Below are 57671 nucleotides of genomic sequence, written 5' to 3' on the forward strand. Positions count from 1 at the left end.
AATTTCGGTAATCGTAATAGCAATGGCGTTAACACTTCTGTCGAAATCATCGTGCTTAGTACAATAGCTGCCACAATCACCATTGCGGTTGCGGCAGCCAGTCCACCGACATAAACCAATATTCCTAACCATGCTTGTTGATAAAAAAGCGGTAATGTCAGCACATAGGTATCGGCACCAACACTGCCACCCGGGAAGCTAAGCTGTCCGGCTAATGCAATCGGCAACACAAAAATATTAATCAATAACAGGTATAATGGCACCATCCAACGTGCTGATTTAAGCTCTTTGTCATGATTGTTTTCAATCATCATCATATGAAATTGTTGCGGTAACGCATAGATAGTAATCGCACCCAAAATAACCTGAGAAACCACAAGGTAAGTCGAGTCTGATTGGCTGGTTTGTTTAATATGTTGGCCTTGAGTCAGTAAATCACCAAAGCCATCGAATATAAAGAAAGTGGCAAAAATACCCACGGCGGTCAGGGCAAATAACTTCACGATAGAGCTAAATGCAATAGCCAGTACTAAGCCTTGATTGTGTTTACTGGCAGACAGCTGGCGGGTGCCGAATAAAATACTAAAGATAATTAATACAATCGTTACCACAAATGCAGTGCTAATACCGGACTGAAACGTACCGGTTAGTAAATCAAAGCTGGTACTAATCGCTCTTAGCTGCAATGCGATATAAGGAATGGTGCCAAGTAGTGACACGATGGCAACGCTGGCAGCAATTTTAGGCGAACGGTCAAAACGGCACGCAATAAAGTCGGCAATAGAGGTCAAGTTTTGGCTTTTAATTATTTGCAGCGTGCGCATTAGCATAGGCCAAGCAAGCACCAAACAAATGATCGAACCAATATAAATGGGGGCCAGCCATGCGCCAGTTGTTGCTGCTTGTCCAACGGTGCCATAAAACGCCCATGATGTGCAGCATACCCCTAACGACAGGCTATAGACCCACGGCTTTTGGGTTAATTTTTTTATGGAACGATTTTGCCCCCACTGTGCAACCACAAACAGCATTGCAAGATAAGCAATCGAAATTGAACTAATTAACCAAGTATCAATAGATAACCAAGCCTGCAAGTTATTCCCCAATTATTTTTATTGTTTATCCTTGCGAAACTACACTAGACGCCCTGTTTGATAAAGATTTTTAACGATGCGGTGCACTAAGGTAGTACTTATTTATCCATACCCATCAGATAACATGATTTAACTCCATTAGTGTCATTTAAGGTTCCGATAACGCCTATGAAAATAACCCATAGATATTTGGTCGAAGGTTTAGTCTTTACGAGTTATGTGCTTTTTGCCATGGCATGGGTTGGCGGCACTGCCAGCATGAACAACATTATGGCATCGATGCACATTGAGAGTTTAGCGTCGGCAAGTTTTATCAGTGGTGCAGTCACGCTCGCTAAAATAGTCGGTACGTTTAGTGCTGCATATGTGGCGGTAAAGTTTGGAATAAAGTACGCCTTTTTGTTAGCCGCGTTATTAATTGTTGTCGGGATAGTAACGCCTTTAGCGACGAGTTATGAGTTACTGCTGGTGAGCCGATTTTTAATGGGCTTGGGCGGAGCCTTTATGATTGTGTACTTTAACCCTATTGTGATGCTGTGGTTTGCACCTGAAGACCGTCCGGTAGTTAATGGTTTGAATGCGGTAGCATTTAACGTAGGCACAGCGATTATTTTATGGGGCATGACTAGTATTAACACCCTCACCGGTAGCTGGCAAAATAGCTTAGTGTTGTTTTCAGGCGCGAGCTTGATACTGGCAATTGTGTGGTTACTGGTTAAGTTTGATGCTCCACAATCTGCAAATAATGCCTCTGGGGTAGAGCCTGCCATTTACGGTTATCTTGAGGGCTTAAAAGATACATTTAATTGGGCTTATGCTTTTACTTATTCTGGGCTGCTTTCGTTTTATATTTGTCTATTCACTTTCTATCCTCAAGCGGGCATAAGCCAAAGCAAATGGGTGATTGGTTTTGGTATTGTCGGCACAATTGCGGGAATGTTGTATAGCCGCAAAAATCCGTTACGTCTTCCTATTCTTCGCTTAAGTGGTTTGATTATTTTTATTACCGTTTTAGGCTTATCTTTTAGCACAGAGCCTTGGCTGCAAATAACATGCGCTATCATATTGGGCTTTTTTATCTTTTTCCCTGTGACTGCATTAGTGTCTATTCCTCACGAACTCCCTGACATGACGGGGCAAAAAATCACTGTGGTGTTTAGCCTGTTTTGGTCAATCAGCTATCTGGTTTCGACTATTGTGTTGTGGGTGTTTGGTAAATTGGTTGATTTAAACAATGGCAGTTATGTCAGTTCATTTGTGATGATCACGATACTCAGCGGCACAGTGTTTGTTGGCAGCTATTTTCTACCTGAAACAGGAAAACCAAAGGAGTTAACCTAATGCGAGGAACCGTTTCCCCCAAACTCACTGATTTTCTGGCGTTAGCCAACAGCAATATCGCCTTGGCTAAACAGAATAATGTCCAATTTACACCGACAATTTTGCGCCAAAATCTAGATAAACTCGGCGCACTAATGAGTGATTCGCCAGCGATGAGCTACATTGCAGATAAAATGCTAACGTTACCCGACCGTACTATTCCCGTCAGGATTTATAGCCCTGCGCCAGATGAACCTTTGCCAGTGTTATTGCATTTTCATGGTGGTGGGCACATGTGTGGCAGTGTGGTGCTTTACGATCCTATTTGTCGTCACCTTGCTTGCGTAGCGCAGTGTGTAGTGATATCTGTCGAATACCGGCTCGCGCCTGAATATCCATATCCTGCAGGGATTGATGACTGCGAACAGGTATTAATACGTTACGCTGAGTTACTGGGTGATGTTAACCATCAACACAATGTCACTATTATTGGTGACAGTGCTGGTGGCGCCATTTGCACCAGTTTAAGCATGAAAAGTTTGACCGATAAGCGGATTAACATCGACCAACAAATTCTTATTTACCCGAGTGTCGATTACACCTTAAACAGCCCATCATTAGACAGTAATGGCACTGGATTCTTACTCGAAACCACTCGTATAAAGTGGTATTTCGAGCAGTACTTTCAATCTACCGATGTAGATGTCATTAAACAGGCTTCACCTTTGTTTGGGGCTATGTCTGTTAAATTGCCTAAAACCCTTATTTTTACTGCAGGCTGCGATCCGCTTCGGGATGAAGGCATAGCCTATGCGAAGGCCTTAACTGCTACTGGTGTTGATGTTGAACATCATTCGTTCGACGGCATGATCCACGCCTATATGTTGCTGCACGATGTAGTGAAAGATGAATGCATGGCAACCTATCAACACATTGCTAAATTCATGGCCTAGTTTGTCATCATTAATTGAAGCCTTGCCTGTTAGGCATTAAAAAGCCCTTATCGATGTGAATAAGGGCTAACATTGAATATAACGCTACCATTTTATAGAACAATAACTCCAAGCTTATTGCGCTGTCCACGCACCATCCATTGGCAAAGCTGCACCGGTAATGCCTCTTGCGGCACCGCCACAAAGAAATAAAACAAACTCACCGATTTGTCTCGGTGCCAGCATTTCTGGTAACGGCTGCTTGGCTGTCACGAGTTGATATTTAGCGTCTTCATAACTCAAATTTTTATCGCTTGCTATGCTGTCAATTTGTTTGCCGATAAGCGGCGTATCCACCCATCCAGGGCAAATTGCGTTGACGGTAATTCCTTGTTCAGCGCATTCAATCGCGACCACCTTGGTTAAGCCAATAATTCCATGTTTTGCTGCACAATAGGCTACCTTATTGGCCGAGGCGACTAAGCCATGTACTGAGGCAATATTGATAATTCGTCCCCACTTTTTTTCAGCCATTGCAGGCACGACTTGTTGAATCGTATGGAAAGCGGAAGACAAGTTAATCGCAATGATGTCATTCCACTTTTCGACCGGAAAGTTCGCTACATCCTGGGTGTGCTGAATCCCAGCATTGTTAACCAAAATATCAATACTGCCTAATGCACTCATCGCACTGTCCATAAACGCATGTATGCAGTTAGCGTCTCTCAAGTCTGCATTGCTGAAAAAGGTCTTTATTTGGTATTGGGTTGCAAACTCAGCTGCTAAAGTCTGCCCTTCATCTTGCGCCATTAAGCCATGCAATACGATATGACAACCTTGTTCGGCAAGTACATGCGCTGTCGCCAGGCCAATGCCGCTAGTTGAGCCGGTAATAAGTGCCACTTTCCCTTTGAGTCCAGTTTGTAACGTCGACATAGTATCGGTTCCCTTAATTCAATAGCGGCAATGACAAGGTATGCCATCAACCTATGTGTCATGTTTCATTGCGAGATCATGTCTAGTGCATATTCTCACTAACATCTGATTTAGTACTTTCAGAATAAAGCAATTACAGCACTATTTAATTGGCACCTTAGTACCATAAGAACAGGGAAATAGTTGTCGATACATTGAAGGGGAGTCGATGGTTTATTAAACAACATCGACAGGGTCATCAACAGGGTCTACATTTTTTGATTATTGAGTTCTTGGTCAAAAAATTCTTAGTGGATAGGCGGGAACATCACCAACTAATCTCTTTGCCTTGCCAATCTAAGTAACTGGCTTGGCCGTTGGGCTCAATATCGGCCATGATGTTAAACAGCTGGCTGGCAACAAATTCTGGGGTAAAAAGCTTGCCTGCAGGCACATTAGCCTGAAAAGGTTTTGATAATGGTGTGTCAGTAGTGCCAGGATGAAACGCGATGAGTTTGACTCGTTTAAGGCGTCTGGCATATTCAACCGCAGTGGTTTTGATTAGCATGTTTAACGCGGCTTTTGAAGCGCGATAGCCATACCAGCCGCCTAAACGGTTATCTGAAATACTGCCAACTCGGGCACTCAATAAACTGATCACACACTTTGGGCTGTCTATCTTATGAGGTTGCTGTAGCAGTAACTCGGTTAAGGCGCTTAACCACAACATCGGCACAATACTGTTAGCGTAAAACAGTTGCTGTAAGGCATCACTGTTAATGTCTTCAATGCGTTTTTCAGGCATTAAATGAGTTTTGTCTGTGGTTTCATTATCTGTGCGTTCATTAGTCGTTTTAGAGTGCAAAATACCATTACAGATGATGATTTTTTTAATGGTGCCAACCATCGATGACATGTCTGCAATACAACGAGAAATTGAGGCTTGTTGATAATCGCAGCTAACATGATGGTGAGTGACATTATTGGCCAGGGCAGGCAGTGTCATTACAGGCAGTGTCAGTGAAGATTGACGGCTCACGGAGATAATGGTTAACGCTAAATCTGGCTCTTTTTTCGCGATGGCTTGGCTAATAAAAGCTTGTGCTATAAGCGATGAAGCGCCAATCACAATAATGGTTTCTGTTGTCGTTGAATCGCTCATGCTGTTTACCCTTACTTTACTTTATTTTACAGTTACCGTTATCACAGCGTTTTTGACCTGTAAGCAAATAAGATATACGGTAGCGATTACGGGCGAAGGCCAAATACGCAAGGTCAGCAACAGGTTTAATCAGCGGTAACCGTAATAATTTTATCCAACCATGCTTACCAGTTAAGCCCCATGCTTTGGCTGTTACATCTAAACCATATAGCCAGCTGCCATCAGCTTGTAACCCATGAAGCACGGTATTGGCTTTTAATACATCTAAATCAGGGAAACGCAGATTAATATCATCGGCGTTAATGTCTTCAAGGCCGATGCGGTTTAAACGGTCATATCGCTTTAATTGCTTCATTTCATTGAGGCACAGCGGGCAAGTGCCATCGTAAAAAATAGTCAGTTCCATCATTTACCTCATTTATGTTATTGCTTGCTTGAACACCTATACTGACTATTGTACGCCTCAAACATCAAGCCAGATTACATTTGTTTCCATGATCGAGATTACACACAAATTACCGAGGTTTATGATCTTTCTATTTCACTTCGGCGTATATATCCAAAACAATTCACAAGGGCTCAATAATGCCATTAAGCCAAGCCATTATTAAGGTCACCAATTTACGCTTACGTACGTTTATTGGATTTAACCAAGACGAACGCGAAAAGCAGCAAGACGTGGTGATCAATATCGAGATCCATTATCCAGCCGATCGATCGTTTCAAACCGACGACGTTGCTGATGCGCTAAACTACAAAGTGATCACCAAAAAAGTGATCCAGCATGTAGAAGAAGGCCGTTTTTTATTACTGGAAAAATTGGTTGCCGACGTATTAGATATTTGTCGGGAGCACCCAACTGTTACCCTGGCCAGAGTCACTATTGATAAGCCCCATGCACTGCGCTTCGCCGATTCAGTATCGTTATCTTTAGAGTATCAAGCCTAACCACTATTTAAGGATGTTATTATGACGACCATTAATGACATAACGCGCGCAGAGTTGTCTGCAGAAGCATTAAAAGTACAACAAGCATTGGTTGCTCATGGCCTTGAAACGCCATTAGTGCCAAATGATATGACCAGCGAGCAAAAATATCAGCGTATTAAAGGCTTAATGACCGAAGTTGTGTCAACCTTAGGGCTGGATTTAACCGACGACAGCTTAGCTGAAACACCGCACCGCATTGCCAAGATGTACGTTAATGAGATTTTCTCGGGCCTCGATTATGCTAATTTCCCAAAAATCACTCAAATCGATAATAAGATGGGTGTAGAAGAAATGGTAAAAATTAGCAATATCAGTGTGGTGAGTACTTGCGAACATCACTTTATTACCATCGATGGTTTCGCAAAAGTGGCTTACATTCCTAAAGATAACATTATCGGCTTATCGAAAATTAACCGTATCGTGCGATTTTTTGCCCAGCGCCCACAAGTACAAGAGCGCTTAACTCAGCAGATACTAGTGGCGCTGCAAACGTTATTGGCGACCGATGATGTCGCTGTGAGCATTAACGCCACCCATTACTGCGTAAAATCTCGCGGCATTATGGATACCTCATCAAGCACGCAAACCACAGCACTTGGTGGTTGCTTTAAGGCCAATCCCGCTAGCCGAGCAGAGTTTCTAGCATAGCTTTTAGCGTAATGTTTAGACATATAACCAGCTAGCATAACGTTTAGACATAACCAGCTAGCATAATGTTTAGACATAACCAGCCTGAACTCGGAATCGCTTGCGCCACAGCATGCCTTTTAAAAATGACTTCACATAATGAAGTCATTTTTTTATCACCCATTACACTATCGATAGTCATTATTACGCGCTAGGATGGTTTATTCTTAGATAACCATCTAATTTAATTATGATAAAGGCTCAATGTATCAGAGCTAAAATTAAGAGAGCATTATGGAACGTACAATACTGATCACTGGCGTAGGTAAACGCATAGGTTATGCACTGGCCAAATATTATTTGGCACAAGGTCATCATGTCATTGGCACTTATCGTACTCATTATGACAGCATTGAACAGCTCGGTAAGTTGGGTGCGAGTTTACATTCATGCGACTTAACCGATGCGGCATCTATTGATGGATTAATTACTCACATCAATGAGCATCATGATCGCCTCGATACCATTATTCATAATGCGTCAGACTGGTTACCCGACAACAACGGCTTAAGCCCGGCAGACACTATGACGCGAATGATGCAAATTCACGTATCAGCGCCGTATCAAATCAATCTTGCCTTAGCGCCATTACTGATTAGCGCAGCTAAAACCAATGACGACAGCATAGGTGCCAGCAACATTATTCACATGACAGATTACGTCGCCGAAAAGGGCAGTAAAAAGCACATCGCCTATGCCGCCAGTAAAGCAGCACTGCATAACATGACACTGTCATTTGCTAGCTTGTTAGCACCGCATGTTAAAGTAAACGCCATTGCTCCCGCGATGATTTTATTTAACCAAGATGACGATGATGCCTATAAAGTCAAAGCATTGGCTAAAGCCATATTGCCTAAAGAAGCCGGAAATGCAGAAATCATTTCCTTAGTCGATTATTTGCAGGCCAGCCATTATGTTACCGGCCGCAGCTATGCTGTTGATGGCGGCAGGCATTTAAAATAATCCATAAAACGCCAAGTGCTAATGTGCGGGGCAATGTTGACGTTAATTTGTTATAGACTTCTAGATGGCTAATTGGTAGTGTGGATATTAATCAGTATCCACACTCGCTATTATCGAAAGGAAGTCACTATGTCTGCAGAAAACATGAAGCTGGAATCATTGGCGCTACATTATGGCTACGAGTCTGAAGCTACCACCAAAGCCGCCGCGGTGCCGATATACCAAACCACCTCATATACCTTCGATGATACCCAGCACGGTGCCGACCTGTTCGATTTAAAAGTGGCTGGCAATATATACACCCGCATAATGAATCCTACTACTAGTGTGTTAGAGCAACGCTTAGCCGCCATTGAAGGCGGCATCGGTGCGCTTGCAGTGGCATCAGGCATGGCCGCCATTACTTATGCTATCCAAGCGTTAACACAAGTGGGCGACAACATTGTCAGCACTAGCCAGTTGTACGGCGGCACGTATAACTTATTTGCCCATACACTGCCACGCCAGGGCGTTGAAGTCCGTATGGCGGCGTTTGATGACTTTGATGGCCTCGACGCGTTAATTGACGACAACACCAAAGCCTTGTTTTGCGAATCAATTGGTAACCCGGCCGGTAATATTGTCGACTTACAGCGTTTGGCTGATATTGCTCACAAACATGGGGTACCATTAATTGTCGATAACACCGTAGCGACGCCAGTATTGTGCCGCGCATTTGATCATGGTGCCGACATTGTTATCCATTCGCTCACTAAATACATTGGCGGCCACGGCACAACCATTGGCGGGGTGATTATTGACTCGGGTAAATTTGACTGGGTTGCCAACAAAAAACGTTTTGCGATACTTAACGAACCTGATCCGTCTTATCACGGCGTGGTGTATACCGACGCCTTTGGACCCGCCGCTTATATTGGCCGTTGCCGAGTAGTACCACTGCGTAATACTGGTGCTGCGTTATCACCGCACAGTTCATTCTTATTACTACAAGGCTTAGAAACCTTAAGTTTACGCATGGAACGTCACTGCAGTAATGCGCTTACGCTAGCCGAATATCTCCAGCAACACCCTAGTATTAGCTGGGTTAATTACGCAGCACTACCAGACAGCCCACACCATGCAACTTGTCAAAAAATCACTGGTGGTAAAGCCTCTGGTATTATTAGTTTTGGCATTAAAGCTGCTAACGCAGAAGCGGGTAAAGTAGCTGGTGGTAAGTTTATTGATGCGCTGCAAATGGTGCTACGTTTGGTCAATATTGGTGACGCTAAATCGTTAGCTTGTCATCCCGCCAGTACCACCCATCGCCAGTTAGACAGTGCCGAATTAGCCAAAGCCGGTGTATCAGAAGATTTAGTGCGTATTTCTGTGGGAATTGAGCACATCGACGACATCATTGCCGATGTCAGCCAAGCATTAGAGAAAGCAATTGTGTAAGTCCATTTTTAGTCTAATCAGTTAACTAAAAAGCCCCATCAATAGCGTTTATTGATGGGGCTTTTTCCATTCTGTTATGTTTGATTTTTACCTTCTACAAAGTCTAGTTGGTATGTAAGAGGAATCAGCAGTATCAAGGTGTCTCCGTCCAAAGTGTCCGAAATAGCGTGATGAAAATGCCGTAGTGACATCATGGCCTTTATCACACATCCCTGTGTTTCAAGGCATGTAGACTCCTGTCTTGCAGATATGTAACAGGCTCGGGGGTACATGGTCGTTTTTTGACATCCATGTCATCACGACATTCGTCAGTCCATTCACATCAGATGTACCATCTGAGTCGTTAGGTGATTTTCATTATGCTATGAGGACGAACACTTTGCCGGAGCTGCCGGGGTGATCCAAGAGGGGGAAGCCGTTTTCCCCTTCTTGGTCTGGTGTGGGCGAAGCGCCACGACCTTAATAGTATTAAGCTATTTTAAATAGTCAATCTTCTCGTTGGGGTAATAATCACGGGTAAAGGAATATCCCAAAAATCAGTAGGCACTTGGCTGACTTGCTGACAGTCGTGGGCAAAGCCTACGGCTAACGGCTTGTTATCGACCACTTGTGCCAAGGTGCGGTCATAATATCCGCCGCCCATGCCCATGCGATTTCCGTGTTCATCAAAGGCAACTAGCGGAGTGATGATCATATCGAGCTTATCAACGGTAATGACATGCTGCACATTAAGCTGTGGCTCGCTAATACCATATTGGTTGTTAACCATCACCGAGTCGCGATCGTAACGCACAAATAACAAATTGCCCTTACTAAACGGATGAATACGCGGCAAATAGAGATTAATGTCGACATCCCATAACGCTTCAATCAGTTTTTGAGTAGCAAGTTCACCATCGTGAGTGACATACAAGGCAACATGCTGAGCCGACTGTGCCTGAATTTCAGCTAACATATGACGGCTGGCAATTAAGGCTAATTGATTTTGTTCTTCAGCGCTGAGGCTATTACGTTCTTGTCTTACATGGCGACGAATATTATCGCGACTCATGTCGACACTTTCAAATACGGGGTCTTCGAGTTCGGTTGGCGTGGCAAAATAGCTGATGCGTGCCGAAGAGGTTGACGTAACAGGACGATTGTCCTTGTTAGCCATAAAACGCGTGATACTCATATATTAGGAGTACTCCATCACTTACAAATTAAAAACACCAAAACACAGTATGAAAGTAGATTATCGCTTTCTGAGTCGATATGAAAGCACAGGTTAATCTTCTGCTAATGTTGCTACAAAATTTAGCCTCTGCTCTGCATATCGAACCTAAATACGTAACACTATTTATCCATATTCATTGATTTTAGTAGCACTGGGCTATCGTAATCCGCCACCATTGTTTTTGCTTTTAACCAAAAACGTCTACGGGTTAAAAAGTAAGTAAAGCTAATTGATAACAAGCCCCACTCAAAGACATTGTGCTTCATAAAATCCAAGGCCGATGTTAATAGCTTCGTCACCTCACGGGCATAATGAGTATGATCTACCACAAAACCATACGTTGGATTTATCACGTAAAGCCCATATTGAATGGCGCAGTAAATACCCAGCCCAGCCAATAAACCAAACAGTTTGCCGTACCATCTTTTAGGTTTTTTCACCCCAAAAATAAGTAAGTAAACACCGACTAATAGCGAGCCACTCACTAAGGTGCTAGCGATGGTGGGTGAGTGTCTAAGTAGCTCTAACGTATTGTAATAAGATGAAAGGCCGATGTGTGGTAATAATAGTGTGATGCTAATCGCCAATAACCAGATTTTGGTTTTACCGATATTTTTCCAATACCACTTCTTTACGCTCTTATAGCTTAACCACAGCAGTCCAAAGACAAACGCATAATTCACATAAGCGGGGAGTCCAAATAAACCAAATTTCATCATCAATAATGCCATTATCCATTCTGGCACTTGTGTCACACTCATGCGGTGACCCGTTTCAGCGGCAAATAAAGGAAATAACAGCGCGATCAACATCCCTAACGTGAAGAACAAATAAGTGTACTTCACTAAGCTTAAAAACATGTTTGGGGCAATGCCCTTAACGCTCTGCTTTTTTAACGTAGTGACTAAGTGTTGATAGTTAGAGATAACAGCATCGTTAATCTCATTTGATACCCAATTTTCTGTTAATAACGCAATTTGAGTATTGGTGGTGTTCGCTTCAATAATGTCTTTTATGGCAGGTGTTGCTAATACATCTTTGTCGGTTTCTTGGTCATTGCCTGTCAATTTCTGCGCCACAAACCATACTGCAGGATCGTAAACACCACCGGCATTATGGGTAGTGTCATTCTTACCTGCAAAACACATTGTTGTATCGACTTTATCTACCGTCGCGGTAAATTGTAACGTCGGCAGTTTAGCGGTAAAAGCATAAATAAAAGTACAACCATCAAGGGTACCCTCAACGTCAACTTCAGTTATCTCGGTCAAATGATAAACTAAGTCTAAACCATTATTTTTAACGAATTCAGAGGTCCACTCGTGATAGTCGTTACTATTATAAGCCCATTTAGTGCTACGTTTGGCATCACCATCAATGGTGTAACTGTAATAGAGATAACCACCACCATTACAAGTATTACAGGTTACAGAACCTGAGCCGCTGCAGGTATTACAGGTTTTTTTACCACTTCCCCAGCAGGATGTGCATGATTCTGTCGTGTAAACCGTGCGATTATTATGGCTGTCGTAACGCGACACACTAATGCGGCCGCTGCCACTACAACCGGTACAAGAATTCTTGCCAGAGCCATGGCAATTAGAACAGCTTTGTGACCCCGAACCACTGCAGTTGTAACACACTTTGCTGCCTACATAGGTTTCTGGTGCAGATTTTAAGTCTCTATTTCGTATCAAAAAATTGCTAGAAATATCAGGCCCAAGAATGTTTAAAAAGCGATCGTTAAATAACGAGTTTTGTCCGCTAGCATACTCTTTTGCTTTGTCGTGGGCGTAATCCCTCGCATTCGATGCACTACCAGATTTAATGCCATTCGGACAATAGGCGCCATGTTCGTGTTGACTCACCCCAACTTCAATCGTCCACCCAAAAGTAAACTTAAGTTGAGGCAGTTTTGTTTGTTCGTTGCTTAATATTACTGGTACGTCTACACCAGTTAGATCTTTACCGTTGCTGCGGATAAATCGTTGGAATTGTTCTAATTTACTCACGTAATACTTCCTATAAACAATGCGTGATTCATTTTGCTGTTTCTGTCACCAGTGAACAGCATCAGCTCATTAAAAATTAATGTCGAAACTCGTTTGGTCAACTTGCAAATATATCCATTGTCTAATGGGCTCTTGTCCTGAAGCAGAGACTTTAATGTCGTAATTGCCAGCAGGTAGCATCATGCCGGCTTGATATTTGGGCTTAATATTCATCACAGACACGTTGGCATTTGCGATATTACTCTTAATCGTTAAGGGTAATAGGGCGGTATTGGTAGGTGATGATTTAGCCGGTTGAGTGGCCTTATGTGCTGGCATTACCGCTAAATCAAAGCGATTAATGGGGTCGCTAATGGCATTAAAGCCTTGGGTAATTAGTAAGCGCTGGTCTATTGAAGAGCCGACAGGTTGTACAATCGGCAAGGTCACAAGTAACCATTTAAGCGTATATGACACCGTGGCAGAATCGTTCTTTTCCATTTGATCAAAAAAGTAATGCAGTGATGAGCCTGGCATAGTGTATTGGTTGCCGCCCATCGATAACGGAACCACAAATATTGACGCTAATAACACCGTTGATATCACCGGTTTTATCAAGCGATTAGGCTTAACTCTTGGCGCAGAGGACGCACGTTTAGCTTGTACTAGTTCGACCGCTTTCATCGGTAGCTTTAATACGGTAAGTAACACTAATGCTAAGCTAATCGCCATAGAAATTGGCGGAATAATAGTTGAACGTAATGCCGATTTACCTGTTGATTCAAACGCACCACCATCGGCAAACTCAACTAGTTGAGCGTCGAGCACATTGAGGTATTCAGTGGTTTTACGTTTTATATTGGGCTCAATAATATGTTGCTTAAACTCGCGATTATTCCAATCGGCTAGCGTAGGATTAACGTACAACTCTTTCATTTCTTGTTTTATACGCTGTTGAATATCGCTTTGCTGCTGAAAGGTTTGCCAGCTCAAATTAGGTGGCATATCGCTACCCTTAGCTTTCATTTTTGAGCGCCACTCAGCATCGGCTTGTTGACGTACTTTTTTAGCCACCGCAATATCAAAGCTGTTGCGATCGGTGATTGACCAAGAAGGGGATAAGGTTAAGCCTTTTTGCTTTAGCTTCTTATTAACTTTTATACTGGTAAGTTCATGCACTCTAAATTGATGGATTGAGTTAATCCCTAATGGGTAGCCCCCCGACTCCTTAACAAAATCAGGTGCCATTTTTATCATCAATACTTTTTTATAATGATTTACATCGTTGGTGTACACCATTCGATGATCTTTAAAGCCAGCATCGCCACCAGTGATAGCATCTGCAGCCTGCATCGCCGTGAATAAGCCTAAGCTCATAATGCCTGAAATAATAGAATTGCCGACGTTTTCTGAGGTTGAGATCTCTTCGCGAATTAACCAATCATCTGGAGGAATATAAGGAATACCGTACTTGGCTATTTCTTTGTCATAGCCTTTTTGTAATCGCTCAAAACATCTATCCTTACTACTACCACTTTTCTTTTCTGCGCATTTATTACGACGTTCAAAATAGTCATATAGTTTTGGAGCCATTTTTTGAGCTCGCGATTCCACCCTAGCTTCATAAGCTTTGGTGCCTTTTTGGTATTGTTCCCACCCTTGCTTAACTTGATTTTGGGTGTCTAACCAGTATGAATCCGACCGAGTTTGTACACTGGCTAAGGCTTGGTTATATTGATTTGAACCCGAGGCATACTCAGTGTATTTATTGCGCAGTGTTTGGCGGAAATTATCATAATGGCCATAGTGTTCGTCAAACCGAGACATGGCTCGATCGCGAACAAACTTTTCCATTATCAAACGCTTTTTGTCCTTTAAATCGTCGACTAATTTGTCGTCAGCGTAAACTAATCCACCAAATACCGATAAAAAGGTTTTTTCGATAGCACTGTGTTCTTTATTGGGATCATACTCAATACCTTCGAATGTGATTGAGTTTTCAATTAACGCACTACGGAGTAACTGCGATAAATAAGCTTGCTGGCGTTCTTCAGGCGTTGAAGCGTCAATAATAAAATGATCGACTAACCATTTTTGTCCAAAAAATACCGTTGGCCACACAAGTACCGCAATGAGTGCAAAGTAACCTAAAGCGCGCGTAACGTTAGCGACTCTTTTACCCTTTAATAATAAATCAGCTAACAGTAACGTAACGCCTATTCCACTGATTGTTCGGCCAAATAGCTCTACTGTTCGTAAGTCTTCTATGCTGGAGTTTCGTCCTCCAGCAACATCGGTCAACGCTGCATTAAATACCGCTTCAGGGAACAAATACACTACTGAGCAAATGAACATCAACAACATCCACCAGAAGGGTTGGCCCGTTTTATTTATTTGGGCTTCAACTGCTTGCTGCTTTTCTACTTTTTTAGCGGTTGATTGCTGACTTTTTTGTACTTTTTCCAGCTCTTTTACCGCGGATTGCATTTTTTTTTGTGTAGGAGCGCTGTTAAGCAGATTTGTTGCAAATGGACTTTTGTTATTTTCAGTCATATTAATCTTTATCAACCATCGTCTTTTTATCTTTATGTCGTTATTTAATCGCTATTTAGCTTGGCGTGCAGGCAACCTTAAAATGATTGTATCACCTGTATTGTTATCAATTTTTTCATCAGTGATAGTAGGAAAACCATGTTCTAACAACGGAGTAGGAATAGTGTTTGGCATTACTTTAACGGGAGTCGCGTTGATGGCAGCAAGGCCAGAGTCTAATGATAGATAGTAACCTTCGTTTTGATAGCCACGCATTTCGGCAAAACGATCAAAGTCAGCATCTTGCGGTAAAGACGCAATATAGCGACCAAGATGGCTCAATGGCTGATAACGTTTAACTGGCAAAGCAGCATTGAATAGACGTTGGCAAATTTTGTAAGGTGTCGCATCGACAATAGCGCCATCAGGAAGTTGATCTGTGGTTAATGTGATGAGCTGTGATTGATGATACTCGCTACCATTGAGCGAATAGGTATACACTTTCATTCCGAGTTGATGTGCATGATATTTAACGTTGGCATGTTGCATAAAGCTACGGATATCTAGGTGGAGCCCAGAGTTTTTACCCAGTTTTCTCTGTAATTCAGAAAGTGAGGATTTTGCCGTATAATCTTTATAACGTGAACGATAACGCTTAGTTCCGTATCGACCCACTAGCTCAAGCTTATTTTTATTATCTAAATAATAAGTATCGTTTTTTACGCCTTTACGCAAATCAGCCGTTAATTTTTCAATGCTAGTCGGGTGTCCACCTTGAATAAAGCCTAAATAAACTGAAGGGTTAATACCTCGCAGTTTATAGAGTGTGTCTTGGTCTGCGGCTGAATAATAAAAACCACCTAAACCAATATATTTTCTGAGCATATTATCGAGTTCAACGAGTTTTTGGCCGTTGGTGTCAGACTTAATTTCTACATTCAGTTGTTGATTGTGATTGCGATATACAGCAAAGGTTTTAAAGGCTTCAACAGCAGCAATAGGGCGTTGATCCAGTAAATGGTTACTTTGCTTGTCTCGCAGTTTGAGATTAGCAAACTCTTGAAAGTTCATACGGTTTAGTTTGAAGCGTTCACCGGTGTAATACACCGTCGCGCGACCGGTCTGACTATCGTGATGATTAACCCAAGTACCATCTTTGAGTAGCATTACGTCAATTTCAACACTGTTAAAATTATCATTTAACGCCGCTGCAATGGCATTGGCACTGCTTTCTGGCTGCCGAAAATCGCCCCGATGAGCTGATATGTCTAATCGACATTCGGCAGTAGACAGCATTTTGATATTGCCATTATTGGCGAGATATAAATTACGGTCGCCCAGGCTCAGCTGAGTATCAATAATATTCAAGCCTTGGGTAGCAGCATCAGTTGGTAAATGAGATAACTCAGTGGGAACAATATTAACAGGCTTAGGTGAAGGCGTTGGGGTGGATTTACAGCCTGCTAAAGTCAGCAGTAGTACAGCCATAATGATGCTGTAAAAATAGGGGGCGACGACACGACTTGTCATAATCCATATTTACAAGTTATTAATATTTAATGTTTTATACATTAATGAACCCGGTAAAACAACCTTATGGATTAAAGTAAACTTAATTCAAACATCAAAATGTGAACGAGGATGTCTTATCAAAACCTGATTAGTTTCAGATTCAGTCCAGCACCATTCAGATTTTTCAATTTAAGGCACATTAACGCAGCAAATGGTTGTTATCTTTTATATCAATGAGACTGATATATGAGCAGGCATAAATGTTTATGGCTAAATCAAGGTAACAAATAATAGAATATTGCAGAGGTATGATGAACACTTCTTAAAGAGTGTTCATCATAAAATTAGAATGCTCCCCAAAATACCGCTGCCGGCGCAGCCCTTGAACCGTAGGTTCAAGGCGGGTAAATGTTCATCTCCTAAGGCTTCTCGGTATAATCCGAGCATGCACAATGTTAACGAAAGCATTCACCCTGGGTTTGTAATTATCGGCACAGGGACTTAACCAACGAGCAAATATCCCAGGGAGCAAAACAGGGTAGAATTAAGCAATGCTTAGTTCTGAAATCTTAGTTTAGCCTTCCTAGCGGCTTCGTTCAACCAACGATGTTTCCAACGTTGACTGTAACAAAGAAATACGCTCATCCATTTGCGCCATATATTGTTTGTTTTTTTGTTTTTCTTCATACAATTCATTGCCAATGTTCAGCGCCGCCATAATGGCTAACTCTTCACGGCTTAAATTATTAGTACGCGACTTTAAGGTTGTCAGTTGGTTTTCAACTTCTCTGGCAACAGTCCGCAATGCATCTTCGCGTCCTTTTGGACATGCGATAGAGTAGGTGCGCCCTAATAGGGTAATGTCAACAGCACTGTTACTCATAATGTTGCCTCAGATCCTTAGTCAGTTCGCGAACTATATAGGGCTGAATTTAAAAGAGCAAGGCAACAGCATCCCTTTTTAACTATTTGCTGTTTGTGTGAACAAATCCGCTTCAGTCTAGGCATTATTTGGGCACAATACACACTAGCATTTGGAGCATCATAGTAACTCTGCTAGCATTGAAGCAGATATAGCGCTTTTAGGAATTTACCATGGCAATCCCACCTTCATTATGTATCGAAAAACTAAAACAGGCCTTAGATTACGCTGAAGTCGGCCAGCATCCAGTAGAAGTGCACGGGGCGCTTGTTGGGATTATTTGTGGTGGTGTAAAGCAAGAAAATTTAGCCTGGCTCAAGCCGTTAGTTGAGTTAATGAACGACGGTCAACCGCTAGAACCAAACTTACAACAGCTGATCAGCGATTTGTATCAAGACACCGTGACCCGCTTAGTCGATTTCGAATTTGGCTTTACTCTTTTATTACCAGAAGAAGAAGCGCCGCTGAGCGATCGCGTTGAAGCGTTAGCCTTATGGACCCAAAGTTTTTTAACGGGCATTGCCATTATTCAACCAGAGCTAAACAAAGCGTCAACCGATGTGCGTGAGGTAATTAAAGACCTTGCCGATATCGCTCAAGTAGAATTTGATGTCGGTGATGACGAAGAATCAGAAGTTGCCTACGAAGAACTGCAAGAGTTTGTCAGAATGTCAGCTATTTTATGTTATTCAGAGTTTGGCTTAGACATGCCTTTGAATGACACCGATGAGCATTCTACTTTTCACTAACATTTTGGTATAGGCAGCAACGCAGCGTATGACCACAGCACACACTTCTACCGAGCCACTCGTCGTTGATATTGCCATAGTGGGTGGCGCCATGGCAGGTGCCACGTTAGCCCTAGGGTTAGCTAAGTTATCTGCCACACTATCTGCTACGTTATCATCTGCCACTTTAGCGCGCCCGCTGCGTATTGCATTAATCGAAGCCCATGTTGCCAACAACAATCACCCCGGTTTTGATGCCCGCTCTATCGCCATTGCGCACGGTTCTATTTTCGAACTGACTCGTTTAGGCATTTGGCCTAAGTTGCAGCATCTTGGCACCGCGATCGAAAATATTCATGTGTCTGATCGTGGCCACTTTGGCATGACCGAACTCAACGCTAAACCATTAGGCTTAGATGCATTAGGGCAGGTGGTTGAATTAGCTCGAGTGGGTAACGTGTTATTCGACGAACTGGCTAAGTCATCTGTCAGCGTTTTTTGTCCTGCCAAAGTCACTGATTTACAAGCCCAAACAGACGGTCACTTATTAACATTAGATAATGGCACTCAGCTGCATTGTCAGTTGCTGGTGGCCGCAGATGGCGCTAACTCGGTTGTGCGTCAACATTTACAGCAGCCTACTGAGCAAGTTAATTTTGATCAAACGGCGGTCGTTGCCAATGTCATTACCGACCAACCGCATCAACACTGGGCTTATGAGCGCTTTACCCAAACCGGCCCATTAGCACTGTTACCGATGACGTCAGTGCCATCTACACCTTCCACTCAAGCGCGATATTCACTGGTATGGGCATTACCGCCAGCCAAAGCTGATGCATTAAAAAATGCAGATAAAGCTGAGTTTTTAGTGGAATTACAACAAGCATTTGGCCATCGTGTCGGCCGCTTTATCGATGTGGGGCAGCGGGTCAGTTATCCACTCACGTTATCGTACATGCCAAGGCCGATTTACCATCGTTGTATATTTATCGGTAACGCCGCGCAAACGTTACACCCTATTGCCGGACAAGGCTTTAACCTAGGTTTACGTGATGTAGTAGGGCTACTCAAGGTGCTTGAACACGCCTTTAGCAGCAACACCGCAACCGAAGTTGACCTCGGCAGCAGCGCTATCGTGCATCAATATTTAGCCGCTCGCCAAGCCGATCGCGACAACACACTCAACAACATCGAATTTTTAGTGCGTGGCTTTTCCAATCAATATTGGCCGTTAGTTGCCGGACGCAATATCGGTTTGCGTTTATTGTCTTGGCTACCGCCGTTAAAACGCCCCGTAGTGCAAACCGCCATGGGCTGGCGTTAACTCATTTTAAGGTAAGGATTGACCATGTTTTCAACTAAAACTTATGATGTTGCCATCGTCGGCGGTGGTATGGTTGGGCTTGCAACCGCAATCGGTTTAGCCAATGCCGACCTTAATGTGGTGGTGATCGATGCTGGCACAACCCAAGCGGTCAGTGGCGAGCCTAAATTACGCGTTAGTGCGATTAACAAAGCCAGTCAGCAATTACTCGAAAACCTCGGCGCGTGGCAATACCTCGACGACAGCCGTGTTAGCCCTTACCAAAAAATGTCGGTGTGGGACAAAGACGGCCTAGGCAAAATTGAGTTCGACGCTCACAGCATCAGCGAAGCCTATTTAGGCTCGATCATAGAAAACGATGCCATCAGTTATGCCCTTGCCAAACGTGCCAGCGAAATAAGCAACATTACCTATATTGAAAACCAGCGTCTTGAGCGCGTAGCCTTTGGCGAGCGCGAAGCTTGGCTAACCCTAGCCAATGGCGACAATGTCAGTGCCGCCGTAGTGGTTGCCGCCGACGGAGCCAACTCTTGGGTGCGCCAACAATGCAGTATTCCGCTAACATTTTGGGACTACGGCCACCATGCTATTGTCGCGACTGTGCGCACCGAACTCGCTCACGACGCCACCGCCAGACAAGCCTTTTTACCCGGTGGTCCATTAGCTATGTTGCCATTGTATGACGACAATTTATGTTCCATCGTCTGGTCGGTATCGCCCGACCAAGCCGAACAATTGTTAGCATTAGACGAAATCGAATTTGGCAAAGCGTTAACTGCCGCGCTAGATGGCCGTTTAGGCATGTGCCAGGTGATCAGCGAGCGTCAATCATTTCCGCTACGGATGCGCTATGCGCGCCACTTTGCCCGCCATCGATTAGTACTGGCAGGTGATGCAGCTCATACCATTCATCCGTTAGCTGGCCAAGGGGTTAACTTAGGCTTTTTAGACGCCGCCAGTATCATCGAAACCTTTACCGAACTGCATGAGCAAGGTAAAGATTTAGGCGAATATAGCCACTTACGAGCCCTTGAACGTTGGCGTAAAGCAGAGGCTATGGAGATGATTGCCACCATGGAAGGCTTTAAAAGACTGTTTGCCGGCAGCAATCCGCTTAAAAAAGCCATACGCGACATAGGCCTAACCCTAGTTGATAATGTCGCTGGGCTGAAAACAGTGTTCATCAAACAGGCTATGGGTAACAAAATGACATTACCTAAACTTTGTCGTGAGCCAATTTCATAATAGCTAATGTAGAAACTTGTTTAATATCAGTCTACACAGCTAAATCGGCGTTTTTATTGTAAAAGATTATGTAAAAAAATTACAACAATAGATTAGCTAAACTAATGCGACCGGACTCGGATTAGAAAAATTTTTTGTATACAAATTAGGTCTGCGGAGTATAATTTTGTTCGCATTTTATCAAATACCTACATTAGATTAAGACCTAATTAAAGGCCCAAAAAAAGGGATAATAATGGCTAGCAAGACTGTACTTTTTAACAAGCATTTAGAATCTAAAGCCAAAATGGTTGATTTCCACGGTTGGGAAATGCCGATTAACTACGGCTCTCAAATCGAAGAACATCACGCAGTACGTCAAGATGCAGGCATGTTCGACGTGTCGCACATGACCGTAGTTGACGTTACCGGCAGCGATGCTTGTGCCTTCTTACGTAAGTTACTTGCTAACGATGTCGCCAAACTTACCGTACCTGGTAAAGCCCTTTACGGCGGAATGCTAGACGAAAACGCTGGCATCATCGACGACCTTATTACCTACTACTTAACCGACACCCATTACCGCGTGGTGGTTAACTCCGCTACTCGCGACAAAGACCTCGCCTGGATCAACAAACAAGCCGCAGCATTTGATGTGGTTGTGACTGAACGTCCAGAGCTTGCGATGATTGCCGTGCAAGGTCCTAATGCTAAAGCCAAAGCAGCTACTGTATTTTCTGCTGAGCAAAACGCTGCCGTTGAAGGCATGAAGCCATTCTTTGGTGTGCAATCAGCCAACTTATTTATTGCCACAACCGGTTACACCGGCGAAGCAGGCTACGAAATTATTGTTCCAGAAGCCGAAGCAGAAGCCTTATGGCAAGCACTGCTAGATGCAGGCGTTAAGCCATGTGGTTTAGGTGCGCGTGACACATTACGCTTAGAAGCGGGCATGAACCTATACGGTCAAGACATGGACGAGTCAATTAATCCATTAGCCGCTAACATGGGCTGGACAGTTGCGTGGGAGCCAAGCGAGCGTGACTTTATCGGCCGTGATGCACTTACTGCCATTAAAGCAGCAGGCACTTCAAAGTTAGTCGGCTTAGTCATGGAAGAAAAGGGCGTATTACGCCACGATATGGCAGTATTTTTTACCGACGCAAACGGTGTTGAGCATCAAGGTGTGATCACTAGCGGTTCGTTTTCGCCAACATTAGGCTATTCTATTGCCATGGCCCGTGTGCCTAATGGTATTGGTGCTGTAGCTGAAGTTGAAATGCGTAAAAAGCGTGTTAACGTAAAAGTCATCGCTCCAAGTTTTGTACGTAACGGTAAGCAAGCTTTCTAACGACTCAATAAAATGAGTTGTGCTTTACCTAAAAAGAATTTATTTGTTAAGTATTAGAACATCAGATTAAGGAACAACGATAATGAGCACTATTCCAGCAGACTTGAAATATGCATCTTCACACGAATGGATCCGTAAAGAATCAGACGGTAGCTACACAGTAGGTATCACTGAGCATGCTCAAGAGCTATTAGGCGACATGGTATTCGTAGAATTGCCAGAAGTTGGCGACACAGTCACAGCCGGTGAAGACTGCGCAGTGGCTGAATCAGTTAAAGCGGCATCAGACATCTATGCACCTATTTCTGGTGAAGTGATTGCCGTAAACGAATCTTTAGAAGATTCGCCAGAGCGTGTTAACAGCGACGCATTTGGTGACGGTTGGTTCTTCCGTGTTATGCCTTCTGATGAATCAGAAGTTGATGCATTATTAGATGCAGACGGTTACCAAGAAGTGATTGACCAAGAATAAGCGCCAATGACGCAGGAAGCTCCCTCGGGAGCTTCTTTGTTATGTGCAGCTAAAAACAATGACGAGCGCGCAACATAATAAACCCTAAACAGGTTATTCACGTATTACCCATTTTCACCCTAATCCAGTTCTGTGCCCTACCGCCATAACTGGTCGATTTGGAACAAGGTTTAACATGACCAAGCAAACCCTGACACAACTAGAACAACACGAGTTATTTTTAACACGCCACATTGGCCCAAGTGCTGAGCAGCAACAAGAAATGCTCAACTTCATTGGTGCAGAGTCGTTAGAAGACTTAACCGCGCAAACCGTTCCTGGCAAAATCCGTTTACCACAAGACCTCACCATCGGTGACTCGTGTGGCGAAGCCGAAGGTATCGCCTATATCCGCAACATAGCAGACAAAAACAAAGTCTTTAAAAGCTATATCGGGATGGGTTACTACGGCGTGCAAGTGCCAAATGTTATTTTGCGTAACGTGTTCGAAAATCCAGGTTGGTACACTGCTTATACTCCATATCAGCCAGAAATCGCCCAGGGCCGTTTAGAAGCAATCTTAAATTTCCAACAAGTGTCAATGGACCTAACCGGTCTTGACCTTGCATCAGCATCATTGCTGGACGAAGCAACCGCCGCGGCAGAAGCCATGGCCCTTGCCAAGCGCGTATCTAAAGCTAAAAAAGCCAACATCTTCTTTGTTGCCGACGACGTATTCCCACAAACACTCGACGTCGTTAAAACCCGCGCAGAATGTTTTGGTTTTGAAGTAGTCGTTGGCCCAGCAAGTGACGCGGTAAATTACGAATTATTTGGTGCCTTGTTCCAGTACACCAACCGTATTGGCCAAATTACCGATTACACTGAGCTATTTGCTACGCTTCGCGACAACAAAGTTATTGTTACAGTAGCAGCCGACATCATGTCGTTAATGTTACTTAAATCACCGGGCGCCATGGGCGCAGATGTCGTATTTGGTAGCGCGCAACGTTTTGGCGTACCAATGGGATACGGCGGACCACACGCAGCATTCTTTGTTGCCCGTGACGAACACAAGCGTTCAATGCCAGGCCGTATCATTGGTGTCTCAAAAGACACCCGCGGCAACAGTGCATTACGTATGGCCATGCAAACGCGCGAGCAACATATTCGCCGCGAAAAAGCCAACTCAAACATTTGTACCGCGCAAATTTTATTAGCCAACATGGCGTCGTTTTATGCGGTATTCCACGGCCCACAAGGCTTAAAAACCATCGCATCACGCATTAACCGTTTAGCCGACATTTTAGCGGCAGGCTTAACAGCAAAAGGCTTAACCTTAGCTAACACCACTTGGTTCGACACCATCAGTGTTAAAGGTGCCGACGTTGCCGCCATTAATGCCCGCGCCATAGCTGCGCAAGTTAACTTACGTATAGATGCAGACGGCGTGTTTGGTATCAGCTTAGATGAAACCACTATCCGTACAGATATCGCAGACTTATTTGACGTTATCCTAGGCGCAGGCCACGGTTTAGATGTTGCAGCACTCGATGCCGACATCGTTGCTAATGGCAGCCAGTCAATTCCAGACGCGCTAGTACGTCAAGATGCGGTATTAACCCATCCAACGTTTAATCGCTACCAAAGCGAAACCGAGATGATGCGTTATATCAAGCGTCTCGAAAACAAAGATTTAGCCTTAAACCACTCAATGATCTCGTTAGGTTCATGCACCATGAAACTCAACGCCGCAGTGGAAATGCTACCAGTAAGCTGGCCAGAGTTTGCTAACATGCACCCATTCTGCCCACTAGACCAAGCACAAGGTTACACCGAGTTAATTAACGAACTGTCTGAGTTTTTAGTTAAAATTACCGGTTACGATGCGGTGTGTATTCAACCAAACTCTGGTGCACAAGGCGAGTACGCTGGCTTGTTAGCGATTAAGAAATACCACGAGTCTCGCGGCGACGCGCACCGTAACATTTGCTTAATCCCACAATCAGCTCACGGCACTAACCCAGCATCGGCACAACTTGCCGGTATGAAGGTAGTGGTTACTGCGTGCGACAAGCAAGGTAACGTTGATTTAGAAGACTTACGCACTAAAGCAGCAGAACTTGCCGACAGCCTTTCATGCATCATGATCACGTACCCATCGACTCACGGTGTGTACGAAGAATCAATCCGCGAAGTATGCGAAATCGTCCATCAATATGGCGGTCAAGTGTACCTAGACGGCGCAAACATGAACGCACAGGTTGGTTTAACATCACCAGGCTTTATCGGCGCAGACGTATCGCACCTTAACTTACACAAAACCTTTGCTATCCCGCACGGCGGCGGTGGTCCAGGTATGGGCCCAATTGGTGTTAAAGCACACCTTGCGCCATTTGTTGCAGGCCACGTAGTGATTAAGCCAGGCCGCGAAAGCGACCATAACGGCGCCGTATCTGCCGCACCTTATGGTAGCGCCAGCATTTTGCCAATCAGCTGGATGTACATTAAGTTGTTGGGCACTAAAGGGGTTAAGCAATCAACCCAAACAGCGCTATTAAACGCTAACTACATCATGAAAAAGCTACTGCCTCATTATCCTGTGTTGTTCACCGGCCGTAACGACCGTGTTGCCCATGAATGTATTATCGATTTACGCCCATTAAAAGAAACCTCAGGCGTGACCGAAATGGATATCGCTAAGCGTCTAAACGACTATGGTTTCCATTCACCAACCATGAGCTTCCCGGTAGCGGGTACGTTGATGATTGAGCCTACTGAATCTGAGTCTAAGGTTGAGTTAGATCGTTTCATCGAAGCAATGATTTCTATTCGCGGTGAAATTACCAAGGTAGAAGCAGGCGAGTGGCCAGTGGACAATAACCCGCTGCATAATGCACCTCACACCCTAGCGGATATTATGGACCCAGAGTTCGATTCACGTCCGTACAGTCGTGAAGTGGCCGTGTTCCCAACGGCAGCGGTTAAAGCCAATAAGTTTTGGCCAACGGTTAATCGTATCGATGATGTCTATGGCGATCGCAACCTTATGTGTAGTTGCGTCCCACTTTCAGACTACGAATAAATGATAATGACTACTTGGCCTCGATAATACGGCGTCAGCCGACACTTTTCTCTTCTCATTGACACCAGTCAACTCCGAGGAGAAAAGCATCGGCTTCCTTGCCTTCTCATCGGCAGTAACGCCATTATCGTGGTAGTAGGCTTCATTTGAAGTTTTAGAATTTAAAAGCGACCGAAAGGTCGCTTTTTTGTTTGTGTCATTCCAGTAAATTCCGAACAAACGTCTTTCCGGCAATGCTTTTAAGCCGGAATCCAGGTGTTTTCTTTTTTCTTCATCTTACATCTTAGCTATGGCTATGGCCTGCGGCCACTAACGTCGTGGCGCTTCGCCCACACCAGACCAAGAGGAAACCAACGGCTGTTCCCTCTTGACTCTTTTTAAAAGAATTAGCCCAGCCGCCCCGCAACATTTTCCTTAATGATTTAAACAACAGATGCGAAAAGGTCGCCATGGGGATTGATCCAGCTTTTAACTTCGTTTGTAGTCTGCTTCGGCCCATCTTACAATAAAGAGTGAAAATGCTAATGCTTCCGATGGGAATCTGATGTGAATGGATTTACGAATGTCGTGATGGCATGGTCAATGATGTTCCCGACATCATAATGACATTTCCCATATCCATATGGGGCAGATACCAAAGAACGACCTGTACCGCGAAAGCTAGCCTGCCATCCATGGCTCACGCATTCACTTGCAAAGAGTCTTCAACGGCCTCAAGTAAAATGGAGCCTGCAGATATAATATCTAAAGCATTAAAAAGCGGACCGGTTGGTTCGCTTTTTTATTTCCGTCATTCCAGTCATGTGTAAATACTCGTCATTCCGATTATGTTTATATTTACGTCATTCCAGTAATGCTTATATTTACGTCATATATGGACCCACCCGTTTTGCAAGTGATTTCGAAGCGTTGATAAACAAATTCATTGCCTTCATATATCCGGCTTGTGAACCGGGTGTTTTATATACCCGCAGCCCTAATGCAATTAGCTAACTACTTTAACTTTATCATTCCGACGGCTTCTAAAGAGCCAATGACGCGTTCAGTTTTAAAGTAGTACAGTCTGACTGTTTATCATTATTTCAAAATCTTTCGCAACTTGTGGTGAGTTTGTTTTACTCGGTGTTACTTACTACTAAAATTAATCAGTTGATTTTGAATCGTATGACTTTGTTATGCAGCATATTCGAGTCGGTAATCTTCTTCATTTGCGATGACCGACCAGGCTATTCTGGCGAGCTTATTGGCCAGAGCCACACATGCTACATTGCTATGCTTTCTACACTTTAATTCGTAAGCCCAGCGGCTTAATTTATCATCTTTACCGTCAACATATTGCAAGGCAGCCCGTGCTCCATGTATCAGTGACGACCTCAAGTGAGGATTCCCTTTTTTCGTGATGCCAGACAGCATGGTTTTGCCACCACTTGAGTTTTGCCTTTGTGTTAATCCGCACCAAGCAGCAAAATGTCGACCATTATGAAACATTTTTCCGTCACCTATGGACGCATATAGTTCTGCTGCTGTCATTGGGCCTACACCAATGACACTTTTTACTCGCTTGCAGATAGGATTATTTCTTGTATAAACATTTATCTTCTTCGTGTAAAACTCAACTTTCTCTTGCGCTGCAACAAAGTCAGCATAAAGTTCGCGAAAACTTTCTCGTGCAAAAGCCGATAACTCATTGCTTTCATCATCTATAAATTCAGGCAACCGAGCCGCTAATGCGGTTTTTCCCTTTGCAGCGCATAAACCATATTCAGCAAGAAAGCCTCTAACTTGATTGTTGATTGCGACCATCGTTTTTACATGTCGCTTTCTTATGCGCAGCACCATTTGAATATCTTCTTGCTCGACGCTTTTTATCGGTACAAATGTCATATTTGGTCGTTGCGCTGCTTCAGCAATGGCTTCTGCATCATTAAAATCATTTTTGTTTTTACGACGATAAGGCACAACATATTGAGGCGCAATGAGCTTAACTTGATGCCCTAATTTAATAAATTCTCTAGCCCAATGATTAGCTCCGCCACAGGCTTCCATCACAATCAACGTTGGCTCTAACCGGGCAAAGACACTGAGCAAGTCGGCACGCTTAATTGCTCTCTTTTTAACTAACTTTCCAGCTTGATTAACGGCAAACATGTGGAAAATAGTCTTTGATATATCTAAACCAATTGTTGTAATCTTCATATTCGGACCCGCCCTTTGTTGATAAAGTGTACAAACTTATCATGGCTCACTATGAAGCCGATTAGAAGGGTGGGTCCATCTCATTATTCCGGTAATGCTTTTGAGCCGGAATCCAGCTTTTTTTGTTGGGAAAAGTAAGTTTATGGTACCTAATTATGATTTATTGAAGTGCTGCTTTTGCGTTATTAACAGCGTTTTTATGTGATAGGTAAGTTTTTTCTATAAAATCTAGCTGCTCATTTTCTATAACGCTGGCTAACGTTTTAATCATAAATGTGTAATCGGTTTGTTCTGTTTTGACTGTTAGCATTTTATGGAGCCATTGCCACATTTTTTCTTCACCGATTTCTTTTTCAATTGCTAGCCAAATAACAGGTACATAGGTGTATACGTATAGGTTTCTATTTCCATAATCGGCTGTATTTTTGATATCTTTGATTGCGGTAAACGTTTTACCTTCAACTTGAACAAGTTTTTCATTTATATTTTTAAAATAAGTTTTATCATCAATGAGTTGTCTTGTTAATTTTAAAGCAAGATATTCAGAAAAAGACTCATGAAACATATCGCCTAACTCAGAGTTGAATGTCCGATAATCCCCAAAATAATAATGTGCTAATTCATGAGCAATGAAAGGTTTAAATTTTTCATCTAATAGGCTACTTAAACCGCCTTTATCATGGTTAATGGCTACAATTGAAGGATATGATACAAAAAGCCACGAATCTTTTTTTGATGTAGGTGTTGTATGGATATAGACAACGTTTTCACCATATGGAATCGATAGTTTATCTTGATAATATTGTTCAAAAGAGGCTGTTAGCTCTCCTAATTTGCTCATCTGTATTTCTGTAAGACGGGAATTTAAGTAATAACTACCATTCTTATCTGAAAATTCATAATCGCCAGCAAATAAGGTAAGTGGTGATGCTTGATCTTTTTTGAATACAGCTCGAGTCCCTGAAATAGGTTTATTTCCATTGATATAAATTGATTTGCAATCTAGGCAAGTTACATCGATTTTATAAGCGAGTTCTCGATATTGTTTATCTTTTTCAATGTCATATAAAATAGGATACCACGCCGTTTGAAAGTCATCGGTACGGATTGATTTACCATTAAAGGCAATGTTGCCTTTCCAATCACCACGATCACTAGCTTTGTCCATACTACTGATTACGGGGAATTTTCCTGTATATTTGAATTGTATCGTTGACGGTAAAAGCTTACCTTCACCTGTGCTGTCAGGAATAAAATAACCAAAACTGTCGCTTAAACCGTTGGAGTGAATTTTGTCGAAGGTATAATTAGTCGTGTCTTCCTGATTTCGTAAATATTGAATATTAAAGCCTGAATTTAGAAGAATTAGATAATTTTTTAGTTTTGGAATGTTTTCAAGTTGAAAGTTAGCATCAATCGTACCGTTATTTACTGATATTTGGATTGTGCCTGAAAGCTTTATCGGCAGCTCAGATGATAATGTAGGTAGTGAAAAAAGTAAGGCTGCAAGGACGAGTATTTTATTCATGAATTTTCCCTATTCTATTGAATACTCGAAGTATAATATAAACGAGGTCAGACTCCACATTTATTCGTTAACTGAGATAAGTGAGCTCCCTCAAACTCTACCCCACTTATTTCATTGACCTCTGTCTATGATGTCATTCATACGAAAAACAGATAGACTAGCGCGCTTCAAATTAAATTAAATTAAATTAAATGAAAGGATTTCAATTAATGCATAAGCTAATACTCTTAACCGGTCTGGTACTGCTGACATCATGTGCTTCGAACACAAGTATCGTTGCCAATCAATCTACATCCCACAGCAATCCCATCTGCCTGATATCAGGAGTGCCTTCATCAGATATAAAATACACCGTTATTAGTCAGTTAAAGTATGCAAAAAATGGGTATGGAAATATTAATAGCGTCCTGCCAATAATAGTGAAACAAGCACAATCCTTAGGTGCTGATGCAATTATTGACTACAACGGTGGTCATCGTTTCGGTTTTTGGCCATGGCAATTTATCAGACCTGTTGTACGTGGCACGGCTGTGACATGGGATTCACCAAATGATATTGACTGTAAAGCATTAGGTGGCACATTCGATACTCAATTGAAAGGCTCACTTACCACTGACGTATAAAGGGAAGTGGGGGCAGAGTCTGAGGGATCCCCACTAATTTAATATCATGCTTGTGGGTCCTTGATTAAACCTTGTTAAGTGGGGCCAGACTCTGATCCCGCTTATTCTATTAATTACATTTTTGTTCAAAATGATTATTGTGTTCTCTAATATATTTCTCAAATCGTTCTAGATTCACTTGGCTCAAATTAGCGGTACAAAGCTCATATCCGGCTTCAACTCCCAATCCTTTTAATAATGCTGAATCAAGGTTTGGTGATAACTTTGACACAAATTTGCTTCCTTGTTTTACGAAGGTCAATAGATACGCGTCAAATAGCTTATCAATGTGAGCACAAAGTAAAATTCCATTTGCGCCATCGAGCCTTTTTTCATTTGTATTGCATTTGGACCAGGGGACGATATGTGACGCAATTAGAATCTCTCGGATATTTGTCAGGGTTAATGCACAGCACTCTCCGTTACCCCAAATGTTGATTACATTTTGTCTGTATTTACCTTGCCCGACACGCGCTAAAATTAAGGTTTCTCGTTCAGTCTTCTCAACCACTGCTTCGAATATATCACTAAGATCATCTGCAATGCTTGGCGGGTTTTTTTTCGTATATTTTACATTGTGGTTACCCAAAGCATAGTAACCACCATTAACCATCTCTAGTGACATGTCTGACAATACTTCTACATAATCTTTGATCTTGGTTTGTCCTGTCTCTGAATTTTCGTCATATATGATAGGGAATGTTTTTAACGAATATCCTTCTTGCTCAACAAGTTTGATGTATTCCATAGCTTCGCCAAATGCATTTTGCTTACGACCTGACTCATTGCGTTCCCAATCCAACGATAATATTAGGGCTCGATTAGGCTCAGTATTGACATCCCAAGCACCAAAAATAACGAGTTTATCTTTATGATTTACAAATGCCCATCCATAGCGGTCATTGCGATTTGATGCCCCATGGGACTCCATAAACTTTTTTCGTGACATTGATATTCCTTTATTTGTTTTTGTATTTTTATTTTATAAATGTTTTATATCTGCATAAAGTTGGTACAAGCTGTGAGCTGACATGTCTAAAATGGGTTCGTACATAAATGAGTTGAGATGTATGTTTTCAGGTGTCATAAGATTGACTTGATCTAATAAACTGATTATGTCGACCTTTGTTGGAAATTGTTTAACATATTTATCAAATAAGGCCCGTGTTTGGTTGGATTCTATTCTTTCAACGAACTTTGGTTCTGCAATTTCGGCAATCATGAATTGCTCTGCTCCAAGCCTTATAGCCATTGCTAGAATGACTTTGCTCTCGAGTTCTGGTGAATCTTGATTGGCGGCTAGCAGTGCGTCACTTTGTTGCATAATCTTGTTGAATATAAGTGCTTGGTCGTTTGGTAAAATTAGTTCGGTCTGGTCTTTAAATACATCACGATAAATAGCCTGAATTTCGCTCACTTTGATATTTTTAGTATCTGCCTTTAGATGAAGTAAGGAAGTCAGTCTGAGAAAGTGTGCTTTATGTCCACAATATTCGGCAATATTTCTGGTGAATGGAATACTGGCAAGTAAGTACTGCTCGTTGGTTGCAAGGTTCTGTTTCCAAGTACTAAAAACATCTTTTTGGTACATCTCTTGCTTGACTTGGATCTCATCCGTTGATTTCATTGCTATGTGACGATTTTCACGTTTTGCACCTAACCGGCTGCTAACAATTCTGTGAAAGTCGAAGTTATGGGTAAGTAATAGCAAACTGAAGTGAGTGATTTTCGCAATATCTCGAAGATACTCAACAATTGCGTACTTGTTTTTGTAGTCAAATGAGTCGGCAATATCATCGATCACAATCAAAATGGGTTGAGCACTTTGTCGTCTTACTTCAATCTCGAAGAGTACATTCAAGATATAAAGTGCACGCTTTTCGCCTTGACTTAGCGCTGCAATAAGACTTTGCCGACTGACTTCTTCCTGCTTACCACGCCCGTCATCAAATACAAATTTAATTGCAGGTGCAGCACCATTAAGGATTACTTCATCTTGATTTTCTACGCTCAACTTGAAAGGTACCATAAAGCGTTTATTGAAGGTTTCGACCACAGTCTTCCAAATGGTTTTTTGCTGTTGAGCCTTACGGACAACGCTACTTACAAGTTCTTGGTTCTGTTTGTAAGTAATGACAAGATCTTCCCATGCTGTTTTCTGTGATTGTAGATAACCCATCAGCACATTCTGTTTGAAAATTGATATATTTCCATATTCAGATAGAAGCTCTTGGTGTTCAGCTATAAAATCACGGAATGCTTGTGTGTCTTTGGTATTTAGTTTTCTATCAACCAGATTAAACTTTTCCTTTAATACTGGGTTTTTTAGTACTTTGTCCTGCTCGTCTTGAAGAAGCTGGTTTAGCTCTTCTTTAGATTTGACTTCTTGCTTTTCACCGTCAACAGAGATATTAACGCTATGCGAAGCACTGAAGAATCCCGTTTCGGTCAAACTTCTTGACATTACACCTGCTTTTTGGTGATTGAAGGTTTTTGATAAAACGGTAGACCTTTGAATTAGCTGGTCGTAAGTATTTACATATTCAGCTAACTCTTGAGTGAAGTCTCCAGAAGATATGAGGTCTATTACTTTTTGATTAAACAAATCAGCAAATTTAAATCCACTGAGCCGAGTCTGGTCTGGAAGATCTTGCTCCCACAATGCTGTTAGCAGTTCTAGTAGCGATTTCTCTTGTTTAGAAAAAGCATCACATATTAAAGCTGCGATATCGCGTTTGCCTGATATTTTGGATAAGGCTTTGAGCAACGCATTTCGCTTGTCATCGACTTCTTTTAAAACAGCTTCATACTGTTGCTTGAGTGTATTATTAACTAGAAGTGTTGATATTTGTTTAGAAGTGTAACTTTCATTGTATGAGTCAATCACCATTATCTGTTGTGGAGTAATATCGTTGTTATCAATTCTGATATTTCTAATGGTGTCTCTATCTGGAAAAATCAGATCTTGCGTGTGACTGCTTGTCTCAATGTCTTTAAAGGTTTTCGCTAACGATGTTTTCAGAGTTCCGTTAGCCGCATATAACGAGTTAACTCCGGAGTTTGTTGCAGTTTTAGTAAAGTCTAGTTCTTTTGATAGTCGATTAATACCATAGCAGTTGGCTAGTTCTAGTTTTAACTTCATGAATTTTCCTTAGTGCACCAGTTCGTCAAGCTGCTTGGAATAAGTGGTTAGAGTTAAGATTATCTAACAACATCAATACGCTTTTTACCGTTAATTTTGTGTTTTAATAGTTGGGTAAATAAATTGCTTTGCGCTCCATCATTACCCTACCTCACTCTTACTCAAACATCTCTGTGCGACTTGATACACAATGGTGTCGACTTGTTGTTGGGTGAGTGTTTGAGTGCGGACAGCTGGTATGGTTTTGACCAACTGCTTATGATTTAAAATGGGGAAGGGTGGTCGAGTTTGGCTGGTGACGTACCAGCCGGGGAATACTAATACTGGGCTGGCAAACACTGACTGACCAGTAGCTTTAGTTAACCATTGGCTGACCCAAGTTGCTTGTCGGGTTGATTGTTCGATTGGCTTGGTTTCTGTCCAAGACGGGAAGTGTAAGCTGCCATCTTTATAAAATAGTTGGTAGTCTTTACCTTGGGTTGCGCTAGTCGATTTACTGTCGCGTTTGCGCTTGTGGCGGCCTTTGGTTTCGATGGCGAATACGCCATTTTTGCCTATGGCTAAATGGTCGATGTTAAAGCCGTCGGCTTGTATGTCGTGAAACACTTGATAGCCCAAAGCTTGTAAGCCGATTAGCTCATTGGCAGTGGCGATTTCTGCGGTGTGGCCTAGGCGTAATTTGGTGAGTTTGGAAAAGTTTTTCCACGTTTTGTGTCCGTAATATCCTAGGCCTATGATGACTATCGGGGCGAAAGCAGTTGGGAATGAGCTGTCGCTAATATGCTGAACGATACTTTCGTAGGCAAACGGAAACGTCACTACAATAACGGCCATTGTTAGGCCAGCGATTAGATCAAACTGTAAGTCTTGAATTTGTTGTTGTAAGCCAAAAGCGGGGATACGTTGAAGTTGTTCACGATCGACAGGTAGTTTTACCGTGTGGTCACGGTATTTAAGCATTAGGTGCATAATCAACACCATCAAAAACATGCCCGAAAGCAAGATGATGGTGGCGAATACATTGGTAAACAAGCTTGTCATTGTCGTCCTTGAGCGTGATGTGACCTAAGCAATCGGTCGCAATTCTAAATCCATGAATCTGCAGAAATAATATACTCCCAGTTTCGTCTACCTGTAAACACAATTACTCATTTCAAATTGAATAAACCATCCTCAGTTTCTGTCATTCATATATCAATAAACGATGGAAAGTCTGTATAGCTATCAAAACTGCTATAGATCGTTGTTTAGGTCAGCATAGATAAAAGTGTATTTTAGAAGTACATTTAAATTGACTTGCCAAAAAAGTGATGTAATATGCACTTTATAAGTACATTTTAATGAGGTTGTAATGAATAACTATAGTATCGAATTAAGATTGAACGCGAATTTGGCTCCAACGACAGAAATAGAGCTTAAGGGAGCAGCGTATTCACTAATCGCGGCACTAGATCACCTATTTAGTAGCTCTGTTGGTAAAGAAGCTTCTATGTGCAATTACATTGATTGGGAAAATACACTAAAACAAAACCAAATGGTTGAAGGCAGTGCCTTATGGGATTGTATTTATCCTATGTGGGAATATGCAGAGAATGGTGGTGAGGTTCCAAATATTTACGATGACTTACTCGGAGATTTGGCTAAATGGTTATCAGCAGTTAATGGGTATTGCGAATATCATGGCGACTATTTTAATCACCATATTATTAAAGTGATTTTGAAGTGTTTGGCAAAGCTTAAGCTAATAAATAAACTTGATCCTAATGAGTTAGTCACTCTTAGTTCGGGATGGTTTCCACAATTTTCAGAAGATAATTTCACACTTGTCGAGTTAGCCTTATTAGCCGGAATGAAGAACATTCGCACAGTCAGAAACGCTCAATATGATAAAGAAGAGCCTTTATCATTTATTAAAACAGGTGGTCAAGTACTTGTGACTAGAGAACATGCAGTCGCTTGGTTAGCGAAGCGAAAAGGTTTTGATGAATCAATCTTAATTTAAAGATAAACAATTAGTTTTAAATGCTCATTAGGTGAAATGATGATTGGTGAGTCTGAAGCAAAAGCGTTGTTAAAAGGTAAGCTGAGAATAGCTCAAGTAACTTGTGATGATATTCTGTTGAGAAAGCAAAATAAAATAGAAAACGGGTATAACAAAAGTTTAAAAGTGGCTGATAAAATTTTTGAAGAAACCCTCGAATGGTATGGTGACTTTTTATTATCTTGTCGAAAATTTAAGCGTTCAAGCTCTAAGCATTGGCGGTCAGAGTATTTTGCTATAGAGCCTGAATTAGGGCCGGCTAAAAATGTTGGTAATGTATGTGGGTTTGTATTCGGTACTTTTGATTCAAGAAAATTTCTAAAAGGTGAACCGAGTGCTGGCAGTAAATTACAAAGCCATTTTTATTTTCATGAGCACTTTTTGACTCGTTGTATTCAACGGTTTGGTGAGCGTTCAATGTCTAATATTGGATGGTATATCTATCCAATTATTGAGTGGTTAGTCACTGAAAATATACCTCTATCGAAATTATGCGAGTCAAATTATTTTGTTTTTGATGAATTCGTTCTAGTTGCAAAAAAACTAGAGGGTAGTGAAGGTATCGTGTTTATAACGATTTTAATTTCAGAGTTCATGACTGATAATCAACGAACGTTTTTCTTTAATGCCGCAAGCTCTCTAAAGTATGGACAGTATGAGTTTATTTTAGTTAATGATGTTGGTGATATTGTATACAGAGTTCCTTTCGGAAAAGGAAACAGTCTTCTAGAACTCAGGAAGGAAGGCTCATATTGGTTGGAGGATATTAGGAATAAGCGTGATATTCGTTGGGATAAAAAAACATTTAGCGAATTAGTTGAAATTAGAAGGTTTATATAAATGAGTCTATTGCCTAGCCATGGTCAAATTACCTGTGCAACATGTTTTTCTTGCAATAAGAATGACATTGTTTTTGATCAAACACAGGAAAGCACTCCAAATTGGCGTATTACTAATAACCCGTTAGCCTGGGGGAGTTCAAATCCAGAAATTATTGTGTTGGGATTTTCAAAAGGACCCACTCAATCAGGGGCCTTATCTTCTGTGCCGCATAATGATATTGCATTTAAAGGGGGACGTGCCAATATTGATAAAATACTTAATTTTCTTAATGTTACCCCTCAGAATAAAACTTTAGTTAACAGTCGATATGCATGTGATTCTTTAATTAATAATGAAGATGAAAGGTTTCACTTTGGTTCGTTAATTCGGTGTACTGTTGAAAGATTTGACTCAGCAAAAAATGAATGGAAAGGATCGGGGGGCGGGATGTTAGATAAGTTTGTGAAGACTGATTTCGGTCAGATGGTTTCACAAAACTGTGCATCCAAGTATTTATCAAATTTACCCTTTAGAACTAAGTTAGTTGTTATGTTTGGCTTGGGTACAAAACTAAACTATGTACACCAATCATTTAAGCTATTTGAACAAGTCAGAGGTGGCAATTGGCGCTGGATAAATGAGGTTGCTTATACAGATGGATTAATCACGATTGTACATGTTGAACATTTTGCTAGCCAAGGATCACTAATTCCTAACTGGTTGGGTGTTAATGATGATCCTCGCCAGAAATATGGTCTCATGGCCCGTGATGTTGTTAATTCGATTTTTAATAAATAGAGTATTTTTGTGTGATTAAAGACAATAGATTTTATTATAAATTACGATTCTTTCATAAAGATGGTTTAGTACTTTACCCTGTAAAAATAAAAAATAGAGATACAGGTAAGCTGTCTTTTAGACTTTCAGAAGGAGGCACCGGAGGAAATAAAAAAGAAAATGGAATTGAAATTGAAGATCCTTTAGCTATGGTTGAGCTCGTTATCCAAAAAGGATTTGCAGTAAGGCTATCGTCATTAGAAAAAAAACAGGGGCTTTATAAAATTAATCATCGTTCTATTATCAACTATGAAATAGCAGAATAAGTTATTCAATAGACAGTGTCCATTTGAAATAAACGATTTTACGATGAATATCAGCATTACTACACAGCTACCATTTTACCTGAGTGTGACACATAAAAAGGCCTGCTTATGTTAAGCAGGCCTTTTGGGTTTAGTTTTCGCTGTTAGTTATGTTCACTTCAAAAACATCGCTTAAGCTAGTCACTATTTGGGTAAGTCACTTTCTACACAAGCAGTTATAAAAGCGGTCTTAGAACTGGTTCATTGTGTTGTCTTTACCAGACGCTTTAAGCGCTTGGTCACCAGAGAAGTACTCTTTATGTGCATCACCCATATCTGAACCAGCCATGTTTTGATGTTTAACACAGGCGATACCTTGACGGATTTCCTTACGTTGAACATTGGCAACATAACCCAACATGCCTTGGTCACCAAAGTATTCTTTAGCCAAGTTGTCGGTAGACAGTGCTGCTGTATGGTAAGTCGGTAGTGTAATAAGGTGATGGAAAATACCTGCTTCACGGGCCGAGTCAGATTGGAAAGTACGAATCTTTTCATCAGCTTGGATAGCAAGCTCAGTGCCATCGTAATCAACACTCATTAATTGAGGGCGGTCGTAAGCTGACACGTCTTGTCCTGCTTTTTGCATCGCATCAAATATTTGCTGACGGAAGTTAAGCGTCCAGTTAAACGATGGTGAGTTGTTATACACAAGCTTGGCATTAGGAACAACTTTACGGATTTCGTTAACCATGCCACCGATTTGAGATACATGAGGCTTTTCAGTTTCAATCCACAATAAATCAGCGCCATTTTGCAATGAGGTAATACAATCAAGTACACAACGTTCTTCACCCGTACCGGCACGGAACTTAAATAAGCCATTTGGTAGACGAGCCGGTTTCACCAGTTTGCCACCTTGCTTGAATACCACATCACCATTTTCAAGTTTTGCAGCATCAACGGCTTCAACTTCAAGGAAGCTATTGTATAAATCGCCTAGATCGCCAGCTTCTTTAGTGACAGCAATTTTTTGAGTTAAGCCTGCACCTAATGAATCGGTACGCGCAACAATCACGCCGTCATCGATACCGAGTTCTAAAAATGCATAACGAACCGCATTAATTTTTGCTAAAAATTCAACATGTGGCACGGTGACTTTACCGTCCTGGTGGCCACACTGTTTTACATCTGACACTTGGTTTTCTAATTGAATACAACAAGCACCGGCTTCAATCATTTGTTTTGCCATCAAGTAAGTGGCTTCTTCGTTACCAAAACCGGCATCAATGTCGGCAATAATAGGTACAACGTGGGTTTCGAAGTTTTCAATTTTGTGTTGAATCGCGGCTTTATCTGACTCTTTGGCACTATCTAATTCGCGGAAAAGACCACCTAGTTCACGAGCATCAGCTTGACGTAGGAAGGTGTATAACTCTTTAATCAACGCAGCAACAGAGGTTTTTTCATGCATAGATTGGTCAGGTAATGGACCAAACTCACTACGCAGTGCAGCTACCATCCAACCTGAAAGATATAAGTAACGACGCTTGGTGGTTAAAAGGTGTTTTTTAATCGAAATCATTTTTTGTTGGGCGATAAAACCATGCCAGCAACCTAAAGACTGAGTGTACTGCGATGAGTCCTTGTCGTAGTTGTCCATGTCTTCACGCATGATCTTGGCAGTGTACTTTGCGATGTCTAACCCAGTTTTAAAGCGATTTTGTAGACGCATACGAGCGACTGACTCTGGGTTGATGGCATTCCATGCACTACCTTCCGAATTAATCAAGGTGGCAGCTTCATCGATATTATTTTTGTAGTGAGTCATGTGTTTATTCCTTAACAAATAGATTAGCGGCAATTGATTACGTTGAAAATAATAGCTAGATTTGGTTAAATAAACCTAATTTATGCTTACTATCTTCGGTATTCACCATATGAATGTATCTCGTATCGACTTGAACCTCCTTGTTTATTTAGATGTTTTACTACGTGAAAGAAATGTTACTAAAGCGGCAGACCAGCTTGGGATCAGCCAGCCTGCAATGAGTAACGGCCTAAAACGCTTACGAAACTTGTTTGATGATCCCTTACTTATTCGCACGAGTCAGGGCATGACACCGACCGAACGTGCAAATGAATTACAACCCATTATCAGTGAGCTGATTATTGGCCTGGAAAAAGCCGTACAACCGCGTGCCAATTTTGATCCACTGGAAAGTGATAAAGTCTTCCGTGTTATGGCAAGTGATTATGCTGAAGCGACGTTAATTCCACCGCTCATTGCTAAGCTTCGTACTCAAGCACCCAACATTATTTTAGATATCATGACCCCAAGTGATGTCAGTTTCCCTGATGTAGAACAAGGAAGAGTCGATATGGTGATCAACCGTTTTGACAGTATTCCGCAATCATTTCATCAAAAAATATTGTGGAGTGATGATTTTAGCTGCCTGATTAGTAAGGGTAATCCTGTTTTAAAGAAGTTTTCTTTAGACAGTTATTTAAAAGCTAAGCATGTGTGGGTGAGTAAAACAGGGATGGGTGTTGGGGTAGGGATGAACCCAGATGATGTTCAGCGTTTGGGCTGGGTAGATGAAGCATTAACGCGAATTGGTGTGAAACGCCAGATCACCGTTTTTACACGCCATTATCAAACCGCCTGTTTGTTGGCTGAGCAACAAGATTTGATCGCAACCATACCAAGTAAGATGGCACGTCATCACATCAATAATGAACGGGTGAGCATTGTTCCGCCGCCTTTTATTATTCAACCCATCGCCTTGACTATGGCCTGGAGCCCTTTGCTTCAGCATAATCCCGCGCATCAATGGATGCGTCAACTTATCACTAAAACCGCAGAAGAGATAAATAGAGGCGATGTTTAACCTTACTGTTATTGTGATTTTTAGTTACGTATATGTTGCAAATTAACCAAAAAACACCATTTTGCCATATCTTTGGTGAATAGTGGTGATAGTAAGTATAAATTGGATAAATAAGATAGCTTTGATATAGAGTAAAGTATTACTGCGTATGAACAGTAAGCTGTTAACAGTGGAATGAGTTTGCGCGAGTTATTTATGGCTAATGCTTATGACTGGAGATTCGGGACTAATGATTTGGGACTAATGATTTAGGGCCAATGATTTAAGGCATATGATTTAGGACTGAGTTTACGGTCAACGCACAGAAATTAAGGTAGGGATATAAAATGACAGCACGTATTCAAGTAGGTGGATTACAGATAGCGCAAGCATTGTGGCAACTGGTCGACAGTGACATTTGCCCAGGTACTGGCATTGATTCAGCAACCTTTTGGGCAAAGTTTGAGGACATTATTAGCGAATTTTCTCCCGTTAATGTGAAGCTGTTAGAAAAAAGACAACAACTACAACAGCAAATTGATCAATGGCATATTGACCATCCCACCAAAGATTTTGACCCTGCACAATATAAAGCTTTTCTATTTGAAATAGGTTACCTGGTGCCTGAGGGTGAGGCTTTTCAAATTAGCACTGAAAATGTCGACCATGAAATTGCCGCGCAAGCGGGACCACAACTTGTCGTGCCGGTTAAAAATGCGCGCTTTGCGCTTAACGCTGCCAATGCTCGTTGGGGCAGCTTGTATGATGCGCTATATGGCACTGACGCGATATCTGAAGAAGGTGGCGCGGAGCTCACTAAACAATACAATCCGGTACGCGGCAACAAAGTTATCGCTTTTGCCAAACAACACTTAGATACCGCTTCGCCCTTAGCACATGGCAGCCATGCCGATGTGACCCGTTATTACCTCGACGCGGGTGTGTTACGGGTGCAATTAACTGACGGCTCAACCACAACCTTAGCCCAAACCGATAAATGTGTGGGTTACCAAGGTAGTGCCGATGCACCAAGTGCTATTTTGTTAGTTAATAATGGTCTGCATATCGAAATTCAAATAGATCCAAGCAGTGTTATTGGTGGCAGCGATCGCGCTGGCGTTAAAGACTTACTGGTTGAAGCCGCTGTGACCACCATTATGGACTGTGAGGATTCTGTCGCCGCAGTGGATGCTGAAGATAAGGTTGAAATTTATCGTAATTGGTTAGGTTTGATGCAAGGTAATTTATCTGCTTCGCTGACTAAAAATGGTAAAGAGATCGTTAGAGAGCTCAATGACGATCGCGTCTATACCGCAGCTAATGCCAACCAGAGTGCCAACCAGAATGCAGATGTAACAACAGTGACTTTACCTGGTAGAAGTTTGCTATTTGTGCGTAATGTGGGTCATTTGATGACCATTGATGCTGTGCTGGATAAAAATGGCAACGAAGTACCTGAAGGGATACTTGATGGCATGATAACTGTGCTTGCTGCGATGCACGACCTTAAAGGTAACAATAATGGTCGTAGTAATAGCCGCAAAGGTTCGGTGAATATTGTAAAACCTAAAATGCATGGTCCTGAAGAAGTGCAATTTACCTGTGACCTGTTTACTAAGATAGAAGATGCGCTCAAGCTTCCGCGTAATACGATTAAGGTAGGCATTATGGATGAAGAGCGTAGAACGACACTGAATTTAAAAGAGTGCATTAGGGCTGCGAAAGATCGCGTCGTGTTTATTAATACCGGCTTTCTTGACCGTACGGGTGATGAGTTGCATACCTCAATGCTAGCGGGCGCGTTTGTGCCTAAATCGGTGATGAAGCAGCAAAAGTGGATTAGTGCTTACGAAGATTGGAATGTCGATATTGGGCTTGAATGTGGCTTACAAGGTCGCGCTCAAATCGGTAAAGGCATGTGGCCAATGCCAGATGAAATGGCAGCAATGCTTGAACAAAAAGTGGCTCATCCTAAAGCGGGCGCAAATACAGCGTGGGTGCCGTCGCCAAATGGTGCTGTGCTGCATTCTACTCATTATCACCAAATTAATGTGGCAGACGTTCAGCAACACATTAAGCAACGCCCACGTGCTAGCATTGACAGTTTGTTAACCATTCCTTTACTTGCTGAAGGGGTAACACTCACCAATGAGCAAATTGCTTTTGAACTAGAAAATAATGCCCAGGGTATTTTGGGCTATGTTGTGCGCTGGATTGATCAAGGTGTGGGTTGTTCAAAAGTGCCAGATATTAATAATGTCGGCTTGATGGAAGACCGAGCAACCTTGCGAATTTCATCGCAATATTTAGCTAATTGGCTTGAACATGACCTATGCAGTGAAGCGCAATTGATGGCGGCGTTGAAAAAAATGGCTGCTGTGGTCGATACTCAAAATGCAGGGGATCCGCTATACACTAATATGGCGCCTCACTTTGACGGCATTGCCTTTAAAGCGGCATGCGATCTGATTTTTAAAGGCAAATCTCAGCCATCTGGTTACACAGAGCCTTTGCTACATGCTTATCGAATTCAAGCTAAAGCAGGTTAATCTTTACCGTTAATACTTGTTCTGAGTGACTAAATAACCTCAACTCGGGATAATAAACGCCTTTCAAGCAGTCCTTTGCCCTGCTAACTGCGTTGAATGAACTTGCAATAGGCTAGCTATTGAGGCGTTCATTCGCCTTGTTAGCAAAACAAATGACAAGTTTGAAATAGTTGAACAATAATACTTTGATATTAAGCATTTTGTTTCCATTTCTAATCCCGAGACCAGGTTATTTAGCTTATGTCAGTTAAGGAGATAGACCATGAATGTGCGCGATATTATGACCTCTAATCCGGTGTGTATTAGCCATGAGGCTAGCCTTAAAGATGCGCATCAATTAATGCAAAGCCGTAATGTGCGTCATTTACCGGTGATCAGTGAATCAACATGGCAGTTTATTGGGATGCTAACCCATAAAAAGATGATCGCTGTTGTATTAACCATGCTCAATAAATATGGCCAAGGGGCGTTAGATAGAAAGGAGCGCTTTACGCCGATTGCCGAGGTTATGGATACCCAAGTGCAGAAGCTCGGTTTGGACGAGCCGCTGACGGTTGTAGTGCAATATTTTATCGACAATAAGCTGGGTTGTTTACCTGTGGTTGATGAACACAATAAGGTTCTAGGAATTGTGACATCGTCAGATTTTGTCAAACTTTGCCAGCGCCTACTACTAGCGCAAAAGTAACCATGGTGTTGAGTCTTTATGGTATTTGGATTAAGTGGGGCATTAATAAGTACAGCCAGAATATTTCCCTCTGACGGCCTAGAAAATTTAAATCAATGTAAAACAAAAAAGCGACCTGAAGGTCGCTTTTTTATTGGCTGAAAAATGCAGGGTTAGCGTTAACGACACAAATCATCAGTCGTTGAATCAATGACAATGTTTATTGTAATGACGCCACAATCTCACGGAAAAATTCGATGGTTTCTTGTTTTGAATTCAGTTCATCAAGAAAGCCTAAATCGGCACTGTTTTTAACGATCACCACATTGTGTTTTTGGTTTACATAAATATATTGTCCATATACACCGACACAGAAAAATTCACCTTGCTGTGCTTCTGGCGGTAACCAAATTTGATAGCCATAACCTAATTTTCCGACTTGCGGTTTTAGGTAATCTGCTTGCGGTGTAGTGGCGGCTTTTATCCAAGCAGCTGACACTATTTGTTTGCCATTAAATGCGCCATTATTGAGTAATAAGCGGCCAAAGCGGGCGTAGTCGCGGGTAGTAACATTTAAGCCGCCTAATGCAAATGCGCTACCTTGAGAATCAGTCAGCCAATAGGCATCGCTTTCCATGCCGATGGTGTTCCACAGATTTTGCTGTAAAAGTTCGACTAATGATTTATTAGTTACTCGTCTTAGAATCATGCCAATAACGTGGGTGTCCATGCTGACATAATGAAATGCTTTGCCTGGGGTTGACTCATTAACCAGTTCGCTGGTCATTTGATCTAACGAGCCGCCAATGGCCAGTACTCGGCCCATTTTGTTAATGTCAGAATAAAAATCTAGATAGTCTTCGTTCCACTTAACCCCGGACGACATTTGCAATACGTGTTTTACTTTGACGTTGCCATAACCAGACTTGGCAAGTTCTGGCAGATAAAAGCCGACGGTTTTTTCAATATCTATGTTGCCAGCATCCACCTGCATGCCGAACAATATCGACACAAATGATTTGGCCATTGACCACGAGATACGCTTGTCATCACTTTTGGTGCCTAGAAAATATTGCTCGTGGGTTACTTTGTCATTTTTAAGCACCAGTAAGGCGGTTGTTGCCCTGCGTTTAAGAAACGCTTCGGTATTAGTTGAGCTGTTTCGATAGGTAAACGATTCAGGCAAAGGCGTTAAGGCGACGTCGAACACATAAGGCTCGCCTTGTTTAACGATTTTTTTGTTAAAAAAGACATCCTTCATATTGGAGAAATTATTTACCACGAGGGATTCATCAAATAAGGTGACTACGCTGTATAAGCGATTAACGCTTTGCCAATTAAACGCGACAAGAACGATGACAATAATGAAGATGCTTAGTAAGGCAGCTTTGATAAACTTAAACAAAGTCGACATTGACGTTTCCAGGTAGATAAAATTGATGTAATGACAATAACCTATAGTCATCATCAATATAAATCAAATTGTTAACCTGTTTATTATTGCCGGTTGAACGTTATGCACCTTGTGTTGAGATACTCACAATATCCCCATGCGATAAAGCTGGTTTTATTCAAACATCGCCGTTAGATTTACCGCTTATATGTGGTCACTTTTGTGAATGCCAACACCGCGGTAGTGTTTATGTTTACTGTTATTCACCTTGCTGCCATTGGCTAATCTGTTATATCAGTTGTTTTAATTAACATTTATTTAACCTGGTGGTTACAGGTTTATCTATTGCTAAAGTAGGTGATAGTGATTCGCTACACATTACATCTAATGTATTGCATTGAAAAATATCATTAATTTTACATTTTTGGTTTATTTTAGCATTTCATTACTTTAGAGTATGCGCCGCTAGGAAAGCGCGTTAGCCCGACGGTAAGGTTAGGCTACATTTGAGTTAATGGATAAACCCCCTTTTTATGATTTATCCATTCTTTATATCTGCTTGAATCTCCTAGCGTAAAATAATCAAATAAAGGAATGATTGATGAAAAACGTTACTGCATTAGCACTAGTATTAGGTTTTGCTGCACTACCAGCTGTAGCTGCACAAGATGCACCATTTCAACACGAAGCGGGTTTGCAATACTCTGCTAATACTGAAGAGTTCGGTGATGGTCAATGGGATCTAAACTACCGTTTCTATTTCGATTCTGTGTCACAAGAAAAAGGCCCATATGCATTAAATGGCTTTTTAGCACAAGCTACCAATGTTGGCGCTAGCTATTCAATGATTGATGATGCTGACATTGATGTTTTCTCTGTTGATGGCACTTATGTTTTTGATTCAAAGTGGTTTGTTGGCGCTAAAGTAGAGCGTTTTGACGCTGGTGTTTTTGATACTGATATTTACCAACTTGATGTAGGTTATTACTTCAACGACAGCTCAAAAGTAGCGGCATTCTATGTTGATGGTAGTGATATTGACTCAAGCTATGGTCTTGAAGCTCGCAGCTTTATCGATCTTAAAAGCACTACTGGTATCGATTTAGGCGCTATGTGGACTCATACTGATGCAGACGATCTCTTTAATGTAAACGCTGACTGGTATGTGACTAAAGCATGGTCTGTGGGTTTAGGTTACGCAGACATCGGTTCTGATGATTTTTTCATTGCTAAAACAGCTTACTGGTTACGCATCTCTGACGCTTTTTCTGCAACATTTGAATTGTCTAAAGATCTTGATTCAGACGTAGACGGTTTCGGTGCTGCAATTGGTGTTGTTGGCCGTTTCTAAGCTAAAAGGCTATTAATAATAGCTTATCAATAAAAGCTTATTGATATCGATCATTTACCCCAAAAAAAGGAGCCTTAACCAGGCTCCTTTTTTGTCTGTGTATCCATATTGTGTCTGTAATAGTGGCAAAATAATTCAGTTATAAATATCGTCTGAAACGTCACCGTATAAATCACTGCATGCACTGCTCGACATTAACCGTTTTTAGTAGCCAACGTGTTGGCTAAAGCTTCTACTTACGCACTTGGAATAAGACGTTATTATCTGATAGTCGTGTGCTTAGCGAAGGTTATTTGAGTGTTATAGATAAAAAAAAGCGAATCGATTGATTCGCTTTTGAATGTTAAAGATTCAAGTCCTGTTGTGTCTGTTGCGCTTCAGCTGTTAGGTGTTGCTGCGCTTGGTCACGAGGCTTAATCTTAACGGTCTAAGTTCATTACCTTAGTCCAGGCTGCAGCAAAGTCATTCACAAACTTTTGCTTCGATGTATCAAACGCATACACTTCAGACACTGCACGAAGCTCCGAGTTTGAACCAAAGACTAAATCGACTGAGGTGGCAGTCCATTTTTTGTGACCTGACTGACGATCAAATCCTTCATAAATACCATCGGTTGACGATTTTTTCCAAACCGTAGACATATCAAGTAAATTGACGAAAAAGTCATTGCTTAAGGTGCCCGGTGTGCTTGTGAGTACCCCATGTTTTAGCCCTTTGTAGTTAGCATCAAGTGCGCGTAATCCACCCACTAAAACGGTCATTTCTGGCACTGATAGGTCAAGTTGGTCTGCTTTATCAACTAACATGTCCACAGGCGACTTGTAGCTTTGCTCTGCGTCAAAGTAATTTCTAAAACCATCAGAAGTTAGCTCAAGTAAACTAAAGGCATTGATATCGGTCATTGCTTGTGTGGCATCACCACGACCAGCATTAAATGGCACTGATACAGTAAAACCTGCATCTTTAGCGGCCTTTTCTATTGCAGCCGTGCCCCCTAGAACGATTAAGTCGGCCAGTGATACTTTCCTTTTACTAAACAAGCTGTCGTTGTAGTCCGCTTGAATCGCTTTTAGTGTTTTAATCACTTTAGCGGTTTCAGCCGGATTATTTACTGACCAGTCTTTTTGAGGTGCTAGTGCAATACGAGCACCGTTTGCACCACCGCGCATGTCTGAATGACGGTAACTTGCCGCAGATGCCCAAGCTACACGCACTAACTCTGACACGGTTAAGTCAGACTTTAGAATTTGTGCTTTAAGTGCTTGCACGCCATCGGCATCTATATTTGATTGTGTTTTATCATCTATAGGATCTTGCCAAATTAGACTTTCTTTAGGGACTTCTTTGCCTAAGAAATTACGTGATGGGCCCATATCTCTGTGCGTCAGTTTGTACCAAGCTTTAGCGAAAGCTAAGCGGTATTCTTCTGGATCGGCTAAAAAGCGTTCAGCAATTTTTCGATACTCAGGATCATACTTTAATGCTAAGTCTGCTGTTGTCATGACAGGAGCGTGAAACTTGCCTTTAACATGCGCATCAGGAACGGCTTTATGCAAAGACTCGTCTGTTGGGATCCATTGAATAGCGCCAGCAGGGCTACGAGTTTGTTTCCACTCAAAGGTAAGTAAATTGCTTAGATACAAAGAGGTCCATTGTGTTGGGGCTTGAGTCCAAGCACCTTCTAAACCACTGGTGATAGTGTCTTCTGAGTGGCCCTTACCGCATTTGTTTTTCCAGCCAAGGCCTTGCTCTTCGATACCCGCTGCAGCAGGTTCAGCACCTAAACAATCTTTAGGCTTGTGTGCACCGTGCATTTTACCAAATGTGTGTCCACCCGCAATTAGGGCTAGGGTTTCTTCATCGTTCATCGCCATACGTTCAAAGGCCACACGAATATTTTTGGCTGAGCCCAATGGGTCTGGTACGCCTTTTGGGCCCTCTGGGTTTACGTATATTAAGCCCATGTGAGTGGCACCAAGCGGGCGCTGTAACTTGCCGCTGCTATCTTCACGGTCGCTAGCAAGCATTTCAACTTCTGGTCCCCAGTACACCATGTCTGGTTCCCAATCATCATTACGTCCACCGGCAAAACCGTAGGTTTTAAAGCCCATATTTTCAAGTGACACATTACCCGCTAACACTATCAAATCAGACCAAGAAATGGCTTCTCCATACTTCATTTTGATTGGCCAGAGTAAACGTCGTGCTTTGTCTAAACTCGCATTATCGGGCCAACTGTTGAGTGGTTCAAAACGTTGCTGGCCACCACCTGCGCCGCCGCGGCCATCAAGGGTGCGATAAGTACCTGCGCTGTGCCATGTCATGCGGATAAAAAAGGGACCATAGTTGCCATAGTCTGACGGCCACCAATCTTGAGATGTGGTCAGTAACGCATTAATGTCTAGTTTTACTTTATCAAGGTCAAGGCTGTTAAATGCCTTGGCGTAATCAAAGTTTTCGCCATAAGGATTAGAGCGCTTATCGTGATCTCGTAGCGCAGATAGATTGAGTTGATCAGGCCACCAAAATTGATTTGTTTTAGCCTGGTTTTCTAATGCTATCCCAGTTCCAACCGCTCCTTTGGGCTTGGTCATTTCTGACTTTTCGTGATTGTTGGCGAAAGCTGAGCCGGATATAAGCAGCATGCTGACAAAACCCGCGAGTACTTTCTGATTAAATAATGGATGTTTCATTGTTAGCTTCCTTAAAGTTAACGCATCTCCGCTTCATGTGAAGATGTATGGTTACGCTAAAATACAAAACCTAATTAACCACTCAAGCTATTAACTATCTACTTGATGTACTCGAGGATTAAAATCAGGGCTTAAATGACTAAGCGAAAACAGAGTATAGGAAAGTATCTAAATGGTAGGTGCGAATAAAAACGATTGTTCTAATCTGAAAAGCTGATGCTAATGAAGAATAAAAATAAGAGGGAAGATCATAAATAAGTGGGGGGGACACACTGATTATTTGCTGACTTATATCGCATTATATTTATTGGCAAGTAGTAGCAAGCCAAAGCATTTATTATGCAATAGACCTGAATTCAAATAATATTTTTATGGCGCTAGCTTGGTTGGTCGATTATAGAATTACTAAACCATTACGCTCATTGGAATTTGCATTTGCACGGCTGGCAAAAGGTGATTTTGATTGTCATGTCGCTGAGCGCCGCTTTAAACAGGTAATGCTAAATTTACTCTCTAATGCCATTAAATATAATAAACCCCATGGCGATATTTTTATTAGCTGCAGCGTATCAAGCAATAACCAATGCACAATTAGCGTAGCAGATACCGGTTATGGCTTTGCTGCTGATGACGTTTCTCGGTTGTTTAAGCCATTTGATCGCTTAGGTGCCGAAACGAGCAACATTAATGGCACGGGTATTGGATTGGTTATTACCCGAGAGTTAGTTGAGCGAATGCAAGGCGAGATAAGAGTACAAAGTGAACTAAACAAGGGTTCGTGTTTTAGTTTAATTTTTAATGCTTTTAAGCAAGCCGACGTACCCACTGAAATTGACATACTGGCTAAAACAGACTTTACAACTCAATCTGATATAGCAGACATCAACGAACAACTCGTTTCAGCAGAGACTTTTCCTATATTAGAAGTACTGGTTGCTGAAGATCAGGTGACTAATCAGCTAGTGTTAAAGCAACAATTAACCTTGCTTGGGGTACATTCAACGTTTGTGAGTAATGGCGAGCAAGCCTGGCAAACTCTGCAAGATAAACGTTTTGATATACTGTTAACCGATATTCAAATGCCAATTTTAGATGGTTTAGGCCTGGCGAAAAGGATTCGAGCAGATAACCGCTTTAAAGATTTAGCCATTGTTGCGATTACAGCGAACATTATTAAAGACAATATCGATGCTTGTTACGATGCCGGTATGAATGATTTTTTAACTAAACCGGTTGAGTTGGCTAAGCTTAAATCGCTTTTAATGGAGCACTCAACAACCATGGTTAATGCTCATATTGACGGTAATAAAGTGTCAGAGGTTGAGACTGATTCATTCGATCAATTAGATATAGCATTGTTAAATGCAATGTTAGGTGATGATCCCACGGTGCATTGCATGGTGTTTAATGCCTTTTTACAAACGGCAGGTGAGCAAGTTAAGTTAATCAGTGCTTATGCGGCTAGCGCAAACTACGCCGATTTATCGTTTCAAGCCCATGGCTTAAAATCGTCATCAAAATCTGTTTCGGCATTAACGTTAGCCGATATTTGTCAGCAAGTTGAAACACTGGCTGCAAAGGGCAGCGTTACCGCTGAGCACGTGAGTGACTTAGAACAATGCTTTAACGAAGTCGTGATTCAGTTAACACGTTATTGTGAATACTATGAATAATGAACTAACGAACCCTTTGGTTGATTAGTCATTTATAAGCATTATACCGCCCACAATCGAACAGTTTACTTTAGCGATTGTGCACAAGTTATGAATGACATTTGTTTATTTAAATTCGCTTAAAATCTTTGTCTATCATGTTACTGAGTAACAATTGTCCTGCCTGGTTAACTCTAAACTCGCCATATCTTGCGTGTTCAAACTCTTCAGCTCGGCCTTCTTGAAAGAAAAAAGCGTTGCTGGCCAGTTTGACTCTGCCGTCACGAACGCGGTACTGGATCAGTCGCTGTGCTGGTGTTAGCGTGGCACCGTTGTAGATACTGTCAAATTGGGCAATACGATTTTGGTCGAGTGTGACAATAAAAAAGCCATCATGGTTATCTGGTGTGTTTGATAGTTCATCGACTGACCGGCTAACTGTTCTCGCGATATCGTAATTTAACGCCATGTAATCACCTTGCATTAACGAGCGAGGGTCGACGGGAGCCAGTTCAAACAGGATGATTTCGCCATTAGCCAACAAGTGTTCTTGTTGATAAATCTTGTAGTTAATACCAGCAAGTATCAATACTGCCGCGATAATAGCCCAAAGCGACAGCTTACTGAGTTGGCGTGAGTTGAGCGCCGCCATAGTATTTAATTGCATTATGGTTGCTCCTTATTGTGTGCCGTTGTCGCGGTATTCATGGTCATTTCTGCTTCTGCTTCAGCTGTCTTGTTGGTATTTATGCTCATGGCAAATCTGAGCAGTAGTAGCACTATGCCGCTGGCCATTAACCACAGTGATTTATCAAACAAGTCGATGTGGAGTGAGTAATAATACATGCCGATAAAGGCGAGCAGGGCGCATACCGAAATGATGACTAATTTACGCTCGTTATAAAAATAGCCTAGCAGTAGCATTAGTAGTGCGGCGCTTAATCCGCTCATGACGATAGAAAGTAGGCCGATTAATATTGCTGCAAGAATCACCATCAACTTGTTGCGAGGACGCACTGTAACAAATTGATTGCTATTGGCATTGCTATCGGTATTGCTATCGGTATTGCTATCAGTATTAGCATCGCTATTGGCATTAGAATGGAGCTGGTTAAAAATTTGATTAATCAGCCATAGCGCAGATAATAGGCTGATTATGATAGCTAAGTAGTCACTGAGGCTAGAGCTTAATGCCATGAGTACGTTTGGCAGTTCCATGGTGTCGCTAATTTCTGACAACATTAAATTGGCGAGTAGTAAACTGATAGCAACGGCGTAACCTAGCATTCTGATACGTTGATAATGTTGTGGCCATCGGTAAAGCTGAGTCCATATAACCACTAAACTCAGCACCAATAATGGCAATATGAGTAGCGATAAATGGTTAATCACTAAGATGGCTAATAAGCTGGGAACCATGGCTAATGCCGCGACAAATTGGTTGGCTTTGTGGGGGATGGCTATCCAGTGTATGGCAAACGTGACCACATAAATGACTGCGATGAGTGTTTCGTTGCTAGATTCTAGGCTTTCGAAGGTGCCAAAAAGCAGCATTGTTTGTCCACATAAACTAAACGCAAATACCATTTGTAGAATAAATTCTTGGCGATTCTCACCCAGTCGGTAATACGCTAAGCATCCTAGACTCAGTACGCCACCAAAGCCGATAAACGATTCGGTTATATCACTTGCAGATGACAGCCCCAGCATCACAAACGCTAATAAAAATAGCGCAGCAACCCAACCACCAAGCATTTGTGCAGCAATGATATACCAAGGGCTGGCTAACAAGGATTCTGGTGCGGTATCAGTATTTACCCAGCCTTTATTTTGCAGTGACAGCCATAATGCGTTGTATGATTTAATGTTACTCATGAGCGGCTTCCTCACTGTTAAGCATTGCCGTTTGAGCAAACTCTGTTTGTAATTTTTTTAACCAATATAAACTGCCACTGGTTAAGCCTATGACCACCATCGCTATCAGAAAAAAGCCTCCAATGGTGTCGTGGCTATCAAATAGCTCCTTTGAAAGTAGCGAAACAATCGAGGTATTTATGCTGGTTAACACCAGTGTGAGCGGATACAAAGCGGGCGAACGATAACGGTACCAACCAAATAAGCTAGTCAGGATGGCGAGGTAAAGCAGCGCATAATAGGTAATATGTTCGCTCGAGTCGAAGTCATAGCTGAAGTCAAAAATGATCCACACTATTAGCCAGGTAAATGCACTTAGACTAGCCAGTAAACTGGTTGCTTCTACCATGGGGCAGTTAAAGCGTAATTGTCCGCGCCACTGACAGCTTTTCGCAAGGGTAAATAGTAGGTGAATGGCTAAGTTAACTAAGCCAAAAATAGCAATTTGTTGAATGTCTTCGAGTAGAAAACTAAATACAGAAGCAAAGGATTGAAGATATAACCCTAGGCTGACGTTGAGTAATACCACTACCAGTAACCACAATAGATCAAAACCTGCGATGTAAGCAAAAGGTAAAATTAATACTGCCCAAATGGCGAATAGTTGCCATGGGTCGGCGCCAGTTTGATAGGTTTGCCCAACTAACGCCAGCAATGCTCCGAGCATAATACTGGCTCCGAGTAACATTGCGTTAGGTAAACTCCAGCCATAAGTCTGTTGGATATGTTGAGCTTGCAAATGATATTGATCATGTTGGGATTTTTGCTGTAAATATTGCTTTTTTTGCGCGCGGTTAGTGAGATAGAATCCGCCAATAAACAACGCAAATATGGTTTCGACTATGGCAAATTTATTGAGGTGTGATAGCGCATCCCAGTTGAAGGCCATGAAAAAAATCACTCCAGCGCCAAATAACAACACTCCGAGATACAGTAAGATATTGGCGATTAATAATTGCCAATTTTTTGCGTTTGGATGGGGATAGACCTCTAACATTGCGGCTTTAAGGTTAGCGGGGGCAATCTTGCCGTCTAAAAACCAATGCCATATAGTTGATCGTTTTTGCGTCATCATCCCTTGCCCATTATCCCTTTGATTGAACCCGTGGCAGTCAATACTCTTTCGCTCACTACGCTAAATGTAAACTAACGCTACCGATATGCAATTAAAAATCATATGCAATTAAAATGCATTGAAAATATCATACGGGATTTTAAATACAGACACTTAGCTTAACACTTAGCTTAACACTCAGCTTAACACTGATGTTTAGCGTTTATTATTAGTACTTCTTCCCTGGCTGACAGTATCTTTTCGGTGCGACTCACATTTATGACAGCCGCTATTGAGCATCAGGCCGGTATTGCCTACAATAGCGCACGTTTTATTAACTACAGCATACGACAATGAACGACACTACTGCTAAACCCGCTTTACCAGATCGCCTTAGCGTTAATCCACGTAGCCCACACCATGTGGCTGCAATTTTCGAACACGAGATTGGCATTTTGTTTAATGGCAAAGAGCGTGCTGATGTTGAAGAATATTGCATCAGTGAAGGTTGGGTAAAAGTCGCCTCGCACAAAGCATTAGATCGTCGTGGCCAACCGCTTACGATGACGGTAAAAGGTAAGGTTGAAGCGTTCTATAAGTAGAACTGAGTAAACTGATTCTTAGCGTCAAGAAACAAAGGCTAGCCTCATGGGCTGGCCTTTGTTGTATGTGTGCGGGCCCTAGCGAATAGGATAAGCATTGATAAGTTTGGGCTGAGTAAGCTTTATTCTATTGTCGTGAGGGCGCGGCCCATTTCGTTGTTGTTATTGTTCTTTTCGCATTGTAAATCCGCCTGATTTTCAAGTCGGGCTATGGGGTAGGCAACTAACCAATGATGTATGTCTTGGATAACTTGGTAATCACATTTTTCAGCGGCGATGAATCCTCTTAAAACTTGATTATTAGACTCAGTATTGATTAAAAATGTTTGCGTTTTTTTGTTGTTATTATCGTATTGACCGGTTAATGCAGCTTCAGTGATATCTAAAGTCTTTTTGAGTAAAGATGTAAGAATTTCAGGCAATATATTTTTGTCACCTTCAAGTATCTGTTGATACTGTGATTCTGTTAGTTTTGGGCTGTAAACTTGAATCATATTCCGGTATTTAAACTTCTGTCTTTTTTGTTGCTGATCCTTTGGCTGAGTCATCCATACTATTGCTTTAAGCGATAACTCGCTCATGTCTGTGAGGCTAAAGAAAATAGGCTTAATAACGACAGTGTCTGTAGCCTGTTGATTAAACGCTACAAAATGTGCGCGGTGTTCACCAACAAGATCATTTAAGCTGATATCTCGCGATAAATTTATCAAAGGTTGTATGAATTGATCTGCCTCAATTTGTTGTGAAGCGAGTTTGGCATCCCTTTGCGAGTTAATAATGACACTGTGGGTTGTTAATTGAACTAACGCACCGGCAATACCAGCATCACCGTAATACATGATTGGAGTGGATGCGGTTGTGTCATTTTGTGAGTACAGCCCCCTTAAGTCGACGCTTAGATTGTCATCAACAAAGCTAAATTTATAGTTCTCTTTAGTAAGGTAGTTGTTGCCTAGTAAATTGACATGCTTGGTATAATCATCTTGGTAGGGTGTGCTGCCACATCCCACCATGATTAGAGATATAATAGGTATTAAAATTCTCATTATTTACTCTACAGAACTCAATGCTTATATTGACTGTTCTAGTTGTTTTTTTACATTTTCTACAGCTTGATAATAAGCGGTAGTCACACTAGGAAAGTCCTTTGGTTCATCCCACTCGCCAGCAGGTTGGATCATTTCATTGATTTCTTTGTAGTGAATATAAGCATTAGTATTTAAATCAATTGCATACAAAATACCTGCAACATGTCCTTGTGGATCACCATTTGGAAAGTAGTTACTAAAGCTGCGATATGCACCATGGCGATATATTTCAAAAACGACCAAAACATCGATGCCCAATGTTTGTTTTAATGGTCTAAAATCCTTTTCGGCAAACCCTAATTCGCCTTTAAACTTTTTTAGTCTGTTGATTGACGTAGGTAATGTTACGTATTCAATATTTTTTGAATATTGAGAGTATTTCGCTTTTACCAGATCATTCATCTTTGATAATTCGCTGTCATCAATCGCTTTTTGTAAGTGATCATCTAATTTAGCTGTGAGTGCTGAGGCTACACCATAGCAAAGTAAGCAGCCTGCGCCATAGATGTGGGTAGTTGCTTTACTGGTTGGAGGACGATAAACCATACCCAACTTTAAATCTGGGTTAGCCAGTAAATTGGTGTTTAAAGCGACGGGTGGTTGTGGGGTGTTAGCACAAGCAGCTAATAGCAAGGCAGTAACTGCAATAAAAAAGTGTTTAAGCTTCGATGTTACTTTTATCATGGTGTTAATCCTGGAGTGTAAACTTTGAACGCTACATAAAAATAAAGTTTATTTTTAATCATTTATGTATGTTTTTATCGGCTTCCTAGCAGCGACAGCAGATAATATTATATGAAAAAAATGTTTACTAGATGTTGCGTAAAATAAATAAATAAGTGAACAGAATTATGATTGCGGTGAGAGTAATCTTGTTTTTATTGCATTGATAGAGTGCCCATTTTCTTTGGCTACATCTTTATCTGTGAGTTTCTCTGTTTAATCCTTAGAGTGTCCATTTCCAAAGTAAAGCAAGACCAAGTGGGACTGCAACTCTGAACCCACTTATTATTTTGGTTTTGTTGACGCCATTGGTGTTTGCCGATTTAAGCCGTAAACAATCTCTGCCAATGCTCGCAGTGCTTAAACATTGCATGAAGGCCAACATGACTTTCATTCATGTTGAATAGCTGTAGAATCCGCGCTTTATTTTCCCGTCTTAATAGCTGTTGTTTGTGTATTTATGATGATTGATCTGGCTTTGCTTCCTTTATATTTAACCACGGTGGTCGCGTTATTATTAATTCCTGGACCTGACATGCTGTTGATCGCCAGTTCCAGCTTGAGTTATGGCCGCAAAGTGGGTGTATATGCCTGTTTTGGTAATGCCACCTCTGGACTGGTGTTAACCTTGCTTGCTGCTATGGGTGTTTCTGCACTTGTGGCAATGAATCCAATGGCGTTAGAGCTATTACGGGTATTAGGCGGGGCGTATTTATTGAAAATGGGTTGGGATTGTATGCGCAGTGGTACAAGCGACGCGCCCGAGATTACCCAACAAGGTAATGTTGCAAAATTACTCTATCGTCGTGCGGTACTGAGCAATTTACTGAATCCTAAAGCGTTGATCTTTTTTGTGTTATTTTTGCCTCAGTTTGTGTCTACTCAGTTGAGTGCTAGTTCAGGTGAACAAATGCTGGCGCTAGGTTTGTTGCTGAATGTGATGGGATTGACGTTCAATTTACTGTTGGTAGCATTAGTGGGTAGTTTGGGTAAATCTTTGCTCAAAAACGAAAAATTCCGCACATATCAACATAAATTTATGGGTGTAATATTTTTTGCATTAGCCATTTGGTTACTCGCATCTCAAGTTAAAAGCATTGCTTAACCATTACGGTTGAGAGAGGCGGTTAACTAAAAACCACGGTCATTAGCCGTGGTTTTTTTGATCTTACTGCTGACGCATTCACATCGATGATGTATTTGGCGAGTGACGAGTTATCGTTATGCTTCAGTTTTAGCGAGTTTAATCGCTGTTATCTCTTTTTCAACCGCAGCAACCACAGCATGAGGGCTGCTCAGGTATTGTGAGTGATCGATAAAAATAGCGTTATCATTAACGGTCATGACTAAAACGGGAAAGCCGGTCGTACCAATGACTTGTTGAATCTCTTCTATGCCTTCCAGTACGTATTCTGCGTCCATACTGAGCTCATCTTTAAACACTTTATTTGATGGTGACAGCTTAAATTTTTCTACAATGTCATTAAAGTCGTGCTTGTTGCTAAGCGGGTTGCCTTCAATGAAATGGGCTCTTTGTAGCGCATTGAGCACATCTAATTGCTTGTCAGCTTGTTTGCCCTGCAACCAGGCCATAAAGTTTGCGGTTTTGATTGAGCTTTTAGGACTGTTTACGTAACGAATATGATCGCGGCCAAATTTCAGTCCACTCATTTTTGCAGCCGCTTCCATTTGCTCTTCGCCAGCACTGTCTTTGCCAATGTAATGTGCGCTATGCAGTAAATGTACATTCATTTCGGGATAGGCTTGCTGCAATGCATTCACCAACGGTGTGGTGGCATAGCTCCA

At 41.8% G+C, this 57671-nt stretch carries 47 protein-coding genes and 1 other RNA gene (2 of these 48 cut by a window edge); 24 read left to right on the forward strand and 24 right to left on the reverse strand.

All coding sequences use genetic code 11. The annotated features are described in order from the left end of the window. Positions 1-1094: the 5' end (the start) of a hybrid sensor histidine kinase/response regulator gene (locus tag AAEY98_RS00515; RefSeq protein ID WP_351014463.1), read on the reverse strand. The gene continues 2413 nt to the left of window position 1, outside the view; only the first 1094 of its 3507 coding nucleotides appear in the window; the start codon lies at positions 1092-1094; its stop codon lies off the left edge, out of view. A gap of 168 nt (positions 1095-1262) precedes the next feature. Between AAEY98_RS00515 and AAEY98_RS00520 the strand changes: the two genes are divergently transcribed. Together AAEY98_RS00520 and AAEY98_RS00525 are read left to right on the forward strand one after the other, a co-directional pair. Then, the gene (locus AAEY98_RS00520; RefSeq protein ID WP_351014465.1) at positions 1263-2435 is read left to right on the forward strand and encodes an MFS transporter; all 1173 of its coding nucleotides are present in this window, start codon (positions 1263-1265) and stop codon (positions 2433-2435) included. Next, complete coding sequence (locus AAEY98_RS00525) at positions 2435-3367, forward strand: alpha/beta hydrolase (protein WP_351014467.1); 933 nt, start codon at positions 2435-2437, stop codon at positions 3365-3367. Before AAEY98_RS00520 ends, AAEY98_RS00525 begins: the two co-directional genes overlap by 1 nt. Before the next feature lie 114 nt (positions 3368-3481). On the opposite strand, the gene AAEY98_RS00530 is transcribed toward AAEY98_RS00525, so the two are convergent. From AAEY98_RS00530 to AAEY98_RS00540, 3 genes are all read right to left on the reverse strand, one after another. Beyond that, positions 3482-4282: a 3-hydroxybutyrate dehydrogenase gene (locus AAEY98_RS00530; protein ID WP_162022340.1), complete on the reverse strand. Its 801-nt coding sequence runs from the start codon at positions 4280-4282 to the stop codon at positions 3482-3484. Positions 4283-4589: 307 nt separating this feature from the next. Beyond that, positions 4590-5423 carry an SDR family NAD(P)-dependent oxidoreductase gene (locus AAEY98_RS00535; protein ID WP_351014469.1) on the reverse strand — a complete coding sequence of 278 codons (834 nt, stop codon included), beginning with the start codon at positions 5421-5423 and terminating at the stop codon, positions 4590-4592. A 16-nt stretch (positions 5424-5439) separates the two neighbouring features. Beyond that, positions 5440-5829, reverse strand: a complete 390-nt coding sequence (locus tag AAEY98_RS00540; protein WP_101086048.1) for a thiol-disulfide oxidoreductase DCC family protein — start codon at positions 5827-5829, stop codon at positions 5440-5442. Positions 5830-6008: 179 nt separating this feature from the next. Here AAEY98_RS00540 and folX point away from each other — a divergent pair, with 179 nt between their 5' ends. From folX to AAEY98_RS00560, 4 genes are all read left to right on the forward strand, one after another. Continuing rightward, positions 6009-6371 carry a dihydroneopterin triphosphate 2'-epimerase gene (gene folX / locus AAEY98_RS00545; protein WP_101086047.1) on the forward strand — a complete coding sequence of 121 codons (363 nt, stop codon included), beginning with the start codon at positions 6009-6011 and terminating at the stop codon, positions 6369-6371. 21 nt (positions 6372-6392) lie between these two features. Next, positions 6393-7061: a GTP cyclohydrolase I FolE gene (gene folE, locus AAEY98_RS00550; RefSeq protein ID WP_101086046.1), complete on the forward strand. Its 669-nt coding sequence runs from the start codon at positions 6393-6395 to the stop codon at positions 7059-7061. A 273-nt stretch (positions 7062-7334) separates the two neighbouring features. Further along, complete coding sequence (gene folM / locus AAEY98_RS00555) at positions 7335-8063, forward strand: dihydromonapterin reductase (RefSeq protein WP_162022342.1); 729 nt, start codon at positions 7335-7337, stop codon at positions 8061-8063. 144 nt (positions 8064-8207) lie between these two features. Continuing rightward, positions 8208-9500, forward strand: a complete 1293-nt coding sequence (locus tag AAEY98_RS00560) for an O-acetylhomoserine aminocarboxypropyltransferase/cysteine synthase family protein (protein WP_351014773.1) — start codon at positions 8208-8210, stop codon at positions 9498-9500. Between the two features lie 478 nt (positions 9501-9978). Here AAEY98_RS00560 and AAEY98_RS00565 read toward each other — a convergent pair whose 3' ends face one another. The 6 genes from AAEY98_RS00565 to AAEY98_RS00590 all read right to left on the reverse strand — a co-directional run bounded on the left by AAEY98_RS00565 (position 9979) and on the right by AAEY98_RS00590 (position 17634). Then, the gene (locus tag AAEY98_RS00565; RefSeq protein WP_351014471.1) at positions 9979-10674 is read right to left on the reverse strand and encodes a 5-formyltetrahydrofolate cyclo-ligase; all 696 of its coding nucleotides are present in this window, start codon (positions 10672-10674) and stop codon (positions 9979-9981) included. Positions 10675-10835: 161 nt separating this feature from the next. Further along, complete coding sequence (locus AAEY98_RS00570) at positions 10836-12728, reverse strand: hypothetical protein (RefSeq protein WP_192115502.1); 1893 nt, start codon at positions 12726-12728, stop codon at positions 10836-10838. A 69-nt stretch (positions 12729-12797) separates the two neighbouring features. After that, the gene (locus AAEY98_RS00575) at positions 12798-15260 is read right to left on the reverse strand and encodes a carboxypeptidase-like regulatory domain-containing protein (RefSeq protein WP_351014474.1); all 2463 of its coding nucleotides are present in this window, start codon (positions 15258-15260) and stop codon (positions 12798-12800) included. Between the two features lie 51 nt (positions 15261-15311). Further along, on the reverse strand, positions 15312-16769 hold the full coding sequence (locus AAEY98_RS00580) for a glycerophosphodiester phosphodiesterase (RefSeq protein ID WP_351014476.1): 1458 nt from the start codon (positions 16767-16769) through the stop codon (positions 15312-15314). A gap of 331 nt (positions 16770-17100) precedes the next feature. Then, positions 17101-17282: non-coding RNA, 6S RNA (gene ssrS / locus AAEY98_RS00585), on the reverse strand. 52 nt (positions 17283-17334) lie between these two features. Then, positions 17335-17634, reverse strand: coding sequence for a cell division protein ZapA (locus AAEY98_RS00590; RefSeq protein ID WP_101086040.1), 300 nt, complete (start codon positions 17632-17634; stop codon positions 17335-17337). Positions 17635-17846: 212 nt separating this feature from the next. Here AAEY98_RS00590 and AAEY98_RS00595 point away from each other — a divergent pair, with 212 nt between their 5' ends. The 6 genes from AAEY98_RS00595 to gcvP all read left to right on the forward strand — a co-directional run bounded on the left by AAEY98_RS00595 (position 17847) and on the right by gcvP (position 25836). Further along, the gene (locus tag AAEY98_RS00595; RefSeq protein WP_101086039.1) at positions 17847-18422 is read left to right on the forward strand and encodes a UPF0149 family protein; all 576 of its coding nucleotides are present in this window, start codon (positions 17847-17849) and stop codon (positions 18420-18422) included. Positions 18423-18450: 28 nt separating this feature from the next. Beyond that, the gene (gene ubiH / locus AAEY98_RS00600; RefSeq protein WP_192115509.1) at positions 18451-19725 is read left to right on the forward strand and encodes a 2-octaprenyl-6-methoxyphenyl hydroxylase; all 1275 of its coding nucleotides are present in this window, start codon (positions 18451-18453) and stop codon (positions 19723-19725) included. Positions 19726-19749: 24 nt separating this feature from the next. Then, entirely contained in the window at positions 19750-20970 is a 1221-nt protein-coding gene (locus AAEY98_RS00605) for an FAD-dependent oxidoreductase (RefSeq protein WP_351014478.1), read from the forward strand. 235 nt (positions 20971-21205) lie between these two features. Next, entirely contained in the window at positions 21206-22300 is a 1095-nt protein-coding gene (gene gcvT, locus AAEY98_RS00610) for a glycine cleavage system aminomethyltransferase GcvT (protein ID WP_351014480.1), read from the forward strand. 82 nt (positions 22301-22382) lie between these two features. Beyond that, a complete protein-coding gene (gcvH, locus tag AAEY98_RS00615) occupies positions 22383-22772 on the forward strand; it encodes a glycine cleavage system protein GcvH (protein ID WP_101086035.1) in 390 nt (129 codons plus the stop codon). A gap of 175 nt (positions 22773-22947) precedes the next feature. After that, the gene (gcvP, locus tag AAEY98_RS00620) at positions 22948-25836 is read left to right on the forward strand and encodes an aminomethyl-transferring glycine dehydrogenase (RefSeq protein WP_351014482.1); all 2889 of its coding nucleotides are present in this window, start codon (positions 22948-22950) and stop codon (positions 25834-25836) included. A 1173-nt stretch (positions 25837-27009) separates the two neighbouring features. Here the strand turns inward: gcvP and AAEY98_RS00625 are convergent. Next, positions 27010-28032, reverse strand: a complete 1023-nt coding sequence (locus tag AAEY98_RS00625) for an IS110 family RNA-guided transposase (RefSeq protein WP_351014484.1) — start codon at positions 28030-28032, stop codon at positions 27010-27012. A gap of 160 nt (positions 28033-28192) precedes the next feature. Further along, positions 28193-29560: a gluzincin family metallopeptidase gene (locus AAEY98_RS00630; RefSeq protein ID WP_351014486.1), complete on the reverse strand. Its 1368-nt coding sequence runs from the start codon at positions 29558-29560 to the stop codon at positions 28193-28195. 209 nt (positions 29561-29769) lie between these two features. Here AAEY98_RS00630 and AAEY98_RS00635 point away from each other — a divergent pair, with 209 nt between their 5' ends. Beyond that, entirely contained in the window at positions 29770-30183 is a 414-nt protein-coding gene (locus tag AAEY98_RS00635) for a hypothetical protein (RefSeq protein WP_335690769.1), read from the forward strand. 109 nt (positions 30184-30292) lie between these two features. On the opposite strand, the gene AAEY98_RS00640 is transcribed toward AAEY98_RS00635, so the two are convergent. From AAEY98_RS00640 to AAEY98_RS00650, 3 genes are all read right to left on the reverse strand, one after another. Then, on the reverse strand, positions 30293-31171 hold the full coding sequence (locus tag AAEY98_RS00640; RefSeq protein WP_351014488.1) for an HNH endonuclease: 879 nt from the start codon (positions 31169-31171) through the stop codon (positions 30293-30295). A 33-nt stretch (positions 31172-31204) separates the two neighbouring features. After that, positions 31205-33364: an AAA family ATPase gene (locus AAEY98_RS00645; RefSeq protein ID WP_351014490.1), complete on the reverse strand. Its 2160-nt coding sequence runs from the start codon at positions 33362-33364 to the stop codon at positions 31205-31207. 141 nt (positions 33365-33505) lie between these two features. Then, on the reverse strand, positions 33506-34405 hold the full coding sequence (locus AAEY98_RS00650; RefSeq protein WP_351014492.1) for a nuclease-related domain-containing protein: 900 nt from the start codon (positions 34403-34405) through the stop codon (positions 33506-33508). A gap of 310 nt (positions 34406-34715) precedes the next feature. Between AAEY98_RS00650 and AAEY98_RS00655 the strand changes: the two genes are divergently transcribed. The 4 genes from AAEY98_RS00655 to AAEY98_RS00670 are packed head-to-tail and all read left to right on the forward strand — an operon-like array spanning position 34716 to position 37330. Next, entirely contained in the window at positions 34716-35366 is a 651-nt protein-coding gene (locus AAEY98_RS00655) for a hypothetical protein (protein WP_351014494.1), read from the forward strand. 36 nt (positions 35367-35402) lie between these two features. Beyond that, the gene (locus AAEY98_RS00660; protein ID WP_351014496.1) at positions 35403-36245 is read left to right on the forward strand and encodes a hypothetical protein; all 843 of its coding nucleotides are present in this window, start codon (positions 35403-35405) and stop codon (positions 36243-36245) included. Further along, positions 36246-37025: a hypothetical protein gene (locus AAEY98_RS00665; protein WP_351014498.1), complete on the forward strand. Its 780-nt coding sequence runs from the start codon at positions 36246-36248 to the stop codon at positions 37023-37025. A gap of 11 nt (positions 37026-37036) precedes the next feature. Next, the gene (locus AAEY98_RS00670; RefSeq protein ID WP_351014500.1) at positions 37037-37330 is read left to right on the forward strand and encodes a hypothetical protein; all 294 of its coding nucleotides are present in this window, start codon (positions 37037-37039) and stop codon (positions 37328-37330) included. A gap of 229 nt (positions 37331-37559) precedes the next feature. Here the strand turns inward: AAEY98_RS00670 and AAEY98_RS00675 are convergent, their stop codons facing one another. Beyond that, entirely contained in the window at positions 37560-39140 is a 1581-nt protein-coding gene (locus AAEY98_RS00675) for an isocitrate lyase (RefSeq protein WP_162022360.1), read from the reverse strand. A gap of 109 nt (positions 39141-39249) precedes the next feature. On the opposite strand from AAEY98_RS00675, the gene AAEY98_RS00680 reads away from it, so the two are divergent. The 3 genes from AAEY98_RS00680 to AAEY98_RS00690 all read left to right on the forward strand — a co-directional run bounded on the left by AAEY98_RS00680 (position 39250) and on the right by AAEY98_RS00690 (position 43416). Continuing rightward, positions 39250-40200 carry a LysR family transcriptional regulator gene (locus AAEY98_RS00680; RefSeq protein ID WP_101086026.1) on the forward strand — a complete coding sequence of 317 codons (951 nt, stop codon included), beginning with the start codon at positions 39250-39252 and terminating at the stop codon, positions 40198-40200. 326 nt (positions 40201-40526) lie between these two features. Further along, on the forward strand, positions 40527-42728 hold the full coding sequence (locus AAEY98_RS00685; RefSeq protein ID WP_351014502.1) for a malate synthase G: 2202 nt from the start codon (positions 40527-40529) through the stop codon (positions 42726-42728). Between the two features lie 262 nt (positions 42729-42990). Beyond that, on the forward strand, positions 42991-43416 hold the full coding sequence (locus AAEY98_RS00690; RefSeq protein WP_351014504.1) for a CBS domain-containing protein: 426 nt from the start codon (positions 42991-42993) through the stop codon (positions 43414-43416). A gap of 199 nt (positions 43417-43615) precedes the next feature. Here the strand turns inward: AAEY98_RS00690 and AAEY98_RS00695 are convergent, their stop codons facing one another. Beyond that, positions 43616-44809, reverse strand: a complete 1194-nt coding sequence (locus AAEY98_RS00695) for a serine hydrolase domain-containing protein (RefSeq protein WP_351014506.1) — start codon at positions 44807-44809, stop codon at positions 43616-43618. Between the two features lie 580 nt (positions 44810-45389). Here AAEY98_RS00695 and AAEY98_RS00700 point away from each other — a divergent pair. Continuing rightward, positions 45390-46139: a putative porin gene (locus tag AAEY98_RS00700; protein ID WP_162022363.1), complete on the forward strand. Its 750-nt coding sequence runs from the start codon at positions 45390-45392 to the stop codon at positions 46137-46139. Positions 46140-46558: 419 nt separating this feature from the next. Here the strand turns inward: AAEY98_RS00700 and katG are convergent, their stop codons facing one another. Continuing rightward, entirely contained in the window at positions 46559-48832 is a 2274-nt protein-coding gene (gene katG, locus AAEY98_RS00705; RefSeq protein WP_351014508.1) for a catalase/peroxidase HPI, read from the reverse strand. Between the two features lie 371 nt (positions 48833-49203). Here katG and AAEY98_RS00710 point away from each other — a divergent pair, with 371 nt between their 5' ends. Continuing rightward, on the forward strand, positions 49204-50505 hold the full coding sequence (locus AAEY98_RS00710; RefSeq protein WP_351014510.1) for a sensor histidine kinase: 1302 nt from the start codon (positions 49204-49206) through the stop codon (positions 50503-50505). Between the two features lie 109 nt (positions 50506-50614). Here AAEY98_RS00710 and AAEY98_RS00715 read toward each other — a convergent pair whose 3' ends face one another. The 3 genes from AAEY98_RS00715 to AAEY98_RS00725 are packed head-to-tail and all read right to left on the reverse strand — an operon-like array spanning position 50615 to position 53473. Then, positions 50615-51151 (reverse strand): GDYXXLXY domain-containing protein, encoded by a 537-nt coding sequence (locus tag AAEY98_RS00715; RefSeq protein WP_351014512.1) that lies wholly within the window; start codon positions 51149-51151, stop codon positions 50615-50617. Further along, a complete protein-coding gene (locus AAEY98_RS00720) occupies positions 51151-52359 on the reverse strand; it encodes a DUF4401 domain-containing protein (RefSeq protein WP_351014514.1) in 1209 nt (402 codons plus the stop codon). Before AAEY98_RS00720 ends, AAEY98_RS00715 begins: the two co-directional genes overlap by 1 nt. Continuing rightward, a complete protein-coding gene (locus tag AAEY98_RS00725) occupies positions 52352-53473 on the reverse strand; it encodes a DUF2157 domain-containing protein (protein ID WP_351014516.1) in 1122 nt (373 codons plus the stop codon). Before AAEY98_RS00725 ends, AAEY98_RS00720 begins: the two co-directional genes overlap by 8 nt. A 332-nt stretch (positions 53474-53805) precedes the next feature. On the opposite strand from AAEY98_RS00725, the gene AAEY98_RS00730 reads away from it, so the two are divergent. Continuing rightward, positions 53806-54054, forward strand: coding sequence for a DUF3297 family protein (locus tag AAEY98_RS00730; RefSeq protein ID WP_011638562.1), 249 nt, complete (start codon positions 53806-53808; stop codon positions 54052-54054). Positions 54055-54176: 122 nt separating this feature from the next. Here AAEY98_RS00730 and AAEY98_RS00735 read toward each other — a convergent pair whose 3' ends face one another. Both AAEY98_RS00735 and AAEY98_RS00740 read right to left on the reverse strand, forming a co-directional pair. Continuing rightward, on the reverse strand, positions 54177-55100 hold the full coding sequence (locus tag AAEY98_RS00735; RefSeq protein WP_351014518.1) for a hypothetical protein: 924 nt from the start codon (positions 55098-55100) through the stop codon (positions 54177-54179). A gap of 24 nt (positions 55101-55124) precedes the next feature. Then, a complete protein-coding gene (locus tag AAEY98_RS00740) occupies positions 55125-55826 on the reverse strand; it encodes a hypothetical protein (RefSeq protein ID WP_351014520.1) in 702 nt (233 codons plus the stop codon). 499 nt (positions 55827-56325) lie between these two features. On the opposite strand from AAEY98_RS00740, the gene AAEY98_RS00745 reads away from it, so the two are divergent. Next, positions 56326-56970, forward strand: a complete 645-nt coding sequence (locus tag AAEY98_RS00745) for a LysE family translocator (RefSeq protein WP_351014522.1) — start codon at positions 56326-56328, stop codon at positions 56968-56970. 116 nt (positions 56971-57086) lie between these two features. Here AAEY98_RS00745 and AAEY98_RS00750 read toward each other — a convergent pair whose 3' ends face one another. After that, a protein-coding gene (locus AAEY98_RS00750) for a protein-disulfide isomerase (protein WP_351014524.1) crosses the window boundary here: on the reverse strand, positions 57087-57671 show its 3' portion. 42 nt of this gene lie beyond the right edge of the window; 585 of the gene's 627 nt are visible here — the last part of the coding sequence; its start codon lies beyond the right edge, outside the window — the gene reads right to left on this strand; the stop codon is at positions 57087-57089.

Source organism: Shewanella sp. AC91-MNA-CIBAN-0169 (assembly GCF_040310165.1).
Lineage (GTDB): Bacteria > Pseudomonadota > Gammaproteobacteria > Enterobacterales > Shewanellaceae > Shewanella.

Excerpts from the sequence above, each read along its gene's own strand:
- AAEY98_RS00520 (WP_351014465.1), top strand. The coding sequence starts at position 1,263 with ATGAAAATAACCCATAGATATTTGGTCGAAGGTTTAGTCTTTACGAGT.
- AAEY98_RS00525 (WP_351014467.1), top strand. The coding sequence starts at position 2,435 with ATGCGAGGAACCGTTTCCCCCAAACTCACTGATTTTCTGGCGTTAGCC.
- AAEY98_RS00530 (WP_162022340.1), bottom strand. The coding sequence starts at position 4,282 with ATGTCGACGTTACAAACTGGACTCAAAGGGAAAGTGGCACTTATTACC.
- AAEY98_RS00535 (WP_351014469.1), bottom strand. The coding sequence starts at position 5,423 with ATGAGCGATTCAACGACAACAGAAACCATTATTGTGATTGGCGCTTCA.
- AAEY98_RS00540 (WP_101086048.1), bottom strand. The coding sequence starts at position 5,829 with ATGGAACTGACTATTTTTTACGATGGCACTTGCCCGCTGTGCCTCAAT.
- folX (WP_101086047.1), top strand. The coding sequence starts at position 6,009 with ATGCCATTAAGCCAAGCCATTATTAAGGTCACCAATTTACGCTTACGT.
- folE (WP_101086046.1), top strand. The coding sequence starts at position 6,393 with ATGACGACCATTAATGACATAACGCGCGCAGAGTTGTCTGCAGAAGCA.
- folM (WP_162022342.1), top strand. The coding sequence starts at position 7,335 with ATGGAACGTACAATACTGATCACTGGCGTAGGTAAACGCATAGGTTAT.
- AAEY98_RS00560 (WP_351014773.1), top strand. The coding sequence starts at position 8,208 with ATGAAGCTGGAATCATTGGCGCTACATTATGGCTACGAGTCTGAAGCT.
- AAEY98_RS00565 (WP_351014471.1), bottom strand. The coding sequence starts at position 10,674 with ATGAGTATCACGCGTTTTATGGCTAACAAGGACAATCGTCCTGTTACG.
- AAEY98_RS00575 (WP_351014474.1), bottom strand. The coding sequence starts at position 15,260 with ATGACTGAAAATAACAAAAGTCCATTTGCAACAAATCTGCTTAACAGC.
- AAEY98_RS00580 (WP_351014476.1), bottom strand. The coding sequence starts at position 16,769 with ATGACAAGTCGTGTCGTCGCCCCCTATTTTTACAGCATCATTATGGCT.
- AAEY98_RS00590 (WP_101086040.1), bottom strand. The coding sequence starts at position 17,634 with ATGAGTAACAGTGCTGTTGACATTACCCTATTAGGGCGCACCTACTCT.
- AAEY98_RS00595 (WP_101086039.1), top strand. The coding sequence starts at position 17,847 with ATGGCAATCCCACCTTCATTATGTATCGAAAAACTAAAACAGGCCTTA.
- ubiH (WP_192115509.1), top strand. The coding sequence starts at position 18,451 with ATGACCACAGCACACACTTCTACCGAGCCACTCGTCGTTGATATTGCC.
- AAEY98_RS00605 (WP_351014478.1), top strand. The coding sequence starts at position 19,750 with ATGTTTTCAACTAAAACTTATGATGTTGCCATCGTCGGCGGTGGTATG.
- gcvT (WP_351014480.1), top strand. The coding sequence starts at position 21,206 with ATGGCTAGCAAGACTGTACTTTTTAACAAGCATTTAGAATCTAAAGCC.
- gcvH (WP_101086035.1), top strand. The coding sequence starts at position 22,383 with ATGAGCACTATTCCAGCAGACTTGAAATATGCATCTTCACACGAATGG.
- gcvP (WP_351014482.1), top strand. The coding sequence starts at position 22,948 with ATGACCAAGCAAACCCTGACACAACTAGAACAACACGAGTTATTTTTA.
- AAEY98_RS00625 (WP_351014484.1), bottom strand. The coding sequence starts at position 28,032 with ATGAAGATTACAACAATTGGTTTAGATATATCAAAGACTATTTTCCAC.
- AAEY98_RS00630 (WP_351014486.1), bottom strand. The coding sequence starts at position 29,560 with ATGAATAAAATACTCGTCCTTGCAGCCTTACTTTTTTCACTACCTACA.
- AAEY98_RS00635 (WP_335690769.1), top strand. The coding sequence starts at position 29,770 with ATGCATAAGCTAATACTCTTAACCGGTCTGGTACTGCTGACATCATGT.
- AAEY98_RS00640 (WP_351014488.1), bottom strand. The coding sequence starts at position 31,171 with ATGTCACGAAAAAAGTTTATGGAGTCCCATGGGGCATCAAATCGCAAT.
- AAEY98_RS00645 (WP_351014490.1), bottom strand. The coding sequence starts at position 33,364 with ATGAAGTTAAAACTAGAACTAGCCAACTGCTATGGTATTAATCGACTA.
- AAEY98_RS00650 (WP_351014492.1), bottom strand. The coding sequence starts at position 34,405 with ATGACAAGCTTGTTTACCAATGTATTCGCCACCATCATCTTGCTTTCG.
- AAEY98_RS00655 (WP_351014494.1), top strand. The coding sequence starts at position 34,716 with ATGAATAACTATAGTATCGAATTAAGATTGAACGCGAATTTGGCTCCA.
- AAEY98_RS00660 (WP_351014496.1), top strand. The coding sequence starts at position 35,403 with ATGATGATTGGTGAGTCTGAAGCAAAAGCGTTGTTAAAAGGTAAGCTG.
- AAEY98_RS00665 (WP_351014498.1), top strand. The coding sequence starts at position 36,246 with ATGAGTCTATTGCCTAGCCATGGTCAAATTACCTGTGCAACATGTTTT.
- AAEY98_RS00675 (WP_162022360.1), bottom strand. The coding sequence starts at position 39,140 with ATGACTCACTACAAAAATAATATCGATGAAGCTGCCACCTTGATTAAT.
- AAEY98_RS00680 (WP_101086026.1), top strand. The coding sequence starts at position 39,250 with ATGAATGTATCTCGTATCGACTTGAACCTCCTTGTTTATTTAGATGTT.
- AAEY98_RS00685 (WP_351014502.1), top strand. The coding sequence starts at position 40,527 with ATGACAGCACGTATTCAAGTAGGTGGATTACAGATAGCGCAAGCATTG.
- AAEY98_RS00690 (WP_351014504.1), top strand. The coding sequence starts at position 42,991 with ATGAATGTGCGCGATATTATGACCTCTAATCCGGTGTGTATTAGCCAT.
- AAEY98_RS00695 (WP_351014506.1), bottom strand. The coding sequence starts at position 44,809 with ATGTCGACTTTGTTTAAGTTTATCAAAGCTGCCTTACTAAGCATCTTC.
- AAEY98_RS00700 (WP_162022363.1), top strand. The coding sequence starts at position 45,390 with ATGAAAAACGTTACTGCATTAGCACTAGTATTAGGTTTTGCTGCACTA.
- katG (WP_351014508.1), bottom strand. The coding sequence starts at position 48,832 with ATGAAACATCCATTATTTAATCAGAAAGTACTCGCGGGTTTTGTCAGC.
- AAEY98_RS00710 (WP_351014510.1), top strand. The coding sequence starts at position 49,204 with ATGGCGCTAGCTTGGTTGGTCGATTATAGAATTACTAAACCATTACGC.
- AAEY98_RS00715 (WP_351014512.1), bottom strand. The coding sequence starts at position 51,151 with ATGCAATTAAATACTATGGCGGCGCTCAACTCACGCCAACTCAGTAAG.
- AAEY98_RS00720 (WP_351014514.1), bottom strand. The coding sequence starts at position 52,359 with ATGAGTAACATTAAATCATACAACGCATTATGGCTGTCACTGCAAAAT.
- AAEY98_RS00725 (WP_351014516.1), bottom strand. The coding sequence starts at position 53,473 with ATGATGACGCAAAAACGATCAACTATATGGCATTGGTTTTTAGACGGC.
- AAEY98_RS00730 (WP_011638562.1), top strand. The coding sequence starts at position 53,806 with ATGAACGACACTACTGCTAAACCCGCTTTACCAGATCGCCTTAGCGTT.
- AAEY98_RS00735 (WP_351014518.1), bottom strand. The coding sequence starts at position 55,100 with ATGAGAATTTTAATACCTATTATATCTCTAATCATGGTGGGATGTGGC.
- AAEY98_RS00740 (WP_351014520.1), bottom strand. The coding sequence starts at position 55,826 with ATGATAAAAGTAACATCGAAGCTTAAACACTTTTTTATTGCAGTTACT.
- AAEY98_RS00745 (WP_351014522.1), top strand. The coding sequence starts at position 56,326 with ATGATGATTGATCTGGCTTTGCTTCCTTTATATTTAACCACGGTGGTC.